This is a genomic window from Streptomyces sp. NPDC060000, from assembly GCF_042737375.1.
In the GTDB taxonomy this organism is placed as follows: domain Bacteria; phylum Actinomycetota; class Actinomycetes; order Streptomycetales; family Streptomycetaceae; genus Streptomyces.
Map to the genome: position 1 here is coordinate 49,510 of NZ_JBHWUU010000020.1, position 56,599 is coordinate 106,108.

Annotated in this window: 42 protein-coding genes and 6 pseudogenes; 21 read left to right on the plus strand and 27 right to left on the minus strand. The window is 73.3% G+C overall.

Translation table 11 applies throughout. The annotated features are described in order from the left end of the window. Window positions 1-142: 142 nt before the first annotated feature. Window positions 143-715 (minus strand): hypothetical protein, encoded by a 573-nt coding sequence (locus tag ACFWBB_RS13315; protein WP_385270258.1) that lies wholly within the window; start codon window positions 713-715, stop codon window positions 143-145. 356 nt (window positions 716-1,071) lie between these two features. Here ACFWBB_RS13315 and ACFWBB_RS13320 point away from each other — a divergent pair. Beyond that, window positions 1,072-1,400 (plus strand): annotated as a pseudogene (locus tag ACFWBB_RS13320) (LLM class flavin-dependent oxidoreductase); the annotation flags it as partial. 9 nt (window positions 1,401-1,409) lie between these two features. Here the strand turns inward: ACFWBB_RS13320 and ACFWBB_RS13325 are convergent. Continuing rightward, window positions 1,410-2,900, minus strand: a complete 1,491-nt coding sequence (locus ACFWBB_RS13325) for a hypothetical protein (protein WP_385270260.1) — start codon at window positions 2,898-2,900, stop codon at window positions 1,410-1,412. Between the two features lie 65 nt (window positions 2,901-2,965). On the opposite strand from ACFWBB_RS13325, the gene ACFWBB_RS13330 reads away from it, so the two are divergent. Next, entirely contained in the window at window positions 2,966-4,279 is a 1,314-nt protein-coding gene (locus ACFWBB_RS13330) for a molybdopterin-dependent oxidoreductase (protein ID WP_385270262.1), read from the plus strand. A gap of 319 nt (window positions 4,280-4,598) precedes the next feature. On the opposite strand, the gene ACFWBB_RS13335 is transcribed toward ACFWBB_RS13330, so the two are convergent. Genes ACFWBB_RS13335 through ACFWBB_RS13345 form a run of 3 tightly spaced genes read right to left on the minus strand, consistent with a single transcriptional unit; the run spans window position 4,599 to window position 6,696 of the window. Continuing rightward, window positions 4,599-5,396, minus strand: a complete 798-nt coding sequence (locus ACFWBB_RS13335) for a class I SAM-dependent methyltransferase (protein ID WP_385270264.1) — start codon at window positions 5,394-5,396, stop codon at window positions 4,599-4,601. Then, window positions 5,393-6,010: a DUF2064 domain-containing protein gene (locus ACFWBB_RS13340; protein ID WP_385270266.1), complete on the minus strand. Its 618-nt coding sequence runs from the start codon at window positions 6,008-6,010 to the stop codon at window positions 5,393-5,395. The genes ACFWBB_RS13335 and ACFWBB_RS13340 overlap by 4 nt, the downstream gene beginning before the upstream one ends. Beyond that, window positions 6,007-6,696 (minus strand): glycosyltransferase family 2 protein, encoded by a 690-nt coding sequence (locus ACFWBB_RS13345; protein WP_385270268.1) that lies wholly within the window; start codon window positions 6,694-6,696, stop codon window positions 6,007-6,009. Before ACFWBB_RS13345 ends, ACFWBB_RS13340 begins: the two co-directional genes overlap by 4 nt. A gap of 123 nt (window positions 6,697-6,819) precedes the next feature. On the opposite strand from ACFWBB_RS13345, the gene ACFWBB_RS13350 reads away from it, so the two are divergent. Next, window positions 6,820-7,551 carry a response regulator transcription factor gene (locus ACFWBB_RS13350; protein WP_385270270.1) on the plus strand — a complete coding sequence of 244 codons (732 nt, stop codon included), beginning with the start codon at window positions 6,820-6,822 and terminating at the stop codon, window positions 7,549-7,551. Window positions 7,552-7,553: 2 nt separating this feature from the next. Beyond that, a complete protein-coding gene (locus tag ACFWBB_RS13355; RefSeq protein ID WP_385270272.1) occupies window positions 7,554-8,663 on the plus strand; it encodes a sensor histidine kinase in 1,110 nt (369 codons plus the stop codon). Window positions 8,664-8,711: 48 nt separating this feature from the next. Here ACFWBB_RS13355 and ACFWBB_RS13360 read toward each other — a convergent pair whose 3' ends face one another. The 4 genes and pseudogenes from ACFWBB_RS13360 to ACFWBB_RS13375 form a co-directional block, all read right to left on the minus strand. Then, window positions 8,712-9,713, minus strand: coding sequence for an NAD-dependent epimerase/dehydratase family protein (locus ACFWBB_RS13360; protein ID WP_385270274.1), 1,002 nt, complete (start codon window positions 9,711-9,713; stop codon window positions 8,712-8,714). A 259-nt stretch (window positions 9,714-9,972) separates the two neighbouring features. After that, a pseudogene (locus ACFWBB_RS13365) lies at window positions 9,973-10,225 on the minus strand (amino acid permease); the annotation flags it as partial. Window positions 10,226-10,565: 340 nt separating this feature from the next. Continuing rightward, a complete protein-coding gene (locus tag ACFWBB_RS13370; protein WP_385270276.1) occupies window positions 10,566-11,063 on the minus strand; it encodes a peptidylprolyl isomerase in 498 nt (165 codons plus the stop codon). Between the two features lie 173 nt (window positions 11,064-11,236). Beyond that, the gene (locus ACFWBB_RS13375; RefSeq protein ID WP_385270278.1) at window positions 11,237-12,715 is read right to left on the minus strand and encodes a glutamate-cysteine ligase family protein; all 1,479 of its coding nucleotides are present in this window, start codon (window positions 12,713-12,715) and stop codon (window positions 11,237-11,239) included. A 259-nt stretch (window positions 12,716-12,974) separates the two neighbouring features. Between ACFWBB_RS13375 and ACFWBB_RS13380 the strand changes: the two are divergent. After that, window positions 12,975-13,163: pseudogene (locus ACFWBB_RS13380) on the plus strand (MFS transporter); the annotation flags it as partial. Between the two features lie 425 nt (window positions 13,164-13,588). Here the strand turns inward: ACFWBB_RS13380 and ACFWBB_RS13385 are convergent. Then, window positions 13,589-14,788 carry an MFS transporter gene (locus ACFWBB_RS13385; protein WP_385270280.1) on the minus strand — a complete coding sequence of 400 codons (1,200 nt, stop codon included), beginning with the start codon at window positions 14,786-14,788 and terminating at the stop codon, window positions 13,589-13,591. Between ACFWBB_RS13385 and ACFWBB_RS13390 the strand changes: the two genes are divergently transcribed. Next, entirely contained in the window at window positions 14,787-15,032 is a 246-nt protein-coding gene (locus tag ACFWBB_RS13390; protein WP_385270282.1) for a hypothetical protein, read from the plus strand. The two genes, ACFWBB_RS13385 and ACFWBB_RS13390, sit on opposite strands and share 2 nt — an antisense overlap. Here the strand turns inward: ACFWBB_RS13390 and ACFWBB_RS13395 are convergent. Continuing rightward, on the minus strand, window positions 15,017-15,439 hold the full coding sequence (locus tag ACFWBB_RS13395; RefSeq protein WP_385270284.1) for a hypothetical protein: 423 nt from the start codon (window positions 15,437-15,439) through the stop codon (window positions 15,017-15,019). The two genes, ACFWBB_RS13390 and ACFWBB_RS13395, sit on opposite strands and share 16 nt — an antisense overlap. A 333-nt stretch (window positions 15,440-15,772) precedes the next feature. Between ACFWBB_RS13395 and ACFWBB_RS13400 the strand changes: the two genes are divergently transcribed. Continuing rightward, entirely contained in the window at window positions 15,773-17,419 is a 1,647-nt protein-coding gene (locus ACFWBB_RS13400; RefSeq protein WP_385270286.1) for a sigma-70 family RNA polymerase sigma factor, read from the plus strand. 33 nt (window positions 17,420-17,452) lie between these two features. Here ACFWBB_RS13400 and ACFWBB_RS13405 read toward each other — a convergent pair whose 3' ends face one another. Then, complete coding sequence (locus ACFWBB_RS13405) at window positions 17,453-22,534, minus strand: hypothetical protein (RefSeq protein ID WP_385270288.1); 5,082 nt, start codon at window positions 22,532-22,534, stop codon at window positions 17,453-17,455. Between the two features lie 595 nt (window positions 22,535-23,129). Here ACFWBB_RS13405 and ACFWBB_RS13410 point away from each other — a divergent pair. The 4 genes and pseudogenes from ACFWBB_RS13410 to ACFWBB_RS13425 all read left to right on the plus strand — a co-directional run bounded on the left by ACFWBB_RS13410 (window position 23,130) and on the right by ACFWBB_RS13425 (window position 27,217). Beyond that, on the plus strand, window positions 23,130-24,086 hold the full coding sequence (locus tag ACFWBB_RS13410; RefSeq protein ID WP_385270290.1) for a GlxA family transcriptional regulator: 957 nt from the start codon (window positions 23,130-23,132) through the stop codon (window positions 24,084-24,086). Window positions 24,087-24,344: 258 nt separating this feature from the next. Further along, a complete protein-coding gene (gap, locus tag ACFWBB_RS13415; protein ID WP_385270292.1) occupies window positions 24,345-25,343 on the plus strand; it encodes a type I glyceraldehyde-3-phosphate dehydrogenase in 999 nt (332 codons plus the stop codon). A 289-nt stretch (window positions 25,344-25,632) separates the two neighbouring features. Continuing rightward, a pseudogene (locus tag ACFWBB_RS13420) lies at window positions 25,633-25,752 on the plus strand (short-chain dehydrogenase); the annotation flags it as partial. Between the two features lie 112 nt (window positions 25,753-25,864). Next, window positions 25,865-27,217, plus strand: coding sequence for a cytochrome P450 (locus tag ACFWBB_RS13425; RefSeq protein ID WP_385270294.1), 1,353 nt, complete (start codon window positions 25,865-25,867; stop codon window positions 27,215-27,217). Here the strand turns inward: ACFWBB_RS13425 and ACFWBB_RS13430 are convergent. Beyond that, window positions 27,198-29,366 (minus strand): FUSC family protein, encoded by a 2,169-nt coding sequence (locus tag ACFWBB_RS13430; protein ID WP_385270296.1) that lies wholly within the window; start codon window positions 29,364-29,366, stop codon window positions 27,198-27,200. The two genes, ACFWBB_RS13425 and ACFWBB_RS13430, sit on opposite strands and share 20 nt — an antisense overlap. Before the next feature lie 168 nt (window positions 29,367-29,534). Between ACFWBB_RS13430 and ACFWBB_RS13435 the strand changes: the two genes are divergently transcribed. Further along, window positions 29,535-29,852 (plus strand): hypothetical protein, encoded by a 318-nt coding sequence (locus tag ACFWBB_RS13435; RefSeq protein ID WP_385270298.1) that lies wholly within the window; start codon window positions 29,535-29,537, stop codon window positions 29,850-29,852. 177 nt (window positions 29,853-30,029) lie between these two features. On the opposite strand, the gene ACFWBB_RS13440 is transcribed toward ACFWBB_RS13435, so the two are convergent. Beyond that, window positions 30,030-30,965, minus strand: a complete 936-nt coding sequence (locus tag ACFWBB_RS13440) for an SGNH/GDSL hydrolase family protein (protein WP_385270300.1) — start codon at window positions 30,963-30,965, stop codon at window positions 30,030-30,032. A 197-nt stretch (window positions 30,966-31,162) separates the two neighbouring features. Next, window positions 31,163-31,333, minus strand: a complete 171-nt coding sequence (locus tag ACFWBB_RS13445) for a TetR-like C-terminal domain-containing protein (RefSeq protein ID WP_385270302.1) — start codon at window positions 31,331-31,333, stop codon at window positions 31,163-31,165. 417 nt (window positions 31,334-31,750) lie between these two features. On the opposite strand from ACFWBB_RS13445, the gene ctaD reads away from it, so the two are divergent. Together ctaD and ACFWBB_RS13455 are read left to right on the plus strand one after the other, a co-directional pair. Further along, complete coding sequence (ctaD, locus tag ACFWBB_RS13450) at window positions 31,751-33,442, plus strand: cytochrome c oxidase subunit I (protein ID WP_385270304.1); 1,692 nt, start codon at window positions 31,751-31,753, stop codon at window positions 33,440-33,442. A 19-nt stretch (window positions 33,443-33,461) separates the two neighbouring features. Next, a complete protein-coding gene (locus tag ACFWBB_RS13455) occupies window positions 33,462-33,809 on the plus strand; it encodes a cytochrome C oxidase subunit I (RefSeq protein ID WP_385270306.1) in 348 nt (115 codons plus the stop codon). 155 nt (window positions 33,810-33,964) lie between these two features. On the opposite strand, the gene ACFWBB_RS13460 is transcribed toward ACFWBB_RS13455, so the two are convergent. From ACFWBB_RS13460 to ACFWBB_RS13485, 6 genes are all read right to left on the minus strand, one after another. Next, window positions 33,965-34,132, minus strand: a complete 168-nt coding sequence (locus ACFWBB_RS13460) for an SDR family NAD(P)-dependent oxidoreductase (protein ID WP_385270308.1) — start codon at window positions 34,130-34,132, stop codon at window positions 33,965-33,967. A gap of 42 nt (window positions 34,133-34,174) precedes the next feature. Then, window positions 34,175-34,645, minus strand: coding sequence for an STAS domain-containing protein (locus tag ACFWBB_RS13465; RefSeq protein ID WP_385270339.1), 471 nt, complete (start codon window positions 34,643-34,645; stop codon window positions 34,175-34,177). Between the two features lie 156 nt (window positions 34,646-34,801). Further along, window positions 34,802-35,908, minus strand: coding sequence for a DUF5914 domain-containing protein (locus ACFWBB_RS13470; protein WP_385270310.1), 1,107 nt, complete (start codon window positions 35,906-35,908; stop codon window positions 34,802-34,804). Next, window positions 35,905-36,933 carry a phytoene/squalene synthase family protein gene (locus tag ACFWBB_RS13475; RefSeq protein ID WP_385270312.1) on the minus strand — a complete coding sequence of 343 codons (1,029 nt, stop codon included), beginning with the start codon at window positions 36,931-36,933 and terminating at the stop codon, window positions 35,905-35,907. The genes ACFWBB_RS13470 and ACFWBB_RS13475 overlap by 4 nt, the downstream gene beginning before the upstream one ends. Next, window positions 36,930-38,480 (minus strand): phytoene desaturase, encoded by a 1,551-nt coding sequence (locus ACFWBB_RS13480; protein WP_385270314.1) that lies wholly within the window; start codon window positions 38,478-38,480, stop codon window positions 36,930-36,932. The genes ACFWBB_RS13475 and ACFWBB_RS13480 overlap by 4 nt, the downstream gene beginning before the upstream one ends. Beyond that, on the minus strand, window positions 38,477-39,850 hold the full coding sequence (locus ACFWBB_RS13485; protein WP_385270316.1) for a polyprenyl synthetase family protein: 1,374 nt from the start codon (window positions 39,848-39,850) through the stop codon (window positions 38,477-38,479). The genes ACFWBB_RS13480 and ACFWBB_RS13485 overlap by 4 nt, the downstream gene beginning before the upstream one ends. Window positions 39,851-40,543: 693 nt before the next feature. On the opposite strand from ACFWBB_RS13485, the gene ACFWBB_RS13490 reads away from it, so the two are divergent. The 4 genes and pseudogenes from ACFWBB_RS13490 to ACFWBB_RS13505 form a co-directional block, all read left to right on the plus strand. Beyond that, on the plus strand, window positions 40,544-41,737 hold the full coding sequence (locus ACFWBB_RS13490; protein ID WP_385270317.1) for a lycopene cyclase family protein: 1,194 nt from the start codon (window positions 40,544-40,546) through the stop codon (window positions 41,735-41,737). A gap of 43 nt (window positions 41,738-41,780) precedes the next feature. After that, entirely contained in the window at window positions 41,781-42,512 is a 732-nt protein-coding gene (locus ACFWBB_RS13495; protein ID WP_385270319.1) for a methyltransferase domain-containing protein, read from the plus strand. Continuing rightward, window positions 42,509-44,068: an FAD-dependent oxidoreductase gene (locus ACFWBB_RS13500; RefSeq protein ID WP_385270321.1), complete on the plus strand. Its 1,560-nt coding sequence runs from the start codon at window positions 42,509-42,511 to the stop codon at window positions 44,066-44,068. Before ACFWBB_RS13495 ends, ACFWBB_RS13500 begins: the two co-directional genes overlap by 4 nt. A 456-nt stretch (window positions 44,069-44,524) precedes the next feature. Beyond that, window positions 44,525-44,811: pseudogene (locus ACFWBB_RS13505) on the plus strand (flavin reductase family protein); the annotation flags it as partial. On the opposite strand, the gene mftG reads toward ACFWBB_RS13505, so the two are convergent. Beyond that, the gene (mftG, locus tag ACFWBB_RS13510; RefSeq protein ID WP_385270323.1) at window positions 44,780-46,378 is read right to left on the minus strand and encodes a mycofactocin system GMC family oxidoreductase MftG; all 1,599 of its coding nucleotides are present in this window, start codon (window positions 46,376-46,378) and stop codon (window positions 44,780-44,782) included. The pseudogene ACFWBB_RS13505 and the gene mftG overlap by 32 nt on opposite strands. 240 nt (window positions 46,379-46,618) lie before the next feature. Between mftG and mftF the strand changes: the two genes are divergently transcribed. After that, on the plus strand, window positions 46,619-48,067 hold the full coding sequence (gene mftF, locus ACFWBB_RS13515; protein ID WP_385270325.1) for a mycofactocin biosynthesis glycosyltransferase MftF: 1,449 nt from the start codon (window positions 46,619-46,621) through the stop codon (window positions 48,065-48,067). A 232-nt stretch (window positions 48,068-48,299) separates the two neighbouring features. Here the strand turns inward: mftF and ACFWBB_RS13520 are convergent, their stop codons facing one another. From ACFWBB_RS13520 to ACFWBB_RS13530, 3 genes are all read right to left on the minus strand, one after another. Next, complete coding sequence (locus ACFWBB_RS13520; protein WP_385270341.1) at window positions 48,300-48,794, minus strand: MarR family winged helix-turn-helix transcriptional regulator; 495 nt, start codon at window positions 48,792-48,794, stop codon at window positions 48,300-48,302. 169 nt (window positions 48,795-48,963) lie between these two features. After that, window positions 48,964-50,097 (minus strand): LacI family DNA-binding transcriptional regulator, encoded by a 1,134-nt coding sequence (locus ACFWBB_RS13525; protein WP_385270327.1) that lies wholly within the window; start codon window positions 50,095-50,097, stop codon window positions 48,964-48,966. A 133-nt stretch (window positions 50,098-50,230) separates the two neighbouring features. Then, window positions 50,231-51,244, minus strand: coding sequence for a hydroxyacid dehydrogenase (locus ACFWBB_RS13530; RefSeq protein WP_385270329.1), 1,014 nt, complete (start codon window positions 51,242-51,244; stop codon window positions 50,231-50,233). Between the two features lie 993 nt (window positions 51,245-52,237). Here ACFWBB_RS13530 and ACFWBB_RS13535 point away from each other — a divergent pair. Then, window positions 52,238-54,265: a SpoIIE family protein phosphatase gene (locus ACFWBB_RS13535; protein WP_385270331.1), complete on the plus strand. Its 2,028-nt coding sequence runs from the start codon at window positions 52,238-52,240 to the stop codon at window positions 54,263-54,265. A gap of 72 nt (window positions 54,266-54,337) precedes the next feature. On the opposite strand, the gene ACFWBB_RS13540 is transcribed toward ACFWBB_RS13535, so the two are convergent. Continuing rightward, entirely contained in the window at window positions 54,338-55,159 is an 822-nt protein-coding gene (locus tag ACFWBB_RS13540) for a class I SAM-dependent methyltransferase (protein ID WP_385270333.1), read from the minus strand. 465 nt (window positions 55,160-55,624) lie between these two features. Here ACFWBB_RS13540 and msrA point away from each other — a divergent pair, with 465 nt between their 5' ends. Continuing rightward, window positions 55,625-56,137, plus strand: coding sequence for a peptide-methionine (S)-S-oxide reductase MsrA (msrA, locus tag ACFWBB_RS13545; RefSeq protein WP_385270335.1), 513 nt, complete (start codon window positions 55,625-55,627; stop codon window positions 56,135-56,137). Between the two features lie 201 nt (window positions 56,138-56,338). Here the strand turns inward: msrA and ACFWBB_RS13550 are convergent. Then, a pseudogene (locus ACFWBB_RS13550) lies at window positions 56,339-56,599 on the minus strand (hypothetical protein); the annotation flags it as partial.

Consider the following 56,599-nt stretch of genomic DNA (forward strand, 5'->3'; position numbering starts at 1 on the left):
GGCCCCGTCGCGGGGGCGGCGGGGGGGGGGGGGGTCCCCCGCGGCCGTCCCCCCCCGGGGCCCCGGGGGCCCCCCCCCCCCCGGGCGCGGCGCCGGCCCCGGGGGGGGCGGGGGCCCCGAGGCTCGTCCGAGGCGGCGGGTGTCACCAGGTGTGCGCGACGTCCACCACGAGATGATCGGCCGTACGCTGCACCCGGAACGGCAGGTGTGCGCGCACGCCGAGACCGAACTGCGTCACCCCTTCGAAACTCCCGGCGTACCGGGTGTCCCGGAACGTGCGGTACCCGGTGAGGTTCACGCCCGGCAGTGGCTGCGCCACCCGGCCCGGATAGGTGGACGCGCCCGTCTCCGGGTTGTAGGCGGGCGCGTCGACCCGCACCTCCAGGATGGCGCCGCCGCCGACGGGGATGAGGCGGCCCGACGCGTCCTGGTAGAGGTGGTCGACGTACCCGACCGAGAAGCCGAGCTCGGCGCCGCTCGCGCCCGGCACGTCGACGACGAACCGGTCGTAACAGTCGTGGCGGCCGGTCCTGACGTTCGTCAGCGGCGTCGCCGTGCCGGCGGAGTACGTCTTGCCCAGGCTGCCCCAGCCGGTGGGGCAGGCGGCGGCGGCCCGTGCGGTCGTGGCCGGGACGGCGTTGGCCGGGACAGCGGCCATGCCCAGTGTGACGGTCAGCAGGGCGGCGGCGGCCCAGACGGTTCTGGTTCGCACCATGATCTCCCCCAGAGGTCGTGTGTGTCGGACATGAACTGAGACACCCTGATTGCCCCAAAGGTTGCACCGTTTTCCGGCTCGATGCGGCGCGGAGTGGGCCCGGCTGTCCCGTGCGGTGCGCACACGGGTGCGGTTTCCGGTCGGTCCCGTGCCGGACGCGCGGCACGGTCGCGTTCACACGACTGACGGAGAGCCCTCACACAGGAACCGGAACGCGCGGTCGGCGGCCGCTTGTCTGCGCTGACACGAACGCAGGAGCAGCGCTCCACGCGAGCGACGCCGACAACCCCAGATCGATACCACCGTGCGGCTCGCCCAGGAGGCCCGGGCCGCCGGACCGCGCCGACCGCCCTGCGGAGTTGACCGAGACCGGCACCGCCGACTTCCACGGCGAGCTGGTCACCGCGACCACTCCGCTGCCCGCGCGCGTGCCGGGCGCCGAGGCCGGCGTGCCGTTGTTCGTCGCCGCCATGGGGCCGCAGGCGCTCCGCGCCAGCGGATAGCCGGCGGACGGAATCCTGCCCGTGCGGTGATCGGCGACGAGCGGAAGGTCGCCGCCGAGGTACGCCGCTACCGGGACGCCGGGGCGACGGAGGTGGTGTTCGCGGGCACGGACATCGCCGGGAACGCCGACCGACGCCGAACCTGCGCGCTCCTTGGAGACCTCGCCGGACAGGCGCTGTAGTGCCCCGATTCACCAGCCGGTCAGCAACAGGTGGTTGAGCAGAAGGGCCAGGACCGCCTGGGCGGTGAGCCAGGCGCGCGGGCGGCTGAGGAACGCGCAGGACGGGAGGAGCCACACGGCGAAGGGGAGCCAGATGCGTTCCGTCTCGGCCTTGCTCATGCCGGACAGATCGGCGACGAGCAGGGCGAGCAGAGCGGCGGCCACGAGGAGGGCGAGGCGGGCGTCGGCACCGCGGCGGTGCGGGTCGTCCGGTCGCTCGGGGCTCCCGTCGAGGCGGTGGCGGAGCGTCACGCCGGTCCGCCGCAGGCCGGCCGCCGTCGCGAGGCCGGTGATGAGGACCGTACAGGCGAGGTTGGCCCACACCCAGTAGCCGTAGGGGCGGACGCCGCCCGCGCCCTGGTGGTAGCGCGTGACCAGCAGACGGTACGCCTCCCACCAGTCGAACCCGGTGAGGGTGAACGCCGTCGGCACGACAGCCGCTCCGGTGAGCAGAAGCACGAGCAGCCCAGGACGTTCCCGGACGCGGCCCCGGCCGAGCAGCAGCACCGTCGCGCCGAGGAGCGCGAAGAGAGTGAGACCGTAGGAGAGGTAGCAGGTCAGGCCGAAGAGGAGCCCCGAACCCACCGCCCCGCCCCACGCCCGGCCCCGCTGGGACGGGGAGACTCCGCCGGCCGGCCGCCCCGTGCCCGGCCCTGTCGTGACAGGCCGTGCTGTGACCGCCAGGGCCAGTAGCGCCACGGACCACGCGGCGACCGCCGTGAAGTACGCGTCGGCCGATGTCCCCATCCACACCGCCGCCGGGGCCAGTACCAGGAAGGGTGCCGCCCGTCGGGCGAGCCGCTCGTCGGTCAGTGCCCGCACCGCCACCAGCACGGCCACGCACGCCGTGGCGCCGACGGCGATGCACCAGGTTCCGGCCCAGCCCCCGCCCCGCAGCCCGATCCGGTCGAGCAGGACGAAGGTCAGCGTGGCCGCCGGGGGATGACCGGCGACGTGCGCGGGCCAGTTGTCGGGGGAGCCGAGAAGGATGTGGTGGGTGAAGTCGCGCAGTGCCGCCGGGATGTCGTGGAAGCGGTCGATGACCTGGAGGTACTCGTGGCGGGTGGTGAGCCGGGCGGCGATGCCCCGCTGCCGGCCGTCGATCAGGGCGAGGGAGAGGATCCAGGCCGTGGCCGTGCCCCAGGACGCCGCGAGCAGCGCCCGCCAGGAAAGCCGGGCGGCGAGGGTGGGGCCGTACACCACGGTCACGGTCGCCGCCACGACGGACGCCGGCGTGCCCGGTCCGACATGTGGGCTCCAACTGCCGAGCAGAGGAGGCCAGTCGACCCGCAGAGTGTGGTGCGTGTGCTGGATGTGGTGGCCGATCAGCACGGCCGCCGTGACGAGCAGGACGGCGGCCCCCGCCGCGTACAGGTCACGACGGACGTCACGGCGGAGGTCGCGGCCGGTGCCGCCGGAGTGCGGGGCGCGTGGCTCGGCGGAGCGCAGGGTGCGGTTCACATCGGCACGCTAGGCCGAGCGGCGGGGCGCGGGGCGTAGTCCGGGCCGGACGTCAGCGTTTCGTCATGGGTCGCGCGCCCTGTCCCGGGGGTGCCGCGGCCTACGGTCGGGGCATGCGAGACGACTCACGGCTCCCCACCTCTCCCGCCTTCTGGCGCAGTCCACTGCGCGGCCCCTGGTTCACCTCGGTGCTCGGCCTGGTGCTGCTCGTCGGCATCACCGTGCTGTTCGTGACGGGCCTGGTCTCGTACGCCGCCTACAACCCGGACCTCTCGCCGGTGAACGACAAGACCCCGGACAAGGGCATCCTGGGCTTCTACCTCTTCGCCTGGCCGACCGACCCGCACTGGCTGTACCGGCTCAACCAGGGCGTCCATGTCACCCTCGGCATCACCTTGATCCCCGTCCTGCTGGCCAAGCTGTGGTCGGTGGTGCCGAAGCTGTTCACGCTGCCGCCGGCCCGCTCGCTCGCCCACGCGCTCGAGCGGATCTCCCTGCTGTTGCTGGTCGGGGGCGGACTGTTCGAGTTCACGACCGGTGTCCTCAACGTCCAGCTCGACTACGTCTTCCCCGGCTCCTTCTACCCGCTGCACTTCTACGGGGCGTGGGTCTTCGTCGCCGCGTTCGTCGCCCACGCCGTCCTGAAGACCCCGGCGGCCGTCCGTAACCTGCGCCGGCTGCGGGCGGAGGGGGAGCCGGATGCGTCACGGGGACCCTCGGGCGGGCGGGAGCCGGTCTCCCCACGGCCGGATCCCCCGACCGTCTCCCGGCGCGGGGCGCTGGGCTTCGTCGGGGGCGGCTCGCTGCTGCTGTTCGCCACGACGGCCGGCCAGAGCTTCGACGGGCTGCGCCGCACCGCGCTGCTCGCTCCGCACGGCGGAGCCGACCCGGGCGCCGGCCCGAACGGTTTCCAGATCAACAAGACGGCCGCGTACGCCGGCATCGACGCGGCGGAGACGGAGGAGGACGCCTGGCGCCTCGTCGTCACGGGGCGGACCGGCACCCTCCGCCTCGGCCGCGCCCAGCTCCGCCGACTGCCCCTGCACGACTCGGCGTTGCCCATCGCATGCGTCGAGGGCTGGTCGACCTCGGACCAGGGGTGGCGGGGCGTACGGCTACGGGACCTGGCCGCCCTCGTCGGCTACGACGACGACCCACCGGACGTGTACGTCGAGTCCCTCCAGCGGCACGGCGCCTTCCGCCACGCCGCCCTGCGCGCCAACCAGGTCGCCGACCCGCGCTCGCTGCTCGCCCTGTACGTCAACGGCGAGTCACTGACCCCCGACCACGGCTACCCGGCGCGTGTCATCGTGCCCGCCGCGCCCGGCGTGCTCAACACCAAGTGGGTCGCCCGGATGACGTTCGGAGAGGTGCGATGACACCCGTGCGACGACGGCCGGTGATCGGCAGTCCCTTCCAACTCCTCGTGCTTGCCTGCTCGTTCGCGCTCGCCGCCTACGCGGGCGTACGTCTCCTCGCCGACGACTGGTTCGGCGTGGCGCTGTGGTGGGTGGGGGCGGCGCTGCTGCACGACCTGGTGCTGCTGCCCCTGTACGCCGCGGCCGACCGCGCGGTCGTACAGGGGCTCGGCGTGAGTGGCCGGCGGCGGTGGGCGATGTACGTCCGGGTACCGGCCGCTCTGTCCGGACTGCTGCTGCTCGTGTGGTTCCCGCTGATCGGCGGGATGGTGGACCTCCGTTACCGGTCGGCCACCGGCCGCTCGGCGGACGGGTTCCTCGCCCACTGGCTGCTGATCACGGCCGTGCTCTTCGGCGGATCGGCGCTGCTGCTCGCGCTGCGACTGCGCAGGGCCACGAAGCAGCGGCCGCCGGCCGTCCACTGACCGGCCGCCCGGCAGTCCGCAAGGGCCGCGTACCGCAGCAGGGCGGGTGCGCCGAGCCGCGCCCAGCGGAAGGTCCGGCCGGTGGCACGCGCCCCGGTCAGGCCGACGACCTCGACCTCGGCGCGCTCGTCCACGTCCACCGGCAGGGTCTCCGCGATCAGCAGGCCACCGGGGATCAGCAGGGTGACCACTCGGCGCAGGAGGGCGAGCGGATCGCCGCCGATGCCGACATTGCCGTCCATGAGCAGGACGGTTCCCCAACGCCCCTCGCCTGGCAGGAGGTCGAAGACCGACCGCCGCAGCGCCTGCCCGCCCAGCTCCAGCGTGTGGGCGACGGCGGCCGCGCTGACGTCGATGCCCAGCACGGTCCGTCCCCGGGCGGCGAGTTCGGCCACCAGCCGGCCGGGTCCGCAGCCCACGTCGAGCACGGCTCCCTCGCACCGGTCCAGGGCCGCCAGGTCCACCGGGTCGGCGCGGGTGCACCAGCGTTCCACCTCCAGGGGCAGGAGCCAGCCGTCGGCGCGGCGCAGGAACAGCGGACCCCGGCCGGTGCGCAGGGCGTCGCTGTACGGGTCGGCGGCGGCCCAGTCGCCGGTGACACCCGGGGCGTCGACGCCGGCGGCGGCCCCGGTGAGGTCGTACGCGGTGCTCATCGGCTCGCCGCCGCCGTGAACCCGGCCAGTCGCGCGGCGAACCGGCCGTGCGGGGCCAGCGCGGCGACGGCCGTGGCGTCCGGGGCGGTGTCCACGTCCCGCAGACACGGCAGGTCACGCACCCGCAGCCCCGCCCCGACGAGCCGGGCCCGCTGCACGGCTCCCGTCAGGGGCGTCGACATGGGCACGCCCCGCAGCAGACCGGGATCGGGCTCCGCGAGACCCAGGGCCCAGAAGCCGCCGTCCCGCGCCGGGCCGAAGTACGCGTCGCAGCCGTCGAAGTCGGCGGTCAGCAGGTCCGGCGTCACCTGCGGAGTGTCCATCCCGATGAGGAGGGCCGGGCCGTCGCACCGGGCGAACGCGTCCGCGAGCCGCTCGTCGAGCCCGCCCGCGCACTGCGGTACGACGTCGAAGCCGGACGGCAGCCAGGGGCCGGGCGCGCCGTCCAGTACCAGCACGCGGCGGACGGCGGGGGTGGCCGCCACGGCCCGCAGGGTGTCCGACAGCGCCGCCTCCGCGAGCGCCGCCGCCTCCCGCGGGCTGAACGGCGGGGTGAGCCGGGTCTTCACCCGCCCCGGCAGCGGCTCCTTGGCGATGACGAGCAGCGTGGTCACCGGGCGACCCCTTCGCGCGCCGGGACGTCGCCCAGGACGCGGCTCATGTCCCGCACCGCCTGCCAGGTGCCGCGCCAGGTGCCCGTCACCTTCGAGGCGCCGGTACGGGGAAGGTAGGGGACGTCGTGCTCGGCGATCCGCCAGCCCGCGTCGGCCGCCCGCACCACCATCTCCAGCGGGTATCCGCTGCGCCGGTCGGTGAGGCCGAGGTCGAGCAGCGGTGCACGGCGGGCGGCCCGCAGCGGGCCGAGGTCGTGCAGGCGCAGCCCGGTGCGGCGGCGCAGCAGCCGGGCGAGCGCGAGGTTGCCTGCCCGGGCGTGCGCGGGCCAAGCGCCCCTGCCCAGCGGCCGCCTGCGGCCCAGCACCAGGTCCGCCGCGCCGGCGTGGATCTCGTGCACGAACGGCACGAGCAGCGCCGGATCGAGGGAGGCGTCGCAGTCGCAGAAGCACACGACGTCGGCGGTGGCGGCGGTCAGCCCGGTGTGGCAGGCGGCGCCGAAGCCCCGGCGGGACTCGTGGACGACTCTCGCGCCGAGCGCGCGGGCGATCCCGGCCGAGCCGTCGGTGGATCCGTTGTCGACGACGAGGGCCCGCCAGCCGTCCGGAATGCGGGCGAGCACCCAGGGGAGGGCCTCGGCCTCGTTCAGACAGGGGAGCACGACATCTACTTCTACGTCCGTGGTCACGGTCTCACCCTACGAATGCGAATCGGGCAAACCGGGCTACGGCTCCTTACGAAACGCGGACGTCCGGACGCCGGGGCGCCCTCGGACGGGGCACCGGCCGGGGCGCGGTGCGAGGCTGGGCGCATGCAGCAGTCGTACGAGTCCCCGCCCCCTCCGCCGGGATCGGCCCGGGTCCTGGTCGTCGACGACGACCCCACGGTCTCGGAGGTCGTCGCCGGGTACCTGGACCGGGCCGGCTATGTCGTCGACCGGGCCGACGACGGCCCCACCGCCCTGACCCGGGCCGCCGCGCACTGGCCCGACCTGGTGGTGCTCGACCTGATGCTCCCCGGCATGGACGGTCTCGAGGTGTGCCGCCGGATGCGCGGGCACGGGCCCGTGCCGGTCATCATGCTGACCGCGCGCGGCGACGAGGACGACCGCATCCTCGGTCTGGAGGTCGGCGCCGACGACTATGTCACCAAGCCCTTCAGCCCCCGTGAACTCGTGCTGCGGGTGGAGTCGGTGCTGCGCCGCAGCCGGCCCGCCACGGGTGCGCGGGCGCTGAGCGCGGCGGGCCTGACGCTCGATCCCGGCGCCCGCCGCGCCACCAAGCACGGCGCCGAACTCGCCCTCACCCTGCGTGAGTTCGACCTTCTCGCGTTCTTCCTGCGGCACCCCGGGCGGGCGTTCGGCCGCGAGGACCTGATGCACGAGGTGTGGGGCTGGGAGTTCGGCGATCTGTCCACCGTGACCGTCCATGTGCGCCGGCTGCGCGGCAAGGTCGAGGACGACCCGGCCCGGCCGCGCCTGATCCAGACGGTGTGGGGCGTGGGCTACCGCTTCGAACCCGGCCCCGGCGAAGAGGGGGAGTGACCGTGCGCGACACCCTGCTCATCGCCCTGTTCGCCTTCCTCGGCGCCGCGTTCGCCGGGCTCCTCGGCGCGGGCGTGCTGTGGCTGCTGCGCCGCCGCTCGCTCACCGCGTCCCTCACCGTGGTGGCCGCCGTCGCCGTGACCGCGATGCTGGCGGGCACGCTGGCCGTCGCGCGGGCGATGTTCCTGTCGGGGCACGACCTGAGCGTCGTGACGACGGTCGTGGCGATGGCCGCCGTGGTCTCCCTGGTCACCGCGATTCTCCTCGGCCGCTGGGTGGTCGCCCGCAGCCGTGCACTGACCCGTGCCGCCCGCTCGTTCGGCGACGGCGGCGCCTTCACCGCCCCCGAAGGCCCGACGACCGCAGAACTGGACGCGATCAGCCGCGAGTTGGCCGCGACCAGCGTGAAGCTCGCCGAGTCCCGGGACCGTGAACGGGCGCTGGAGACGTCCCGGCGCGAACTCGTCGCCTGGATCTCGCACGATCTGCGCACGCCGCTGGCCGGACTGCGGGCGATGTCGGAGGCGCTCGAGGACGGTGTCGCGGCCGACCCCGACCGCTATCTGCGGCAGATCCGTACCGAGGTGGAGCGGCTCAACGACATGGTGGGCGACCTGTTCGAGCTCTCCCGGATACACGCCGGGGCGCTCGCCCTCTCCACCTCCCGCATGTCCGTGTACGACCTGGTCGGCGACGCCCTCGCCGGCGCCGACCCGCTCGCCCGCGAACACGGCGTACGGCTCGTCGGCGACCGTGTCGAGCCGCTCCCGGTCGAGGTGGACGGCAAGGAGATGAGCCGGGTCCTGGGCAATCTGCTCGTCAACGCCATCCGGCGCACCCCCGCCGACGGCACGGTCGCCGTCGCCGCGGAACGCTCGCCCGCGGGGGTCGTGGTCTCCGTGACCGACGGCTGCGGCGGCATCCCCGAGGAGGATCTGCATCGGGTCTTCGACACCGGCTGGCGCGGCACCCACGCCCGGACACCCCCGGCCGGCGCGGGGCTGGGCCTCGCCATCGTGCGCGGGATCGTGGAGGCCCACCAGGGGCGGGCCACCGTCCGCAACATCCCGGGCGGCTGCCGCTTCGAGGTGACCCTCCCGACGGCCCCCTGAGGCCGGTCGGCACCTGGCGGCCGTGCCGGCCGCCGCCGTCCTCGCCGTTCAGTCCCCGCGCAGTCCGGCGTGCGCGAACTCCCGCATGCCCTCCTCGAACCGGACCTCGGGCTTCCAGCCGAGGTCGGCGCGCAGCCGGGAGGAGTCCGCCGTGATGTGGCGGACGTCGCCCAGCCGGTACTGGCCGGTGACGACGGGTTCGGGTCCGCCGTACGCGGCGGCCAGGGACCGCGCCATCTCGCCCACCGTGTGCGGCTCACCGCTGCCGGTGTTGTACGCCGTCAGCGCGCCGCTGGGCGCGTCGGCCTCCAGCGCGGCCACGTTGGCGGCGGCCACGTCCCGTACGTGCACGAAGTCCCGCCGCTGCCGCCCGTCCTCGAAGACGCGGGGGGCCTCGCCCCGGGCCAGTGCGGAACGGAAGAAGGAGGCGACCCCGGCGTACGGGGTGTCGCGGGGCATCCGGGGCCCGTACACGTTGTGATAGCGCAGCGACAGCGCCGTCCCGCCCGTCGACCTGGCCCAGGCGGCGGCCAGGTGCTCCTGGGCGAGCTTGGTCGTGGCGTAGACGTTCCGCGGATCGGTGGGCGCGTCCTCGGCGACCAGCCCGGGGGAGAGGTCCAGCCCGCACGCCGGGCACGGCGGCTCGAACCGTCCCGCGTCCAGACCGGCGACGGCCCGCGGCGGCGGCCGCACCACCCCGTGCTCGCGGCACTCGTAGCGCCCCTCCCCGTACACGACCATCGACCCGGCCAGCACGAGCCGCCGCACGCCTGCCCCGGCCATGGCGGCCAGCAGGACGGCCGTTCCCAGGTCGTTGCGTGAGACGTACTCGGCCGCGTCCGCGACCCCGTCGCCGAGCCCGACCATCGCCGCCTGGTGACAGACGGCGCCGACGCCGGCGAGGGCGCGGCCGACGGCGACGGGATCGCGCACGTCGGCGGCCGGGTCCTGCCGTACGTCGAACACGAGCGCCTCGTGCCCGCGCGCACGCAGGGCGTCGACGACATGGGACCCGATGAACCCGGCACCGCCGGTGACCAGTACACGCATACGGCCACGCTAGGGCCGCGGCCGAGCCGGCCCCCGTGACCCGCCCGGCACGTCATCACTCCGTAAGACGTACATGGCGCGGCCCGGCATCAAGACCCGGCGCAACGCCGGAAGTCGGCGATGCGCCGGTCCGCGCCCGTGGCGCACCTCGACCGCGAGAGCACCACGGAGGGTTCCGGTGCGGCGCACAGTGGGTGCCCCGCACCGAAAAGCCCGAGATCAGGCCGCCCGTTGACGCCCGTGTCGTGGACGTCCGTGCCGGGCGGGTCAGCCTCGCCACGACGAGTCCCAGGGCCAGGACCGCCGGGACGGTCAGCCGGAGCCAGACGGACGTGGCTTCGTCGTCGCCGATGAGGGTGGTGAAGTTCTCGATGATCAGCCAGATCAGCACCGGCGATGCCGAGCGCGCCCAGCACGGGTGCGACCAGCGTGTTCCAGGGCCGGGTGTCGGCACGCGAGCGCCGGAAGAAGACGATCACCGAGACGGAGGTCAGGAAGTAGAGGAGCATGATCGGACCATCCGTTTGACAAGGGGGTGCGACGGGAATTTCCGCCAGGCCGTCCCTCTTTTACGCAGCCGTGACTGCGTCGCGGGACGCCCTGATCGAGGAGGCCCTCGCCCACACCATCCGCACCTCGCTGATGCGCGGCAACAGGGATGCGGAGGTCGCATCCTCCCCGCCACTCGCACGCCCAGGACAGCGCCACGCCGGCCCACTCCGCCGCCGCCCCTCCGGCCGGCTGAGCCCTCGCCCGGCGCCGCCGGGAACTCCCACGGGGCCAGAACTCTCCCGGGGCCGCTCGCCGTCGGCCGGGGGGCTGACCCCGGCCGACGGGCGGTAACGGGCCGGGTCAGAGCTGGCCGGACTCCGCGATGGTGATCTTCGCCGAGGTCGCGCCGTTGCGCGAACCGTAGGACTCGATCTTCTTGACGAGGGCCATGCTGGCCTCGTCGGCGACCTCGCCGAACACCACGTGCTTGCCGTCGAGCCAGTCGGTGACGATCGTGGTGACGAAGAACTGCGAGCCGTTGGTGTTGCGGCCGGCGTTGGCCATGGAGAGCAGGCCCGGACGGTCGTGCTTGAGGGTGAAGTTCTCGTCGGCGAACTTCTCGCCGTAGATGCTCTTGCCGCCCGTGCCGTCGCCGCGGGTGAAGTCGCCGCCCTGGAGCATGAACTGGGGGATGACGCGGTGGAAGGAGGAGCCGGCGAAGCCGAAGCCCTTCTCGCCGGTGGCCAGCGCGCGGAAGTTCTCGGCCGTCTTCGGGACGACGTCGTCGAACAGGTTGAAGTTGATCCGCCCGGCGGGCTCGTCGTTGATGGTGATGTCGAAGTAGATCTTGGTGGTCATGGTTCTATCCTGCACGCTCTCGGCGGCGCAGCCGAATCGAGGGGTCGTGTCGGCCCTCACAGCCTCCCGTCGCGGCTCCCGCCGACGGGGAAGGCGGTGGCCGGAAGCACCGGATCAGGCCTGGTCGCGGACCGGTGAACCGGTCCGGCGGCACGCCGTCACACGGCGGTCGGTCAGTCGACGGGCCAGGTGTGGGCGGGGGCGTTGAGATGCATGTAGTCGATGTAGAGCTGCGTCATCCGCCGCAGCGCCTCGTGGCGGCCCACGTGGGTCGAGGCGGTGATGCGGTGCAGGGCCTCCTTCTGCCAGACGGCTCCGTTGCGGCCGGTGACGCACCGCTGCTCGATGATGCCAAGCAAGGGCTCCCGCCAGGCGGCGTCCATCCCGGAGTGCTCAAGCCCCCGGTGGGCCAGCGGCAGCAGCCGCCGCAGAACGAGCTCGGGCACCGGCACCTCACCCATGCCGGGCCAGTACAGCCGGGCGTCGATACCGTGGCGCGCCGCCGCGTGCAGGTTGTCCTCGGCGGCCCGGAAGGACATCCGTGACCACACCGGTCGTTCGTCCTCCACCAGGGCCCGGGTGAGGCCGTAGTAGAAGGCGCCGTTGGCGAGGGTGTCGGCGACGGTCGGACCGGCCGGCAGACAGCGGTTCTCCACGCGCACGTGCGGCTGGTCGCCCGCGACGGCGTAGACCGGGCGGTTCCACCGGTAGATGGTGCCGTTGTGCAGGGTCAACTCGCCCAGTTCCGGGACGTCCCCGGCCGCCAGCGTCTCGCGCGGGTCCTGTTCGTCACACAGGGGCAGCAGCGCGGGGAAGTAGCGCAGGTTCTCCTCGAAGAGGTCGAAGACACTGGTGATCCACCGCTCCCCGAACCACACCCGGGGCCGCACTCCCTGCACCTTGATCTCCTGCGGACGGGTGTCGGTGGCCTGCTCGAACAGCGGGATACGGGTCTCGTGCCACAGCTCCTTCCCGAACAGGAACGGGGAGTTGGCCGCCAGCGCCACCTGGACGCCGGCGACGGCCTGCGCCGCGTTCCAGTAGGGGGCGAACTCCTCGGGGGAGACCTGGAGATGGAACTGCGTGCTGGTGCACGCGGCCTCCGGAGTGATCGTGTCCGCGTAGGTCCGCAGCCGGTCGACGCCGTCCATCTCGATGTGCAGGTCCTCGCCCCGGGCGGCGAACACCTGGTCGTTGAGCAGCCGGTAGCGGGCGTTCTCCGACAGCGCCGACTCGCCGACGTCCTCCTGCCGCAGCGTGGGGAGAATGCCGACCATGATCAGACGTGTGCCGACCGACCTGGCACGCTCCTCGGCGTGATTGAGCGCGGCCCGGATCTCCCCTTCCCAGGCGTCGGGGCCGCCCTGCGTCAGACGGCGCGGCGGCACGTTGATCTCGAGGTTGAAGCGGCCGAGCTCGGTGGCCCAGGCGGGGTCCGCGATCGCCTCGAGGACATCGCTGTTGCGCATCGTCGGCTCGGCCTCGTCGTCGACCAGGTTCAGCTCGATCTCGAGGCCCACCCGGGGCCGCTCGGACTCGAACCGTGACTCGCGCAGCATCTGCGCGAGCACGTCCAGGCACTCCTGCATCTTGATCCGGTACCGGCGGCGGTCCTCTCGGGTGAAGACCAGCGCCGGGACGTCACGTCCCATCGGCCCTCCCGGCTCGTCCCTTGTCGGACGCCCTGCCTCCAGCGTCGCACCACGGGGCGCCCCTCACCATGCGGAGACCTACCCGTCGGGACCGGCCGGACGGGCCGCCTCCCGCGCGGCCTCACGGGCTGCCCGCTCCGCCCCGGCCACCGCTTCGGCGGCCGTCCGCTGCCGTCCCTCGGCCTCGTTCTGCTCCCGTCCGGCCCGCCGGACCTCCTGGCGTGCCTGCCGCGACCGCCGCTCGGCTCCGGACTCGTCCTCGATGTCCGCGATCCGGATGGACTTCGCGGAGGCGAACCAGTGGGTGTTGTTCTACGGGATGGCGATCGCCCTGGGCCTCGGGTACCTGTGCGCACTGCGGCAGCCCTGCGGCACGAGCGGCACGGAAGGGGCCGGCCGGGCACCGGCACCGGGGGACCGCTCGCGCACCGCTGACCGTCCTTCTTGACTGGGCCGACGGCCGTCGGCCGGGGAAGCCGGGGCCGGGGAAGCGGAGGGCTCCCCCGGCGCGGATGGGTCAGCGGCTGCGAAAGGCGCTGGTGGTGAAGAAACCCGTGGCAGCGGCGCTGAGCAGGGCGCAGACGGCGAAGAGGGCGGTACGTCGCATCGATGGGCCTTTCCGGTGATGACGTGATGGCAGTGATGACGGGGATGGCGGATGGGTTCGGGCGATGGCGGATGGGTTTGCGCGACGGCGGATGGGTTTGACGGATGGGTTCTGCACAACGCCGGTCGGCCCCGTGTCGCTTCGCCGCGAGCCCGACCCCACCCGTACGGATGCGGCCAAGCGTGTCCACGCGCCGCCGCGCGCCACCCGGCCGGTCCCGTTCGACGCCGACGTGGCCCGGCCTTCGACGCGCGGCCCCGGCCGGTTCAGCTGTTCGCGTCCCCCACCCGCACCGGGCGCCGGAGCAGATAGGCAGCCGCGATCGAGACGAGGACGGCCATGCACGCGATGAACACCAGCCCGGCACCCTCGAGGCCGAGGGGGCCCACCAGCAGGCCGACACCGATCACCGGTACCGAGATGCCCGCGTAGGCCACCACGAACAGGGCCGAGATCACCGCCGCGCGCCGGTCGTCGGGAGACGCCCCGGCCACGGCGGACAGCGCCCCGCGGAACGCCAGCCCCTGTCCGGCCCCGCCGACGACCGCGCTCAACACCACCAGCGGCAGCGACTCCCACCGCAACGCGCCCGCGAGCAGCGCCAGCCCGGCCAGGAGCGCGGCGCAGCCCAGCGGCAGCGACCGGCCGACCCCGACCCGGCCGACGACCGACTGCCCGGCGGTCGAGGCGAAGAAGGCCAGCGCGACGACGAGTCCGCTCACGGCGTGGTTGTCCACGTCGAGCGAGTCGGCGAGAAAGGCGGGGCTGACCGAGGTGAACACGCCGAACAGCGCGAACCCCACGAACGAGGCGATCGCCGCCGGCCCGAACACCGACCGCACCTGGGGCGGCAGGCCGGGCCGTTGCGGCCGTACGGTGCTCAGCGACCTACGGTTGCGCACGGTCTCCGGGAGCCACGCCACGACCGCGACCGAACCGGCCACCAGGACGAGATGCACGGCGAACGGGAGGTACAGCGGCCAGGCGGCGTACTGCGCGAGCACCCCGGCGAGCAGCGGACCGCAGCCAAGCCCGCCCATGTTGGCGGCGGTCGCGACGAACGTGGCCCGGGATGAGCCGCCGGAGGGCGCCAGGTCCATCACGTACGCCGTGGCGGCCCCGGTGAACAGACCGGCGGACAGTCCCGACAACAGCCGTCCCGCGTACAGCCAGCCGAGCCCGGTGGCGCAGAGGAAGCAGACGGCGCTCGCAGCCGCGCAGCCCAGGCCCGCCAGCAGCACCGGTCGTCGGCCCACGGTGTCCGAGGCGTTGCCCGCCAGCAGCAGGACGCCGATGACACCGAAGGCGTACACCGCGTACACGACGGTGACCGTCAGCTCGGAGAAGCCGAACTTCTCCTGGTAGAGGCCGTAGAGGGGGGTCGGCAGCGTGGTGCCGGCCATGCACACGGCGAAGACGGCGCCGCCGAGCAGACAGGGAAGCCATCCTCGGTGTTCACGGTCCATGCGGGCGACAGTAACCCCGCACCCGGCCGCGCCGAGGCACGCCGTGCCCTCCAACTCCGGCGTCAACAACGTCGTCGTCGAGATGGCCCTGCACGCCGAGGAGTCGAGCCGGTCGGCAACGACAGCGGGTCGCGGCGGTGCCGGACGCAGTGCCGACCGGCGCCGGGCCGTCTCCGGGCCGTCTCCTTCGGCCGTGGTGAGGGACGCGGTGGAGGGTGACAGGTGCGGTCATGGCCGCACCTGATCAGACGGAGGACGGCGGGCATCGCGGGCGAACCACTCCTTGGCCGACTCCCCGCTGGAGAGGGCCACCAGCAGAACGCCCGGGGCGATACCGGTACTCCACGCGAAGTGGTGGGCCAGGCCGGCGCCCAGGCTGCCCAGAGCGATCACCCAGCCGACGACGACGGTGCCCCTGCGCACCGCGCCACCGCCCTCGGCGAACCGCGCCGAGACGACCAACGCCGCCACCGCCACCACCGCGCACCCGGCCGCCGCCGTCAGCAGCATGCCGAGGACCAGCCCGCCCAGGGCGCCGGACTCGAATGCGGCGGCCGCCGCGGTCAGTCGTAGCGCGCAGACGAGTCCCGACAGGCCCAGGGCGATGAGCAGAGCGCGGGCGTACCTGGCCGTGCCGGGCATTCGGGTCATACGGGATCCTCGGGCAGCCGTGCGGACGTCGGTCGCCGACGGCGTGCGACACGGCGGGCCGACCGGGGCCACCGTAGTCGCCACGGCCGTCGGGCCGACACCCCTTTGGCGAAGGCGAAGGCGAAGACGACGGCAACCCGCCGCGAACCGCCCGAAGCGCGACATCGCGGCCGACGCCCGCGGGCGGGATGTGACGTCTCCCATTGCACTCATGGCACCGCAGCGGTGAACCTCTCCTCGCACGGATTTCCGAGGAACTGTTATCCGGCGCACCCGCAGAGATCCCCCATGTGACGGACAACAGCGTTCGGCGTCGAGGACAGGGAAGTCGCAATGAGTACACGGCACACGGTGGAGGCGGTGGCGCTGGTCACCGCCGCCCGGTCGGGCGACCAGGCGGCCCAGGACGCGCTCGTCGGTGCGTACCTTCCGCTCGTCTACAACATCGTGGGCCGGGCGCTGAACGGCTCCGTGGACGTCGACGACGTCGTGCAGGACACCATGCTGCGCGTCCTCGACTCGCTGGACTCACTGCGGGACCCCGCGAGCTTCCGCTCCTGGCTGGTGGCGATCGCGATGAACCAGGTCCGTGCACACTGGCACCGGCAACAGCCCGCCCAGGGCGCCATGGAGGAGGCCGACGACGTCGCCGACCCGGGTGCCGACTTCGTCGACCTGACCATCGTGCAACTGCAGTTGTCCGGCCAGCGGCAGGAGACGGCCCGTGCGACGCGCTGGCTGGAGCCCGACGACCGGGGGCTGCTGTCCCTGTGGTGGCTGGAGTGCGCGGGCGAACTGACCCGGGCCGAGATCGCCGAGGCCCTGGCACTGTCGCCGCAGCACACAGCGGTCCGGGTACAGCGGATGAAGGCGCAACTGGAGGCGGCCCGCGTCGTGGTGCGGGCACTGGACGCGCGGCCGCAGTGCCAGGAACTGCGCGGTGAACTCGCGGGCTGGGACGGCCGGCCCTCGGCCCTGTGGCGCAAACGCACCGCCCGGCACGCACGCGGCTGTGTCCAGTGCTCGGGCCTGTGGAGCGGGCTGATGCCCGCGGAAGGGCTGCTGGCCGGCCTGGCGCTGGTCGGGGTGTCGTCCGCACTCCTGGCCAGGGCGAACTCCGCCGCCGGCACCGCCGTCGTGGCCGGCTCGGCGTCCCCGCTCGACGGGGCCGAGGACCTGGGCGGGCTCGTCCGTCCGGCGAACGGCGCCGCCACGAGGGAACGGACCACCTCCCGCGCCGGTGCCCGGCGCAGGCGGCGCACCCGCCGCAGAGCGGTCGGCGGTGCGGTCGTCGCCGCCTGCGTGGCCGGTGGCGGACTCTACTACTTCGGCACGCAGCCGGACGGCGGGACGGGGGAGAGCACCGCCGTGCAGCCCGCGAACGACGCGCTCGTCACGGACCACCCCTCACCGGACAGCGCCCGCAGCAACTCGCCGTCACCTTCCCCTTCTCCCACGGCGTCCGCGTCGAAGTCGCCGAGCGCGAGTCCTTCGCCGAGTCCGCGCGCGAGCCGGACCGTGTCCGCGGCGGCCCCGGCGAAGTCGCCCCAGCCCAAGCCGCCGGCCTCCACGACCCCGGCCGTCAAGGCGGGTGCGTCCGATCGCGCGAGCCAGGTGATCGCACTGGTCAACGAGGAGCGGGCGAAGGCGGGCTGCGGCCCGCTCACGGAAGATCCCCAACTGCGCGACTCCGCCCAGGGCCACTCCGACGACATGGCCGCCCGCGACTTCTTCGACCACGTCAACCCCGACGGCGCCGACCCCGGTCAGCGCATCACGGCCGCCGGGTACCGCTGGTCCACCTACGGCGAGAACATAGCCAAGGGGCAGCAGACGGCCTCGTCGGTGATGACGTCCTGGATGAACAGCGAGGGCCACCGGGCCAACATCCTCAACTGCTCGTTCAAGAACATCGGTGTGGGGATCCACGACGGGGCCGGCGGCCCGTGGTGGACACAGAACTTCGGCGCCAAGCTGTGACCCCGCGCGGGGCGGGCGGTTTCCCCGCGGCGGTCACCCCCCGTTCGGCGGGGCGGCCGGTGCCAGGTGGCCTCCCGGATCCCGCAGGAGCTCGGCGTTCGCCCCGTCGGCCAGCATGCGCCGCACCGCGGGCGCGGGCATCCGCACGACCACCGGCTCCGGCAGGGTGACCTCCTGCACGGCCGTCGAGCGGCGGCCCGAACGCACCCGGTCGCTCACCTCCGCCACCACCCGCACATCCAGCGTGAACTGCACCAGCACCGACTCGAACTTGGGCTTGTGCAGCGGAATCGACCCGCCCGCGTTGGCGGCGGTCGCGGTGGAGCCGCCGGAGCCGTCCACGGCGCCCAGGAACTGGTTCATCCGGAACTCGTCCGCGTTCAGCACCCCCGCGCCGAGCAGACCGCGCGCCGCCCGGCCGTGCTCGTTCGCCTGCTGGCCGTCCGTGCCCGCCGGGCGCGGCGCGTCCAGCCCGCTCTGCGCTACCGTCTCGAAGGTCATCTTGTCGCCCACGCCCAGCACCCGGCCGCCGCGCAGCCGGGCGTGCAGCGAGGCGCGCAGGTCCTGACCCGACACGCCGGTCGCGTGCAGCGGCGGCAGGTCCACTCCGGCGGCGGTCAGCAGCGGCAGCGCCGCGATCAGCCACTCCGTGGAGACGGCCTCGCGCAGCAGGTGGAAGGCCGCCTCGCCGCCGGTGCGGAACCGTGCGCCGCCGCCCGCCCGCTGGACCGCGTCGTCCACCGCCTGCTGCACCCTGGGCGTCCCCCGGAACCCGTTGACCTGGGCCTCCATCGGCAGCCGGACCCCGGAATCACGCCAGGGACCGAGCCGGTCGGCGCCCGCGTCCCCGGCGGCGACCGCGTGCACGCCGACCTGCTGGGGCGGCACCGGGGCGAGCCGCGACAGCGCACGCAGATCCGCGGCGAGCACCCGGTGCGTCAGGCTCAGCCCCTTGAGCGGCGCGAGGGCCACCCGGCGGTCGCCGGAGAAGATCTCCAGGGTCGCCTCGATCGGCACGTTCATCCGGGCCGACGGGGCGGAGGCCGCCTCGGCGACGGTCTTCACGCCCAGCTGGGCGCGCCCCACGCTCGCGGAACGGCGCGAGTCGCTCGCCGCGAGACCGAGGCCGGCCGCCGCGCCGAGGCTCTTCAACTGTCCCGCGCCGCCGTCGGGTTTCCCCGAACCGGCCACGACCGCCTCGACGCCCCGGGTGTCGCTCTCGTCGTGGGTGGTGGCCCGCTGGGCGGCGGCGGAGGTGATGTACTCCATGTCCCGGCCGTCGGACGCCGTCTCCACATAGCTGCCCCGCCCGGTCCTGCGGATACGGAACACCGCCCGGTAGGGCCGTCTGCGCCCGTCGAACAGCTCGACGCCCACCCCGCCGTCCATCGCGCTCGACAGCAGGCCCGCCGAGCCGTCCCGGTCGAGCACCCGCAGCAGCCGCTGCACATTGTCGTTGCGGTCCGTCAGACGGGTGCGCGGCAGCAGGTCGTCGGCGAGGGAGGCGCCGAGACGGCCACGGATCCCCTCCAGCAGCGGCACGAAGTCGGGCAGGTCCTCGATCATGCCGAAGCCGAGCGGCAGCGACTCGGCCAGGGCGGGAACCGGGGCCGGGGGCAGCAGGGGCGCGCTCCTGGGTGCGCCGCCGGCGTTCGTCGAGGCCGCCGCCGAGGTCTCCGCCCGCCCTTCGGCCCGCTTCTTCCCCGCAGGCCGCGAGGACTTCCCCGACGTGCCCGCCGACGTAGTGCCCGAGCCGGAGGCCGGGTCCTCGCGCCGTTCCTCACCCGGCAACCTCAGCCCCGCCGCCCGCAGTTGGCGCTCGGTGAGCCACACCGCGACGGCTCCCGGCACGGTACGGCCCCCGCGCGCCACGTACGGTCCGCCGCCCGTCACCGCGACCTCGGCGACCATGCGTACCACCAGATCGCACTGGACCAGGTACAGCGGGCTCTTGCGGGCGGTGTGCGCATTGCGTTCGACGGTACCGGCCAGGGTGGACGCCGTCGTGTCGCCGTGGCCCAGGGCGCGGCGCGCCCAGACGCCCACGGCGAGCCGCCCCACGGCGCCGTTCTCCGAGCCCGTCAGACCGCCCTGCACGGAGACGTTGTGACTCGTTCCCTCCTGCCCGGTCACCTGGTGCCCGCCCAGCACGAAGGTCTCGGTACCCGCGCCGATGCCCTGGTGCACGACCCGCGGACGGGTCAGCGCGAACCGGGTGCCGACCGCCCCGGTCAGCCCGGCCAGCCGCCGCGCGTGCCGCAGGTTCTGGACCACCCAGCCGGCCGACACGGCCTGCCGCAGCGCCGCGGTCACCGCCTGCGGGCTGAACCGGTCCTCGATCGCGAGCCGCGGCGCGAGACCCTCCGTCTCCAGCGCCCGGTCCTCCCGCGCCTCCCTGTTGCGGGCGGCGGCCCGCGCCAGCAGCTCGAAGGCCAGGTCCCGCACCGGCTGTCCGTCGCCCACGGTCTCCACGAGCGTCCAGTCCCGAACGCCGCGCCCGCCGCCCAGCTGCCGGGCCGTCAGTCCCGCCAGGTCGCCGATGCCCGCCGCGGCGAACTCCGTCCGCGCCTCGCGGTGGCCCGCCGTGCGGGCGGCGGTCACCTCGTCCAGGTGCCGCTTGGCGCCGCCGTCCAGGGTGAACGCGGTCGGGGTGAGCAGACGGACGTCCTGTGCGTCGAGGGGCAGGGTCCCCACGCGCTCGGCGGCGGGAGCGTCCCGCCCCGGTGTGCCGGGGGTGAGCGCACGGGCCGCCTTGCGCTGCCGGGACGTCATCGTCACGTCGACGTTCAGGCTCAACGCCCCGCCGAACACGCTCGCGTCCTCCGAACCGTTGGTGAGGACGTCGGTGCGCAGGGTCGGCCCGGCCTGGCCGCGCCGGGTCGTCGTACGGCCCTTCTCGGCACGCGCCGACATGGTCAGCGCACCGGGGATCAGCCGGAACTGGCCGAGAGCCATCCCGCCGACCGTGCGTGAACTCGCCCGTCCGCTCTGCAGGTTGCTCGCCACACCCGCGTGGCTGCGGACCAGCCAGTCCTTGGTCTCGCCGAGGTGACCGGTCTCCCGCAGCGCCCCGGTGACCTTCACCTGCACGTCGTGTGCGTGGAAGCGGGACTTGCGGCGCAGCCGCACCCGGATGCCGGTGGACAGCAACTGGTCCTTGTTGACCCGCAGGTTGGCCTCCGACAGTACGGTCACCAGCTCGCGGTAGTTGCGCCGCTGGACCTCGGCCTCCTCGGGGCTGAGATCGCGCGGCTGTTCCTCCTCGCCGAAGGCGGGAAGGTACCCGGCCAGCCGGGTGTCGGTGGCGAACAGCCGCGTCACGGCCCGCATCATCGGCGCCGTGTCCAGCCGGCTGATCGCCACGCTGGAGCCCATCGCGCCGAACGGCAGGTGCCGTACGTCCTCCTCGGGGGCCCGGCCCTCGGCCTCCGCCGCCCGCTCGCCGTTCTCCGCGGGGTCCTGTTCGGTCGCCGTTGCCTTTCCCTTGCCCTTGACGTCCGTCCCGGGGCGTTGCGGACGCCTGACGAACTCACCGGCCGTCACTCCCTCCGGCAGCGGCAGCCCCAGCTCCTGGGCCTCGTCGGCCCGCAGGGAGATCCAGACCCGCATCGTGTGGTGCGCGGTACGGCCACCGCCCCGCGCCCGGGTCAGGGGCGAGGTGGGACCGGTGCCCTCGACGGTGAACAGCACGGTGCCCAGATAGAGCACCTTCTCGCCACGCACCTCCGCGCCCTGCCGGCTGGACACGGTCTGTTCGGCCACGCTGAACCGCGCCTTGCGCGCCCCGGCGACGGGCATGACCGTGCCGCGCACGGCGGCCGCGCTGCCCAGGACACCGAACCCGGCCGCCGGACCGACGCCGAAGACACCGCCCCGGCCCTTGCCCGCGGTGTCCGTCACCGCGTGCTGGGCCTGCTGATGGGTGCGCAACTGTGTCTTGCCGGTACTCCAGCCGGGGGCCAGCCCGGTGATCGCGGCCCGCATCCGGTAGGTACCGGTGGTGCTGCCGTCCCTGCTGGTCAGGTCCTCGCCGACCACACCGTCGCGCAGCAGCCGGGGCAGGTCCTCCAGCACGGTCGCGGTGGCGGTGGCCTCGTACAGCCGGGCCCGGCCGGGAGCGCCCGGCCAGGTCAGGGACGGGTGCAGGGCGGAGGCGACCGCGTCGAAGAGCCCGCCGCCGCCCTGGTGCGGGGCGGCCGGATCCGAGACGGCGAACGGCGCCATGGAGTCGGCCAGGGACACGGCCCGGGCGGTCCCGGGGGCCACCGGGCGCGGACGGGGCACAGGACCGGCGGTGGCCGGTACCAGATGCTCCACCGGCACCCGCATGGTGAGAGCGCCGGAACCGGCGGCGTTCCGGGCGGCGCGCTCCCCGTCCTTCATGATCCGCACGTTGTAGCGGACCCTGCGCGGCACCTCGACCGACCCCTTGTCGCTGCGCAGTACGCGCGGCTCCGCCATGTTCCGCTGGGTGCGGGAGTCCCGGGACGACTGGAAGGGCTGGGCGTTGACGGTGGCCGCCCCGCCGAGCCAGACGCCGGGTACGACCGGGGCCAGCCCGAACGCGGTGAACGCCAGGCCCTTCGACGCGGACCCACCCGTGCTCTGCGCGACGGTGGCGGCCGTGTTGTGCTGCACATCGACCTTGGTGGCCGCGCCCTCGCTGTCGGCACCGGCGGGCGAGAAGACGCCGGGACGGTCGTCGTCGGCGGGGGAGAGACTGACCGTGACGTCGTAACGGTCCGTACCCCGCACCCCGGTGACGGCGAACGCCCGGCCGCGCCCGTAGAAGGACTCGGGCCGCCCGGCGAGCTCCGCGGCGATCTCGGCGACCACGCCGTCACGGCGCCCGACGGCGTCGGCCAGGGTGGTGGTGACGAACTCGTGCCCGGTGAGGCCGTACGCCGTGGACAGCCCCGCCGCCTCCATGTCCCGCAGATACGGCGGGAGTTCGAGGGCGTCGTCACCGACCTCCGCGATGGCGGGCGGTACCTGCGGCGGCCTGCGGCGGACGGCGGACGGACCGGCCGCGTTCAGGGCGGCGACGGTCGCCGCGTTGCCCGCGGTCTGCTGAAGGCCCAGCAGGGGGTTGTGGGCACCGCTCCGACCTGCCACACGGGGCACGGTGGCCGCCCGGGGGGACCGCTCGCGGGCACTGCCGTGACGGTCGTCGCCCGCCTGTCGCTGTTCTCGCACGCGCGTCAGCGTAAGGACGCCCCGGCGTCCGGACAGGCAGCGCGCGAAGTGTTCAACTGCCGTACGCCTGGCGGTCGTCGGCCTCACCACGACGGCGGGTCCCACGGAGCCCCGGCCGAGCGGCGCACCAACTGGCGGGACTCGCGAAAGAGATGGGCCCCAGGGGTTACGAGACAGATGCGCCCTGCGCCATCTGGGGGAGACTCCCGAGCGCGAGCCGGCCGGCACCTGATCGCACACGATCCGTCGGAGCCCGTCAGCAGGCAGCAGGCAGCAGGCAGCAGGCAGGAGGCAGGAGAGCAACTCGCCGTGCCGTCCCCGACGGCATGGCCGACGCACGCGTCCAGGCGCATGCGTCGGCCGGCCGGGCATGCGGTCGGCCTGGGCATGCGGTCGGGCTGGGCGGGTGGTCGGGCTGGGCGGGCGGTCCGGCTGGGCGGGCGGTCCGGCCGGGTGTCGGCCGCTGAGTGTCGGGTCGGCGAAGGCGCGCTCCGCGCCACGTACCCTGTTCCGGGTGTCGTCCTCCCGCCTGCAACGTGTCGCCGTCCTAGTGCTCGAGGGGGCCAAACCGCTCGATGTCGGCATCCCGGCGCAGGTGTTCGCGACCCGCGCGAGCATGCCGTACGAGGTGCGGGTGTGCGGCGCGGCCCCCGGTCTGGTGACCGGCGGCGACGGTCTGTCGTATCACGTGGCCCACGGCCTGGACGCGCTGGAGTGGGCCGACGTCGTCTTCCTTCCCGGCTACCGCTTCCCGGACCGCGACGACCCGCCGCAGACGGTCCTGCACGCGCTGCTGGCCGCCCACGCCCGGGGCGCCCGGCTGGCCGCCATCTCGACGGGAGCCTTCGCGCTCGCCGCCACGGGCCTGCTCGACGGCAGACGCGCCACCACCCACTGGCACTACACCCGGGCACTGGCGGCGAAGCACCCGCTCGTCCAGGTCGACGAGAACGTCCTGTTCGTGGACGAGGGCAGCGTGCTGACGTCGGCCGGCGCCGCCTCCGGCATCGACCTGTGTCTGCACGTCCTGCGCCGCGACCTCGGCGTGGCCGCCTCGAACCACGCGGCCCGACGCCTGGTCGCCGCGCCCTACCGCAGCGGCGGCCAGGCGCAGTACGTGCCGCGCAGCGTGCCCGAGCCGCTGGGTGAGCGGTTCGCCGCCACCCGGGAGTGGGCGCTGCACCGGCTCGACGAACCCCTCACCCTCGAGACGCTGGCCCGGCACGCCGCTGTCTCGGAGCGCACCTTCTCGCGGCGCTTCGTCGAGGACACGGGATACACACCCATGCAGTGGGTCATGCGCGCCCGTATCGACATGGCCCGTGAGCTGCTCGAACGCTCCGAGCGCAGCGTCGAGCAGATCGCGGGCGACGTCGGACTCGGTACGGGGGCGAATCTGCGGACGCACTTCCAGCAGATCCTCGGCACCACACCGAGCGAATACCGGCGCACCTTCGCGAAGGGCGAGTAGGCGAGCAGGCGAGCACGCGGATAGGGGGAGCCAGGGCACGCAGGGAACCGGGAGAAGCGGAAGAGAAGCGGGAGAAGCGAAGGCGCCGGGGGCGTCGGCAGCGCCGGGTGGGTGTGCCCGGGTGGGCCCGGGTGTGCCCGGGTGGGCCCGGGTACGGCTGCGTGGCGAGATCCTTTCGAACCATGGCGCTCACGCCCTGGTCATGAGCGGACGCCGCACGCGAGGCTGGTGGCGAACCACAGGGAAGGGACCCCACTCATGACTCGCATCGCCGTCAACGGATTCGGCCGCATCGGACGAAACGTGCTGCGCGCGCTCCTCCAGCGCGACAGCGACCTCGAGATCGTCGCCGTCAACGACCTCACGGAGCCCGCCGCCCTCGCCCAACTGCTCGCCTTCGACTCGACGGCCGGCCGGCTGGGCCGCCCGGTCAGCGTCGACGGCGATGTCCTCGTGGTCGACGGCCGGCGCATCAAGGTGCTCGCCGAGCGCGAACCGGCGCGACTGCCCTGGGCCGAGCTCGAGGTCGACCTCGTGCTGGAGGCGACCGGCCGCTTCACCTCGGCCAAGGCCGCCCGCGCCCACCTCGACGCGGGCGCCAGGAAGGTCCTGGTCAGCGCGCCTTCCGACGGTGCCGACGTCACGCTCGCGTACGGCGTCAACACCGACGCCTACGACCCGGAGCTGCACACGATCGTCTCGAACGCGTCGTGCACGACCAACGCGCTCGCCCCGCTGGCCGCCGTGCTCGACGAGCTCGCCGGCATCGAGCACGGCTTCATGACGACGGTGCACGCCTACACGCAGGAGCAGAACCTCCAGGACGGCCCGCACCGCGACCCGCGCCGCGCCCGTGCCGCCGGCGTCAACATCGTGCCGACCACGACGGGCGCCGCCAAGGCGATCGGCCACGTGCTGCCGAACCTGGACGGCAAGCTGTCGGGCGACTCGATCCGGGTGCCGGTTCCGGTGGGCTCGATCGTCGAGCTCAACACGACCGTCGCCCGCGACGTGACGCGCGAGGACGTGCTGGCGGCGTACCGCACCGCCGCCGAGGGCCCGCTCGCCGGCATCCTCGAGTACTCGGAGGACCCGCTGGTCTCGTCCGACATCACGGGCAATCCGGCCTCCTCGATCTTCGACTCGGCTCTCACCCGCGTCGACGGCCGCCACGTCAAGGTGGTCGCCTGGTACGACAACGAGTGGGGCTTCTCCCACCGTGTGATCGACACCCTCGAACTCCTCGCCGCGCGCTGACCGCAGGCGGGACCGACCCCGCCGCCCGTTCGCGGACCGATCAGCGAACGTCCGGCGGGAACGCCGCCTACCGCACCGCCGCCTACCGCACGCCCCGCCTCGGCCGTGCTCCGGCTCGCGGTGGACGCGGGCAGGGGTGTGGGCGCGGGTGTGGGCCGTGCGGTCAGCGGGTGTGGGCCGCGTGCGGTCAGAACGACGGCGCGGGCGTACCACCGATTCCGGCGGCCGTGGCGAGCCGCAGCCCGGCCTCGTGCGCACTGCCCGGCAATGCGCTCAAGATCACGATCTCAAGGGATTGCCGGACATCCGCGTCAACGCCGTCGATCCCGGCTGCACGGCCACCGATCTCAACGGTCACAGCGGCCCCCAGTCCGTCACCGAAGGCACCGACGCGATCGTCCGTCTCGCCGGTGTCACGGGCAGTGTCACGGGGAGTGTCACGGGGAGTGTGCGATCCCGTACAGTCCGCAGTGTCAGTGCTCCGGCACAGCCAAGTGCAGCGGTCGACCAGGAGAAGAATCATGGGCCCCGAAGCCGGCCTCGGCTCCCTTTCGCACAGTCCCGGAGAGGCACGGCAGCTCCCCGAAGCCGGGCCTGAACTCGTGCAGCGGTGGCGTTCGCAGGGAGGCGAGCTGGTCGAGCTGCTGACCCAGGTGCGCGAACGGGTCGGGGGCGTCGCCGCGTTCCGCCTCGGGCCGTCCCCGACCGTCCTCGTCACCGACCCGCAGGCGGTCCAGCACGTACTCGCCCGGAACCCGGAGCGGTACGTCAAGCGCTCCCACCGCGCCCGTCTGCTGATCGGCGACGGGGTCCTCGCCGCCGACGGCGCGGCGTGGAAGCGCCAACGCCGCCTGCTGCAGTCCCAGTTCACCGGTACCGGGATGCGCCGCTACGAACACCGGATCACCGAGGCCGCCCGGACCACCGTCGAGCGCTGGGCCGGGTACGCCCGGACCGGGCGGAGCCTGGACGTCGGACAGGAGATGCGCCGCTTCGCCCTGGACGCCATCTGGCGCTCCCTCACCGGGCACCCCCTCGACGACGGCACCGAGCGCGAACTGGACGCCGTGGCCACCGTGGCGACCGCCCTTCCCACGCTGCCCGCCGACACCACCGAGGCCCGGGACGCCGTGGCCGCCGATCTCGCCCGCATCGACGCGGTCGCCGAGCACGCCGTCGAGGCCGCCCGCGAAGGGACGGCCGGCCCAGACGGCCCGGGTCTGCTGCACGTCCTGACCGACGCCGCCTCCGAGCACCCGGAGTACACCGGCCAGCTGATCCGTGACGAACTCGTCACGCTGCTCGCGGCCGGCCACGAAACCACCGCAACCACCCTGACCTGGCTCTATCTCCTCCTCGACCGGTACCCAGCGGCCCGCGAGGAGGCTCTCGCCGCCGGCGGCGAAGGCTCACCGCAACGCCGCCAGGCCATCCAGGCGCTGATCCACGAGACACTCCGGCTCTATCCGTCCGCCTGGATCCTGCCCCGCCGTGCCATCGAGGACGACACCCTCGCCGGCTACACCGTCGAGGCGGGCACCGACATCCTGGTCTGCCCGTACCTCACGCACCGGGATCCCGAACTGTGGCCGGACCCGCAGCAGTTCGATCCCCGGCGTTTCCGCACCCCGGACCGCCGGCCGGCCCACCCGGGTGCCTACTTCCCCTTCGGCATCGGTCCCCGCGCCTGCCTCGGTCTGCAATTCGCGCTCCGCGAATCGACCGTCCTGCTCGAACACCTGTTGCCGCTCCACACCCCGGCCTTCTCCTCCACGCCCACGAAGGCGGCGTACGGCATCACCGTCCGCCCCGACGGCCCCACCACCGCAACCCTGGCGGCCCAGGGGCCGCCGGTCAGGACGCGGTCGTCCTGACCGTCCGCACCGTCCGCACCGTCCGGGTCGTCCGGGTCGTCCGTCGGCCGGTGCTGGTGCGGAGGTCCGTCGCGAGCGCGTCGAGCCACACCTCGATGTCGGTCAGGAGTGACAGGACCCGGGGCGGGACCTCGGACGGCAGAGCGGGCGGCGGGGTCAGCGGGACCGGGACACCGCCCGGGGGCAGGTCCGCCGCTCGGACGATGGCCGCTTCCGCTTCTTCGGTGACGTTCCTGGCCCAGCGCAGGGCGGCGGGCGGCAGATCGGGTGGCCGGTCCGTCCGGGGCAGCCAGTAGGCGCCTACGAGGACGCGGGAGCCGAAGTTCAGGGCGGCGAGGTAGTCGGGCTCGGTTTCCTCGTGGGTGTGAGCGCGACGGTGGGCGTGGCCGGAGGGCTCTGTGCGGTACTGCGCGTACGAGCCTTCCGCCATACGAAGCCGGTGCCGGGTCAGCCGGAGGGCCTCATCGGCGGCGTCGCCGTGTCCCGCCGGGCCGTCACCGGTCGCGGCGGCGGTCGTGGCCCGTACCACTGGCGCGGCGGCCCGGAGCAGAGCCGTGATACTGCGCCGCGTCTCGGCGCGGGCACCGAAAGGCCAGGCGAGCACACCGCACAGCAGCCCGACGGCGCTCCCGGTCAGCACGTCCACGACACGCATCTCCGCGAGCCGCCAGGTCACGGGCGCGATCTGGGCGAACGCCGTGGAGACGACCAGGGTGAACAGCCCCTGCGCCCAGGCCGGCCCTTCCAGGGGGCCGACCGCGAAGGCGATCAGCATCATCGGGACGAGCAGGTACGCGTACACCTCGGTGGCCTGCCCCGCCCCGATGAGGAGCAGGCCGGCGGCGACCGCGCCGGCCAGTGTGCCCACGACGGCCGCGCGGACGGCGGACCAGGTGGCGACCGCAGTGGTCCGCCCCAGGGTCAGCACGGTCAACAGCACCCAGAAACCGTGCGACAGGTCGAGCGAACCCGCCACCAGGCGGGCGAGTGCGAGACCGCACGCGCTGCGCAGCGCGTTCTGGAACACCACGGAGCGCCGCGTCAGGTTGCCGGTGAGCCGGATGACGAAGAGGTGGACCACCGACGTCCGCGCGTACCAGAACTGCTCCCGGGGCAGGCCGTACACCGGCCGGCGACCGCCGTACGCCAAGGCGACGGCCGTGTGGACGGTCACGGCCGAGACCGTGATCGCCAGCACCGTCGACTGCCCCAGCAGTACCTGGTGTGAGCGAGCGGGGCGTCCGCCGGTGGCGCCGTCGCGTGCGGCCCGGAACTGGGCGATCATCTCCTCGATCCGCTCGGGGCCGGCCCCGGGGCGCGCCCGGCGCAGCGCGTCGGCCGTTTCGGAGCACGCGGCCGCGGTGCCGCGCAGGAGGTTCTGGGAGGCCATGTCCGCGGGCGCGGGTCGCATCTCGGTGAGGGCGGCCAGTTGGTCCACGAGCCGCCGGGTCGCGGAGCCCGCCTGGGCCAGCGCCCGGTCCGTCAGTCCCGCCCCGGTCGGACGGGAACCGGCCGGCTGCCGCGAGAAACGCAGGCCCCGGCCGGCCGCCCTCAGCCGTCCGGCCAGGCCCGGTTCCGGGTCCCCGGCGCGAATCAGGGAGCGGGCGGCCCGGGCCGCGAGGTCCAGGGTGTCGGCGATCCGGTCCCGGTACGACGGATCCGGCGGATCCGGGAACACCGCCACCTCGCACAGGATGAGCGACGCCCCGCCCACGGCGACCCCGGTCAACCGCTGAGGCAGCGTTTCCGGTGCGAAGGGCGGGAAGCAGGCGAGGATGTAGAACAGCTGAAGTCCGGGGACGGTGCCGGCCAGACGAGGTCCGCACATCGCACCGAACGTCAGCACGAATCCGACGAGCAGCATGCCCACCACGGCCGACCAGGTGTCCACGGCGAGGGCCGTGCCGGCGGTGGTGAGGACAGCGGCGGCCGGCCAGGCGCGCAGCACGGTCCCGGCGCGCCGACGTCCCGAACCCGGCACCGGTGAGAGGACGCCGAACGCGATGGGCGTGAACAGGGCGTAGACGGCCATCACGGGCTGATCGAGGAGGTAGGTCGCCGGATAGAACCCGGCCGCCGCGGCGATCGTGACTCGCGCCGCACGCCGGCCGGCCCCGACGGATTCGGCGAGCGACGGCCGTCTGGGCATCAGCGCTCCTCTCCGCGCGCCACCCGAGGATCATCCGCGGCTTTCAGTGTCGCGCGGCTCGGGTGATCACGCAGGCGGGCACCGGCGCTTTCGGGCCTGCGCGGAGAGAGTGGAGATCGACCGCCCGCTCCGGGGTAGGGGAGAAGGGAGTCCGAGGAAAGGAAGACCATGACGACGTATGTGATCACCGTGCCCGGCACCTTCACGGCCGAGGTCGAGGAAGCGACGCGAGCGCGGCTGAGTCAGGCCCTGCGCCCCGTTGATCCGCACCGCACGCGGATGGGCAGCGAGCAGGACCTCGACCCCCTGACCGTGAACGAGGACGACACGTTCACCATCCGGCTCGCCGTCGAAGCGGACACCGTTCCGCACGCGGAGGCGGATGCCCGCAGGCTCGCGGACTCGGCCCTGCTCGCCGCCGGACTCGACGACACGAGCGCGCCGCTGGGACCGGCGGTGATCACCGGCATCGACTCCGACATGTGAGTCGGTGACACGGGCAGGCTGCGGGGCAGGGCTGCCGGGATCGGCACGGGTTCCAGGGAACCGGCGCGGCGGCAGACGGCGTCGAGCGCCTGCCGCCTGCCGCCTGCCGCCTGCCGCCTGCCGCCTGCCGCCTGCCGCCTGCCGCCTGCCGCCTGCCGCCCGGTGGTTGCGCGCCGGTCAGTGGCCGCCCCGCCCGTGTGTCAGGCGCTGCCACAGCGCTCCCGCCATGGCTGCCTCACCCTTGGCGTTGGGGTGCGCGGGAGCCGCCGGAGACGTGGGCTGCAACGGCTCGATCCACCGGTCCGCCGGGGACTTGCACATGTCGTGGCCGATGGTCGGACCGTAGGTGTCGACGTACTCCGCGTGGTTCCAGCGCGCCACCAGACGGAGCATCAGGTTGAGGTGCTTGCCCGTGTCCCGGAGATAGGGGAAGTCCCGGGTCGCGAACGGCACCGCGGGCGCGCAGCCGCTGCCGTCGTCGGGCAGCAGGTCCGGGTAGCCGACGACGAGGATCCGGGCGTGCGGGGCCCGGTCGTGCACGGCCTGGAGCACCTGGGCGACCTTGGGCGCCGTTTTGGCGATGGCGACGGTGAGTTGGTCGACGCCCGAGACGCCGTAGTGGCGCTGGCACGGGTTGCCGGTCGGGTCCTGCGGGGCGAGCCGGGCACAGGTGCCGATGATGGAACCGAAGCCGATGTCGTTGCCGCCGATCTGGACGGTCACGATGTCGCTGTTGCGGCCCACCGCGTCGAGTTGGGGGCCGTTGGTTCCCTGTGGCTTCCACATCTGCTCGGTCGTCGCCCCGCCGCAGCTGACGTCCTTGAACGTGGTCGCCCGCAGCCGTCCGGCCACGATCGACGGGTAGTTGTGGTCGGAACGCGCGCAGTTGGCGTCCACCTGCCGGGGAATGAGAGGACCGGAGGTGTAGGAGTCGCCGAGCGCCACATACCGATTCCCGCCGCCGCCGCCGCCGCCACCACCGCTGCCCCCACCGTGCGCCGCCGCGGGCACCGCGGAAGCCGCGACCAGGGCGCAACTGCCCACCGCCGCAAGCAAAGCGACGCTCTTCCGGCCCCGACCGACCGGTACGCCCGTGCGTATGTCCCGCTGCATCGAGTTCCTCCCCCTTGAAGCCCCTGGAAGCCCACGCTCCACCGGTGACGCCGCCCGTACGGTCGGCATACCGTTCGACTGGGCTTGTATACCGCCCGGTAGGTCACCGGGGCCAGAGTCGGGAGCGAACGGGTTGCCGAGGCGGTGCCGCGCCCGCACCCGCCCCCGGTGGTCACCCGCCACCGCCTGACCTTTCGTCAGAAGCAATTCTCCCGGAGCAGGTTGGCGACCAGGCTGTCCGCGAACTCCTCGTTGACGGGGCGGCTGGGCGTCACCAGGCGGTGGTGGCAGGCGCCCCGCAACTGGTCCACCAGAACCTCGGGGTCGACGTCGGGGCGCAACCGGCCGTCGGTCTGCGCCCGTCGCATCCACCGGACCGCCAGTTCCCGCCGCGTCTCGTCACACCGCGGGACATCGCCGAGACCGTGGCCTTCCCGGCCGGCCCGGGACCCTGGGTCGACGGACAGGTTCTCCACGTGAACGGCGGCATCGCCTGAGCGCGTCGTCGGCTTCCGGGGGTGGTGCGACCGGAGGGCGTGCGATGCGGGAGCGGGCCGAGGGGCGGCGTCCGCCGGGGAACCGGAACGCGTGGCCGCGTCGGCCGGTCCGGGATACGGCCACATGCCCCGCCTGGCCGGGGGATTACTCCACTCGTGGGCGGGAATCACCCGATCAGCCGTATGCCGACCGCTGTGGGGCATCCCTCCCGATATCGAGCCGCGAGGATGACCGGTGACTCACGTCATGGCGCGAGCGAACCGCGAGCATCAGGGAGAAACACACCTGTGACCATCCTCAACGGCCCGGAGCAGTCGGCCGCCGCCCCCTACGACAGCGAATTGCCGGTACGAGGCAGGCAACCCGGCAATGTCGTGGTGAAGTGGCTGACGACCACCGACCACAAAACGATCGGCACCCTCTACCTGAGCACGTCCTTCGTGTTCTTCCTCATCGGTGGCGTCATGGCGCTGCTCATGCGCGCCGAACTCGCCCGCCCGGGATTGCAGATCATCTCGCCCGAGCAGTACAACCAGGCGTTCACGATGCACGGCACCGTGATGCTCCTGATGTTCGCCACCCCGCTGTTCGCCGGCTTCACGAACTGGATCATGCCGCTCCAGATCGGCGCGCCGGACGTCGCGTTCCCGCGCCTGAACATGTTCGCCTACTGGCTCTATCTCTTCGGCTCGTCGATCGCCGTCGGTGGCTTCCTCACCCCGCAGGGCGCCGCCGACTTCGGCTGGTTCGCCTATACCCCGCTCTCGGACGCGATCCGGACGCCGGGCCTCGGCGCCGACCTGTGGATCATGGGTCTGGCGTTCTCCGGCTTCGGCACCATCCTCGGCGCGGTCAACTTCATCACCACGATCATCTGCCTGCGCGCGCCCGGTATGACGATGTTCCGCATGCCGATCTTCACCTGGAACGTCCTGCTGACCGGTGTTCTCGTCCTGTTCGCCTTCCCCGTCCTGGCGGCCGCGCTGTTCGCCCTGGAGGCGGATCGCAAGTTCGGCGCCCACATCTACGACCCGGCCAACGGCGGTCCACTCCTGTGGCAACACCTCTTCTGGTTCTTCGGCCACCCGGAGGTGTACATCATCGCCCTGCCGTTCTTCGGCATCATCACCGAGATCATCCCGGTCTTCTCCCGCAAGCCGATCTTCGGGTACATGGGTCTGGTCGCCGCGACCATCTCGATCGCGGGTCTCTCCGTGACCGTGTGGGCGCACCACATGTATGTCACGGGTAACGTGTTGCTGCCGTTCTTCTCCTTCATGACCTTCCTCATCGCCGTCCCGACCGGTGTGAAGTTCTTCAACTGGATCGGCACGATGTGGAAGGGCTCCATCTCCTTCGAGACACCCATGCTCTGGGCGGCGGGCTTCCTCGTCACGTTTCTCTTCGGCGGTCTGACCGGCGTCATCCTGGCCTCGCCGCCGATGGACTTCCATGTCTCCGACTCGTACTTCGTGGTGGCGCACTTCCACTACGTCGTCTTCGGCACCGTCGTCTTCGCGATGTTCGCCGGCTTCCACTTCTGGTGGCCGAAGTTCACCGGCAAGATGCTCGACGAACGACTCGGCAAGATCACCTTCTGGACCCTGTTCGTCGGCTTCCACGGCACCTTCCTGATCCAGCACTGGCTGGGCGCCGAGGGCATGCCGCGCCGGTACGCCGACTACCTCGCGGCCGACGGCTTCACCGCCCTGAACACGATCTCGACGATCAGCTCGTTCGTCCTCGGTCTGTCGATGCTGCCCTTCCTCTACAACGTCTGGAGGACCGCCAGGTACGGCAAGCCGGTCGGCGTCGACGACCCCTGGGGCTACGGCCGCTCCCTGGAGTGGGCGACCACCTGCCCGCCGCCGCGCCACAACTTCCTGACCCTGCCGCGGATCCGCAGCGAATCCCCGGCGTTCGACCTGCACCACCCCGACATCGCGATGGCCGAGGCCGAGGCCCATGGGGTCCGCTGACGACCAGCGGGGGACACCCATGAGTGAGATGCCGTGGCAGGGAGCCGTAGGGGCCCGGCTCGGGAACGAGGCGGAGGGGTATCTCCTGTGGCAGGCCACGATCGCGGTGGCGGAGGAGCGCGCGCGTGAGTTCGTCCGGCCCATGGACTGGCTGACCGCGTCCCAACGCGTGGAGATCGAAGGCCACTACGTCACCGACAGCCTCAACCGTGCCCGCCAGGACCTCGAACGCATCGCCGCTCGCTGTGTGTCCCTGCGGGGGGAGTACGAACTGCGCTACCGAAAGCTGCGTCTGCGCTGTGTGGCGTGGGCGCTGGCCGTCTGCGCGGGCCTCGCCCTCGCGGCGGCCGTCGCACTGACCCGCTAGCGCGGCAGCCCGACCCGCGCCCCACCCCGTGGGCCCCGCCGCGCCCCCACCCCGGCAGGCCCCGCCGTGACCGGTCGCCCTGTGGGCCCCCGCCGTGAACCAGCCGCCGGGCGGGGGCCTTCGGCGCGAGTTCGGTCCGCCGGCCCTTCCCGTGGTTACCTCGCCGTCAGCGGTGTGAGCCGGTCCGCGAGGTCCTCGAGCCGCTGCGCCCGCCGGGCCACACGGAAGGTGTTCCAGCCCTCGGCGGCCAGCCGCCCGGCGTAGGCCGCGCCGATCCCGGAGGAGGCTCCCGTCACCAGCGCCGTGCCGCTTTCCGTGCTCATTCCGTGCTCACTCGTCCCTCGCCTTCTCGCCGCGTCCGGGCCTCAGCGCACGTCGTACGTGACTGACGGCTGCGCTGCCGCCCGCCCCTTGGTGTCCGGGCAGACGAAGCGGTAGAGCTGCACCTTGAGGCGCGTTCCCACCGTGGAGGCCGGGGGCCGGGGCGATGCCGCCGCGCAGCACACGCTCGTCCTCGCCCGGGCCTGGGACAGCGTGCGCGTGACGCGCAGGATGCGTTCCAGACCGGCTTCACGCAGTGCCTCGGCGACCTGCTGGTGCCGAGCGGTGACACACAGGAAGACGCCGTACCGCTCGGCGAACGGGCGCAGACGTACCAGCAGGTTCATGAGCGAGGCCCACAGTTCCGCGGAGTCCAGGTCGACTATGACGGCCGGTGTGTCGCAACGCCGCAGCTGGGTGCGCACGTGTCGCTCGGCGGCCGAAGCGTCCTCGGATTCGACGACCCCGTGGAGTTCGACGACCCGGTGGGTGCGGTCGAGGCGGTAGCTCTTCACATGCAAGGCTCACTCCCGAGCAGTAACAGAAGGTCCGGTGCGGCCGCGTCCTGACCAGCCTTCCGCGTGCCCCCTTCGGCAGCCGTCACACGCGCCGGATCACCACGATCCGATGGCCGGCGGTGCGGCCGGCGAGCCGGGGGAGCGGTGGTGGAGTCAGCCGGGGAAGCGGCCCGTGGAGCGCAACTGCCAGCGCCGCTCGGCGTAGGCCAGGTCGTCGCGCCACAGCCGTCCGGCGGCGGCCCGCACGAGCGGCCGCACCACCGGGGCCATCGTGCGCGCCGCTGCGAACCCGCGCCGGTCGGAGGCTGCCACGATCGCCTCGACGACCGCCGTCCGCGGCCTGCCCCGGTCGTCGGGACCGAGCGGGGTGGCATGCGTCTCGACCACGGAGCCCCGCCCCTCACCCTCCGTGATGCGCATGACGACCGTACGCGGCTCGGGAGCGGTGAACACGGCCCGTACCGGCACGACGAGCCGCCCGGCCAGTTTGAAGGAGACGTCGACGGCGAAACCGTCCTCCGGCTCCGTGTCCTCCGGCTCCGTGTCCTCCGGCTCCGTGTCCTCCGACTCCGCGTCCGCCGCAGCGTCGACGCCCGCGGTCCCGGGCGTGTCGACGACGGTGAGATCGACGAACGAGTACGGGTGGAACCAGGCGCCGTGCCACGGATCGAGCCGGTTGGCGACGACGTCCTCCGGCTCGCAGGACCCGACGCCCACGTAGACGGCCGACAGCGCGTTCGGCAGCGCGGGCCGGACCGGCACGACCGGCGCGTCGAGCGGAGCCTCGCCGCCCACGTCGTCCAGCCGTACCCACACCAGCACACCGTCGTCGTGCACGGGCATCGGTTCCCAGCCCGCGAACGGCGTGCCCTTCAGGGCGAGTCCGTGCCAGTGGCAGACAAGCGTGCCGCAGTGCACGGGGCTGTCCCGCAGCGGCGCGCCCAGGTGCGGGCAGACACCGGGCCCGGCGACGAGCCGGCCCCCGGCGTCGCGCCAGACGACCACCTCGTGTCCGGCGACGGTCCGTGCGAGTGGCCGATCGGCACGGACGTCACGGGTGGCGCCCACGACGTACCAGTTGCCGGAAGGACGTGCCTGCGCCCGCTTCAGCGCCTGGGCGATCACGGCGGGCCTGGCCTCCCGCCAGGTCGGACGCTGGTGCTCCCAGGGCACCGCACGCCTGCGCAGCGACAACGGAAAACGTCCGCGCGGGGCGGAACGGCCGGAACGCCCGGAACGGCTGGACTGCTCGGAACTCACGCGACCTCCTCGTGCAGCTGCTCGGGCGACGAGTCCGACCTCCGGGTCGGCAGCCGACCCGGGCCCCGGAGCGCCGCCTGCCGGGTGCCGGCCCGCGATCCCGCCCGGGCCGCCGCCACCCGCACCAGACCGTCCACTGCCACCGCGGCGCGTCGCCGACGGGGTACCACGGCGCGCCGGTGCACCACCGCGTACCCGTCGTCGGCGACGGCCTTCAGGATTCCCCCGTACAGGACGAAGGCCGTCCGGATGGCCGGGCGGGACACCGGATCGAGCATCCGCAGGCCCGGCGCCGCTTCCCCGTAGACCCCGCGGGTGAGGGCTTCGACGGCCCTCAGCGCCTCGGTGATACGCCGGTCGCGGCGGCCGGTGCTCCTGCTCCAGTACAGCAGCTCCCGGTCGACGCCGTGCGCCCCCAGCAGGTCGGCGGGCAGGTAGACGCGGCCGCGGTCGAGGTCCTCGCCCACGTCCCGCAGGAAGTTGGTCAGCTGGAAGGCGATGCCGAGGGCGGCCGCGTGCGGCGCGGCCTCCTCGCGCGGGACCACCGTGCCGAGGACCGGCAGCATCTGCAGACCGATGACCGCGGCCGAGCCGTGCATGTACTCCCGCAGGTCGGCGTAGGTCGGGTAGTCGGTGACGTCGAGATCGCTGCGCATGGAGGCCATGAAGTCGCTGAAGTGACGGTGGTCGATGCCGTACCGCCTGGCCGTGTCGGCGACCGCGAGAACCACCGGGTCGGAGCTGTCCGCGCCCCGCAGCCCGCGTTCCAGTCCCGTCCGGAGGCGGGCGAGGTCCGCCGAGCGTCCGCCCGCCGTGACCGTGGCGTCCAGGGAGTCGACGATGTCGTCCGCCCAGCGGGCGAAGCCGTACAGGGCGTGCACGGCCGGCCGGCGTTCGACCGGCAGCAGCCGGGTGGCGAGGAAGTACGTCTTGCCGTGCCGGGCGTTGAGCCGCCGGCAGCGTGTGTAGGCGTCGCGCAGCGCCGGCTCAGTGATGCCCGCCGCGTCGAGCTCGCGGTCCGTCATGAGGGTGTTCCTTCCGGGGTGGCCCGCGCCCTGGGCGTCGGACGGGGCGGGCGGGGCGTACGGGTCGTGCGTCCGGTGACACGGGCCGCGGCGAGCTTGCCGGACAGCAGCACGGTCGGCACGCCCACGCCCGGCGTGGTGCCACAGCCGGCGAGTACGGCGTTCTCGGTGCCCCGGACCAGGTTGCGAGGGCGGAACGGGCCGGTCTGGGCGAAGGTGTGGGACGCCGAGAAGGGCGTCCCCGCCGCGTGGCCCTGGGCCTGCCAGTCGGCCGGTGTGACCAGGCACTGCTCGTCGATCGCCGAGCCGAGGCCGTCCAGACCGCGCTGTTCCAGCTCCTTCAGGACGCTGTCGCGGTAGCGCGGCGCGAGGTCGCCCCACTCGGCGGCGTCCGGCCCGATGTCGGTGTTGGGGCAGGGGGCGAGGATGTAGTGCAGGTGGTGACCGGGCGGGGCCAGGCCGGGGTCCGTGGCCGTCGGGCGGGTGATGAGCAGGGACGGATCGCTCATCAGCTCGCCGGTGCGGGTCAGTTCGTCGAAGGTGCGCCGCCACGCCGAGCCGAACGACAGCGTGTGGTGGGCGAGTTCGGGCCACGTCCGGTCGGTTCCGGCGTGCAGGACGACGGCTGACGGCGAGTGCCTGATCCGTAGCGGCCGACGCGGGACACGCCCGAGGAGGCGGTAGGCGACGGGGAGGTCCGGGGTGAGGACGACCGCGTCGCACGGGATGCGGTCCTCGGTGGTCACGACGGCGGTGACGCGGTCGCCGGAGCGCTCCAGCCGGGTGACGTCCTGTCCGAAGCGCAGGTCGGCGCCCGCCTCGGCGGCGGCGTCCGCCATGGCCTGCGGCACGGCGTGCATGCCGCCGCGGGGGAAGTACACGCCGGCGACCGTGTCCATGTAGGCGATGACGGCGTAGGCGGCCATGGCCCGGGCCGGCGGCACGCCCGCGTACAGGGCCTGGAAGGAGAAGACGCGGCGCAGTCGCTCGTCCCTGAGGTGACGGCCGATGCCCGCGTCCAGGCGGCCGAAGCCGCCGAGTGCCGCCAGCCGGGCCAGGTCGGGGGTCAGCAGCTGCCAGGGCGAGTCGAAGTTGGCGTCGATGAAGTGGCTCATCTGGGCCCGGTACAGCCGCTCGAGCCAGCCGCGCAGCCGTCGGTAGCCAGCGGCCTCCTCGGCGCCGGCGAACCGCCGGACCTCCGCCTCCATCGCCTCGGCGCCGGTGTGCACGTCGATGCTGCTGCCGTCGGCGAAGCGGGCCCGGTAGGCGGGGTGGAGCGGAATGAGGTCGACGCGGTCGTACAGGCTGTCGCCGACCGCGGCGAACGCCTCGTCGGCGAGGTGCGGCATGGTCAGCACGGTGGGGCCGGTGTCGATGCGGTAGCCGCCGCGCACCAGGCGTCCGGCCCGGCCGCCGGGCAGCGGATCGCGCTCGAGCACGGTGACCCGGCGCCCGGCCCCGAGCAGGTGCAGCGCGGCGGACAGCCCGGAGAGACCGGCGCCGACGACCACGACGTGGTCCGTGCGCCCGGGGATCGTCCTGGTCATCGGGTGGCCCCCTCGGCGCCGGCGGTGAGCAGCAGCGACCCGGGCGGGCCGTCCTCGGCGCGGGGCAGGCCGTCCGCGGTGCCGGGTGAGCCGCACGACGGCCGCCCGTCCGGTGGGGCCCCGGCGGCCGAGTGCAGCAGCTCCCGCAGGCGCCGACGGCCGTCCGTCTCGAGCTCCGCGGTGTCCAGATGGCGCAGTCCCTGGCCGACCAGCCGGTCGATCCTGGCCTCCACCGTCTCCCGCGCGCCGGTGGCGACGAGAACGCCCCGCACGCCGGCCAGACCGGCCTCGGACAGGTCGGCGCGGCCGAGCGAACGCCGCAGTACCGCGAGGGCGCGGTGGTCGCCGGCCGCCTCGGCCCGGGCCTGCGCCACGGCGACGAGGTAGGTGGGCTTGCCCGAGCGGATGTCGCAGCCCGAGGGCTTGCCGGTCCGGCCCGGGCTGCCGAAGACGTCATGAAGATCGTCGCGGAGCTGGAACGCGATGCCGACGCACCGCCCCGCCGAGCACAGCGCCGTGGTCGTGGCGGCGTCCGCGCCCGCCAGGGCGGCACCGAGGGCCAGCGGCCGTTCCACCGAGTACAGGGCGCTCTTGAGACAGGCGGCGCGGATCGCGCGGGCCGACGAGCGCGACGACGTGATCTGGCCCTGGACGTCCAGATACTGCCCGGCCACCATCTCCATGCGCATGGCGCTCCACAGGCCGCGCACCCGGCGCGCGGTGTCCGGCGCCAACTCGGTGTCGGCGAGCACGTCGTCCGCCCACGCCAGCGCCAGGTCCCCGGCGAGGATCGCCGCCGCCTCGCCGAAACGCGCGCCCTGCGGGGAGGGGGCGGTGCCCGCGTACTGGACCTCGACGTCCGCGTGCAGGGCGGGTCGGCCGCGGCGCAGCCGTGAGCCGTCCATCACGTCGTCGTGGACCAGCGCGCAGGTCTGGATGAGTTCGAGGGCCGCGCCCACCCGCAGGGCGGCTGCCGCGGCACGGCCCTTCCCGCCGCAGGCGCGCAGCGCCCACCACACGAACTGCGACCGGGTGCGCTTGCCGCCGTCCAGGGTGAACCGGGCGACGCGCTCGGCCAGGTCGTGGGCGAACACCGGATCGAGGGTGGCGGCCTGTGCGGTGCGCGCGGCCAGGAGCTCGTCGAGCAGGCGACCGACGGCCGCGGGTGCGTCGTCGTCGAGCGCCCGGAGATCGCTCACGTCCGGCAGGAACGGGACGGGCGGGTCATCCTCCGGCCCGCTGCCGGGACACGCGGCGGGCCCCGTGAGGTGCGGGTCCGCCCCAGGGGTGGAGGTCTGCCTGGACGCGTGGGGCCGGCCGGGCGGCGGCGGTAGGGCCGCATGGTGGTCCTTCGCCTTGCTGGGGCGCATCCCGGTTCCTCTCGTGTGCTCGAAAGCTCGCCTTGTGTAAACGCATTCCGCGTCGACGGCGGACTCGGATGCGCCATGCGGTGGAAAGTGCGGCGGCCCGTCCGCGGGCGGGAGCCGTCGCACGGCGCGCGGTACGGGTGCCGGACAACCGACTCGCTCACCTGCCGAGTCGCGCTCACCCCCGTGACGCTGGCTTTCGCACCCGGCGCGGAGCGCTTCCGCGGAGGCGATGCGGCCGCCTCGGTCCGGTGTTTCGCGTGGTGAGGGCGCCGCACGTCCTCCGACCGACCGGCATCCCGGCATCCGCGGAGGCACGGCGGCCGTACGTCCGGCCGAGCGCCCCGGAGCCCGCGTCGGCAGGCGGTCGCCGCAGGGAGCCAGAGGACCGCACCGTGGCCCGGTGAGGCCGAAGCCAGGCCGAAGCCAGGCCGAAGTCCACCGCATGGCCCACTGCTCAGCCGGGCCGCCGGTTTTCGTGCGTGGCGCATTGCTCAGCCGGGCCGCCGGTTTTCGTGCGTGGCGCATTGCTCAGCCGGGCCGCCGGTTTTCGTGCGTGGCGCATTGCTCAGCCCGGCCGCCCGCTTCCACGCGCGGCGCACTGCCCAGCGTGGCCTCCATCCGCCAGGGCACCCGAGCGGGAATGCTTCCGACAGCGCGCACGCCGACGCGCGGAAGGAAGGGAGAGGAACGCTCATGCTCGACGCGGACGTCGCCATCGTCGGCGCGGGAGCCGCGGGGCTGTCCCTGGCCCACCGGCTGTCGCACCGCGCGCCCGGCACCCGACGGCTGTCGGTGCTCCTGGTCGAGGCCCCGCCGGGCCCCCTGCGGCCGCCCAGGCGTACCTGGTGCTTCTGGGAGCGCGGCCGCGGACGCTACGACGCGGCCGTGACCGCGACCTGGCAGCACCTGCGGGTGCACACCCCGGGCGGCCGGGCCATCGAGGACGACATCGCGCCGCTGCGCTACAAGATGATCCGCTCGGACGACTTCGAGGGCCTGATCGCGCACGACCTCGCGCAGAGCGACCAGGTCCGGCGCGTCGAGGCGACCGCCGAGACGGTGGAGGGCGTCCATGGCGGCGCCCAGGTCCTCGCCCGCACCACCGACGGACGTCCGCTGACGGTCCGCGCCCGCTGGGTCTTCGACTCGCGCCCGCTCGGCAGCCTTCCCGCGGCGCGCACCACGCTGCTGCAACACTTCCACGGCTGGTTCGTCCGCTCCGACCGGCCGCTCTTCGACCCCGGCACGGTCGAACTCATGGACTTCCGCACGCCACAGCCGGTGCGGGGCCTGTCGTTCGGCTACGTCCTGCCCACCGGCGACCGGCAGGCGCTCGTGGAGTACACCGAGTTCTCCCCTCAGGTTTTGTCCCGGCAGGCCTACGACACCGCGCTGCGCCACTACACCGAGGACATCCTCGGCCTCACCGGGCTCGAGGTCGTCTCGACCGAGACGGGCGTGATCCCGATGACCGACGCGCCGTTCGCCCGGCAGAGCGCCCCGTCGGTCTTCCGGATCGGCGCGGCGGGAGGCGCGACCCGCCCGGCGACGGGCTACACCTTCGCCGCCGTACAGCGCCAGACGCGGGCCGTCGCGAGTGCCCTGGCGGCAGGGCGCCGTCCGCTGCCGCCGCCCGCCCATTCGGCGCGCTCCCGCGCCATGGACGCCGTGCTGCTGCGCGCCCTGGACAGCGGCCGGGTGGACGGCGCCGACTTCTTCGCGCACCTCTTCAGCCGGGTGCCGATGGAGCGGCTGCTGCGCTTCCTCGACGGCCGCACCCGTCTCCACGAGGACCTCTCCGTGGGGATCCGCACCCCCGTGCTGCCCATGCTCCGCTCCGCCGCGGAGCTCCCGTACCTGCCCCGCCGCCCCTTTCCCGGACCGTGACCGTCCCGCGGACACGGTCCGCCCCCTCCTGCGAGGAGACCGCATGACCCTGCTGCGCGACGCGGACCTGGCCGCCGCGTTCGACCACGCCGCCCGCAGCTACGACACGCTGGTGGCCGCGAACCCGGGCTATCACGCCCATCTCCGCCGCTCGGCGCGCCGCCTCGGCCTGCCGGACGGCGGGCGCGGAACGCGCGTGCTGGATCTCGGCTGCGGCACCGGCGCCTCGACCGCCGCTCTCGCCGCCGTGCTCCCCGGCGCCGAGATCACGGCGGTGGACGCCTCCGCCGGCATGCTGGAGCGGGCCGCCGCGAAGCCCTGGCCGGACAACGTGACCTTCGTGCACGCCCCGGCGGAAGCCCTGGCGCGGGCGGGCGTCGAGGGCCCGTTCGACGCGGTGTTCGCCGCCTACCTCTTCCGTAACGCGGCCGACCCCGACGCCGTGCTCGCGACCGTCCGCGACCTCCTGGGCCCGCACGGGCGGGTGGCGGTGCACGAGTACACCCTCAGCGGCCGGCCCGCCCACCGCGCGGTGTGGACGGCGGTGTGCGGCGGCATCGTCCTGCCCGTGGCCACCGCGCTCGGGGACGGAAGGCTGTACCGCCATCTGTGGCGCAGCGTCGTCGACTTCGACACCGTCGACGAGTTCGCCGCCCGTGTCCGCGCGACCGGGTTCGACCGGGTGCGGGTGCTGCCCCTGCCGGGTTGGCAGACCGGCATCACCCATACCGTCGTCGCCAGGCGCGCGGTCCTCGACGCGGCCGGCGACCGATGAGGGCCACCGAGCGCCCCGTCCCGGCCCGCCGCGGCAGGGACCGGCGCGCCCGGATGCTGACGCCCCGGCCCGGGGCGCCGCGGGTCGGCGGTGACCGGCCGCCGACGACCGCCGTCGTGGGCGGCGGCATCGCCGGACTGGCGGCCGCGACCGCCCTGGCGGAACGGGGGGTGCGCGTCACACTCCACGAGCGCGAACCGGCCCTCGGCGGGCGCCTCGCCGGCTGGCCGGTGGACCTGCGCGACGGCAGCACGGTGACGATGAGCCGTGGCTTCCACGCCTTCTTCCGCCAGTACTACAACCTGCGCGGCCTGCTGCGGCGGACCGACCCGGGGCTCGAGCGCCTGACGGGCCTCGCCGACTATCCGCTGCGCCACAGTTCGGGACTGCACGACAGCTTCCGCAGGGTCCCGCGCACCCCGCCCTGGAGCGCATTCGGATTCGTCGCCCTGAGCCCGACCTTCGGCCTGCGGGACCTGGTCCGTATGAACCCGGTGGCGGCCCTGCCCCTGCTCGACGTCCGCGTGCCCGATGTCTACGAGCGCCTCGACGGGGTCAGCGCCCACGACTTCCTGGAATCGGTCCGCTTCCCGCAGGCCGCGCACCATCTCGCCTTCGAGGTGTTCTCCCGGAGCTTCTTCGCGGACCCCCGGGAGCTGTCGGCGGCCGAGATGGTGCTCATGTTCCACATCTACTTCCTCGGTTCCGCCGAGGGACTGCTCTTCGATGTGCCCGACGAGCCCTTCCCCGACGCGCTCTGGGAACCCCTGGCCGACTACCTGCGGGGACACGGCGTCGACGTGCGCACCTCCACGGCCGTCGAGAACATCGTGCCCACCGCGGACGGTGGCCACGTCGTCGCCACCCAGGACGGGGAGCGGCGGTACGACACGGTCGTGCTGGCCCTGGACACGGCGGGCCTGCGGTCCGTGGTCGGCCGCTCCCCGCGGCTGGGTGACGCCGCGTGGCGCGAGGGGGTGGCCCGGCTGCGCAACGCGCCGCCGTTCCTCGTCTCGCGCCTCTGGCTGGACCGGCCCGTCGCCCGCGACCGCCCGGGCTTCCTGGGCACCAGCGGCTACGGGACTCTCGACAACGTCAGTGTGCTCGAGCGCTGGGAGGGCCAGGCGGCCCGCTGGTCGGCCCGCACGGGCGGCTCCGTGGTCGAACTGCACGCCTACGCCCTGCCCGAGGGTGCGGCCCGTGACGTGGAGGAGAAGCGCCTGGTCGAGCGGTTGCACGCCGTGTATCCGGAGACGCGTGCGGCGAGGGTCGTCGACGAGCGCCACGAGTGGCGGGCCGACTGCCCCCTGTTCCCGGTGGGCGGCTACGCCGACCGTCCGACCGTCCGCACCGCCGACCCGGGTCTGGTGGTCGCGGGGGACCTGGTCCGTACGGAGCTGCCGGTCGCGCTGATGGAGCGCGCGGCGACGAGCGGGTTCATGGCTGCCAACGCCCTGCTGGAACGCTGGGGGGTCCGGGGCCAGACCCTGTGGACCGTGCCCGACCGGGGCTACAGCGCCGCCCTGCGCGCACTGGCGCGATGGGGGAGGACCTGACCGGAACGGTCCCGGTTGCCGGGGCCGGGGCCGGGGGCTGGGCGTGCAAGTGACCTCCGGGCAGGCACTCGCAGGACCACGACGAGCCTTGACCTCAACCAAGCTTGAGCTTCTAGGTTCCTTGCAGAGCCGCAGGAACCGACCGGCGGCGCCAGTTGTCCGAGAGGTTCGCCGTGACCGAGAGCGCAGCGCACGCCGAGATCCCCGACCGTTACCGCTATGCCGTGATCCCGCACATCATGGTCGACGACGCCGGTTGGGTCATCTGTGGGTCTTCCTCACCCATGTCGAAGACGTCTCGCAGGAGGAGCTCCGGCGCCGCCTGGCCATCGCCGGATGACCGGACCGCGCGCAACTCGCGACGGAGCATCACTTCGCACGGTCGCGGGGCCACTTCCTCAGTGTTCCGCTACGTGATTCCCCTGCTCGGGGCTTCGACGGGCGTCCTACGATCTGCAGTACGAGCCGGCCGCCCTGTTCGGCGGTGAGACCGGCGACCGGGTGGACAAGCGGGTGGACAAGTTCGCGCGCACGCCCTGGACGGAGGAACTCGGCGGGGCCGTCGTCCTCCGGGACGCGTGCGCGTGGTTCGTCGGCAGGATCGAGCGGCGGACCGAGGGGGGCGATCACGTCGGCTTCGTCCTGACCCGAAACGTGCCGGCGGACAGGACAGTCCCGAAGGCCGTTCGCTGCTGCGACTCACGGACGCCCTCACGATCGAACCGGGGCACCCGGTGGACTGACCCGGGCGTCCTGGCCCGACGAGTGGGGCGGGCTGTGTCGCATGGCGTGTGCCACGAACTCACCGACGAGTACGGCGGTCGCGGCCGGCCCACGCAGGGGCGTCGTCGGCAGGACGGAGGTGTCCGCGACCCGCAGTCCGACCAGCCCGTGCACTGTGCCGTACGCGTCGACGGCGGCCGAGGGATCGCCCAGCGCCCCCATGGGGACTGTGCCGCAGGTGTGCTGAGCGGTGCCGAGACGGCTCCGAATCCACCCGTCGAGGAGCCGGTCGTCCTCCAGCGTCCTGCGGTCCGGCCCCAGCAACCCCGCGGACACCTCCTGGAAGGCGGCGGTGGAGGCCAGTGCCGCGGTCGCTCGCACGGCCTCGCGCATACGACGCCGGTCGTCATCCGTGCGCAGATAGCCGTAGTCGGTGTGCCAGACCGGTCCGTCCCCCGAAGGACCGACGGAGAGACGGCCGCCGGACACCGGAGTCTGCACGGAGACGAAGAACGCGAGCGGTTCACCGGGCACGACGAGGCGTCCCGTCACAAGTCCGGCCGGCGGTACCAGTGACTGCAGAATCTCGAGATCGCCCTGGTGCGCGCCGTCCGACGAGGAGATGTGCAGGACACCACCGAGCCACGAGTCGCAGGGTTCGGGCATGGTCCGGCGAGGCGTCCACTCCAGCACCGTCTGGGGGTGATCACCGAACCGGGAGCCGACAGCGGCGTTGTCGAGGACGACGGGAACACCGAGGCGGGTCAGGTCGGCGGCGGGGCCGATTCCGGAGCGGTGCAGAATGCGGGGCGTGGCGAAGGCTCCGGCGCACAGCACGACCTCGTCCGCTTCGATCACGGTGGTACGTCCGGCGAGCGCGACGGTCACCCCCGTCGCGCGGCCGCGGCTGACGATGACCGTGCGCACCGGAGAATCCCCCTCGACGCGAAGGTTCGCCCGTCCGGGAGCGGCCATGAGGTAGGCGATCCCCGTGTTGAGCCGCCGTCCTTCCACGCAGTTCACCGGCACCGCGCCGAATCCGGGCGCGTCCTGGGCGTTCTTGTCGCGTTCCTCGGCGTATCCGAGCTCCCGTGCCGCCACGCGGAACGCGGCAGCGGCCGGATGGTCCAGGTCGGTACGGCGCACGCCCATCGGCCCGTGGCCGCCGTGCAGGGCGCTGTCCCCATGGTCGTGATCGTTCTCCAGATAACGGAGCAGGGGCAACATCCGCTCGTACGACCAGGCGTCGCCGCCCGCCGCCGCCCAGCGGTCGAAGTCGCCGCGTCTCGCCCGGATGAAGTAGCCGCCGTTGATCGTGGTGGATCCGCCGAGGATTCTCCCCCGGGGGACGGTGTGAGGTGTGTCGGGCGTCAGACGGACCTGGTACGGCTGAGTCCAGGCCCCCTCGGGACGCGCACCGGGAACGAGCCGGGCGTCCAGCAGTTCCGGAGGAAACTCCGGGAGGCGGCGCGGAACAGGTCCGGCCTCCAACAACAGCACGGACCGCTCGGGATCCTCGCTGAGCCGCGAGGCCAGCGCCGCTCCGCCGGCTCCCGCGCCGACCACGATGACATCAGGGCGCTTCACGGAAACGGACCTCGTTCCCTTCACGTACGCGCGACGAGCAGAGGCGTGGCTGTGAGCCCCTTCTCTTCGGTGCCGACTGCTATTAAGGTCACTTTATAGATCCGGTGAGGCCTGACCGCAAACCACTCGCCGGCAATTTCGCGCAATTTCGGACACTGTTCCTGGCTATTGGCCAACCGTCAACCGCCAACGTCAACCGGTACGACGAGGGAGGAGGCGGAGGGATGATGAGGAGGAGGGATGATGCTTCCTGAGGGATTCGTGGTCGTGCTCGACCGTGACACGCGAGTCCTGGACGGCGGACGAACCCTGCTCGGCGGTGCCCCGGTCCGGCTCATGCGCCTGACCGAGCGGGCCGCCGCGCTGCTGGCCGGGCGTACCGTCAGGGTGCGGGACCGCGCCGGTGCCCTGTTCGCCGACCGCCTCCTGGAAGCCGGCATGGCCCATCCGGACGTAGGCGAGCTGCCGTCGTCCGACGACGCCCGGTACACCTTCGTCGTCCCGGTGCGTGACCGGCCGCACGCCCTCGATCGGCTGCTCTCCAGCCTCGGCCGGAACCATCCGGTGATCGTCGTCGACGACGCGTCCCGGCAGCGGCAAGTGGTCGAGGCCGTGGCTGTCCGGCACAGGGCGCGGTTCGTCGCCCTGGACGTCAACGTCGGTCCGGCGGGGGCGCGTAATGCGGGGCTCCGGCTCGTCACGACTCCGTATGTGGTCTTCGTGGACTCCGACGTCGTCCTGCCCCCCGAGACCGTCCCGACGCTGCTCGGACACTTCGCCGACCCCAGGGTCGCCATGGTCGTCCCCCGCATCACGGGGCTTGCCGGGCCCACCTCCGGAGGCTGGATCTCGCGGTACGAGGCGGCCCGGTCGTCTCTCGACCTGGGACCCCACCCGGCCCAGGTGCGCCCCGGCACGTCGGTCGCCTGGGCCTCCACCGCCTGCACCGTGGCCCGCACCGACGCACTGCCCGGCGGCTTCGACGAACGGATGAGAGTGGGGGAGGACGTCGATCTCGGCTGGCGGATCGTCAAGGACGGCCGACGGATCCGCTACGAGCCCTCGGTGCACGCCGCGCACGAGCATCGCGTCCGCTTCGACGACTGGTTCGTACGCAAAGCGGTCTACGGGACCGGGGCTCACCCGCTCGCCGAGAGGCATCCCGAGTTCATCGCTCCCGCGGTGCTGGCTCCGTGGAGCGCCGCCTTCGTCCTCGCCCTCCTGGCCCAGCGCGGGTGGTCGGTTCCCGTGGCGGGCGCCGTCGGTCTGGTGACCGCAGGACGGATCGCGCGAAGGCTCCGGGGGACGGAACACCCCGTGCGACTGGCCACGTCCCTGACGGCCATGGGCGCGGCCGACGCCGTGAGTCAGACGTCGGCGCTGCTCACCAGGCACTGGTGGCCCCTGACGGTGCTGGGCTGCGTACTGTCCCGGCGGGTACGCCGGGCCACGGCACTGGCGGCTGTCGCCGACATCGCGTTGGAGTACGGGGAGGGCACCCCGGACATCGATCCGGTCCGCTACGGCGTCGCCCGCAGACTGGACGACATCGCCTACGGCGCCGGGGTGTGGTGGTCCGCCGTCAAGGGACGTTCCAGCAAGGCACTTCGGCCCCGGGTCCGGTGGAGATCGGGACCGGCATCGGGAAGCGGACTCACTCCGTCTGTCCCCAGGGGCACAGCGGGCTGAGAGCGGACCGGAGGCGGAGCCCTGTGGCCGATGACAGGGCTCCGCCCGCGAAAGTGCGGGTCACTCACGGACGTGCCGAGTCAGCCGGTCATCGCGTCGCGGACGAGTGAGGTGTCGACGAACGCGTGGCGGTGCCCTGGCCGCAGACGCTGCCCCGGTCCTGGGCGAGCCCCTGGCGCAGGGCGGACGACCAGCCGCACGTCAGGGCTGGTCAGGTCAGGTGCGGCGCAGGTCAGGGCAGGCGCGGCAGCGTGTCCCGGGCCGAGTGGCTGAGAATGCGGAGGTCTTCGGCGAACCGCCCACGATCCTCGGCGGGCAGCGGCTCCACGAAGTAGCGCTGGATGTTCTCGACGTGCACCCGGGAGGCCCGTACGGTCGTCTCCTCGCCCAGCGCGGTGAGCGTCACGAGCTTTCCGCGCCGGTCGTCCGGAGACTCGGCCCGCGCCACCAGCCCGGCGGCCTCCATGCGGTCCACCAGCCGGGTGGCGCCCCCCGTGGTCAGCACCTGCTCCTGGGCGACGGCCCGCATCGACAGGCCCGGCCTGCCCGCGCGCCCCAGGATCAGCAGCACCTCGAACATCAGGTGGCTGATCCCGCACTCCACCTCCAGTGCCCGGCCGAGTATGTACTCCAGCCGGTTGGCCGCTCCCTGCAAACGCCCGAAGGCCAGGATCAACTCGTGGTCCGCGGCTTCCTTCGCCGTCGTGATCCCCGCTCGCTCGTGCACAGCCGTGCAACCCCTCTCGTAGTCCAGCCCCACCACCGTACTGATCATGCCGCGTGCCGACGGTCCGGTGACCGGTTGCGTGGAGTCGCCCTGCGGACGGGGCCGCCGCCCGGCCGGGACGCCGGGACGCACCCGCGCGTTCCCCGAAGGCCGGTGGCCGCGCAGGGGGTCATCGCGGTTCGCGTACGGACCGGCGGATCACGAGGTGGGTGCTCAGCACCACGTGGGCGTCGCCGGTGACGCGCTCGGTGCGTTCCATCGCCATCCGCACGGCCGTGCGGCCCAGATCCTCGTACGGGACCCGGACGGTGGTGAGTGACGGGCTGAGGTCCGGGGCGAAGGGGACGTCGTCGTAGCCCACCACGGAGACGTCCCCGGGAATGTCGAGTCCCGCCTCGCGGAGCGCGGCCAGCACACCGAGCGCCACCATGTCCGTGCCCGCGACGACGCCTGTGAAGTCCAGTCCGGCCGTCAGCGCGTCGTGCGTGCGCCGGTAGCCCGAGACGCGGGTGTAGAGACCGGGGATGTCGAACTCCTCCGCATACGGCACGTCGTGTGCGCGCAGGGCGTGCAGGTAGCCCTCCCGCCGTTGTACCGCGGTGCTCAGCCGGGGATCGCCGCCGAGGAACAGGACCCGTCGGTGGCCCTGTGCGAACAGGTGGTCGGCGGCCTGGAAGGCGCCCCCGCGGTTGTCGTAGTCCACGACCGTGACCGGAAGGTCCCCGGGCAGCGGCGGACGACCCACCAGCACGAGACGGGACCCGGCGGCGTCCAGGGCCTCGGCGTACTCGGCCATGCGCCGGAAGTAGGCCTCGTCCTGCACGGCCCCGCCGACGAGCACGACGGCGGCGGCGTGCTGCTCGCGCATCAGCCGCACCAGTTCGTTCTCCCGGTCAGGGTTCCCGTGAGTGGCGCAGACGAGGCTAAGCCGGCCCCGTACGGCCGCCTCTTGTTCTACACCGGCGGCGACATGAGCCAGTGACGGCCCGGTGATGTCACTGAGGACCAGGGCGACGGGGCCCGCGACCCGCCCGGAGAGAGCCTTGGCGTGCACGTTCACCACGTAGTGCAGCGACTTCACCGCGTCCATGACGCGGCTCCGGGTGACGGTGGAGACCGGATAGTTGCCGGCCAGCGTCCGGGAAACGGTTGCTACCGACACGCCCGCTCGCTCAGCGACATCGCGGATCGTGCTCGGGCGGTCCCCGCTCGCGGAATCACCTCGCCGACGCCTGCCGCCCCTGGGGTTGGGGCTCACGGCGGAGGCGTTTTCGCTCGGCGTCACATCATGACGATATTGCATCCGCGGCCGCGCGCGGAGACATCGCGGCCATGAATCGCGCCCGCCCGGGGTAACCGTTTACTGTCGCCGCAGCAGCGGACTGACGTACAGCTCGGCGTACAACTTGATGTCCGGCCGGGGACATGACAGCGGGTCAGGCGCTGGTCGCCAGCCCTGCCCGATGGACCGGGTACGCCAGTGGCCGGCCCGTGGTGAGGCGTTCGAGTTCCTCCACGACCGTGCCGCCCAGACGGGCCAGTTCGTTGCCGAGGGACCCCGCGATGTGCGGGGTGAGGAACACGTTCGGGAGGCTGAACAGCGGGGAGTCCGCCGGCAGCGGCTCCGGTTCCGTGACGTCCAGCACCGCGCTGAGCCGGCCACGGGTCAGTTCCTCGACGAGCGCGGCCTGGTCGACAAGGGCACCGCGCGAGGTGTTGATCAGCACGCCACCGTCGGGGATGAGGGCCAGTCGCTCGCGGTCGAGCATGCGACGGGTCTGTGGGATGTCGGGGGCGTGCACGCTGACGATGTCGCTGGTGCGCAACAACTCGTCCAGCGGCAGCGGGACGGCACCGAGCTCCGCTGCCTCGGCGGCGTCGACATAGGGGTCGTACAGGCTCACCGAGAGGTCGAGGGGGCGCAGGAGTTCCAGCAGTCGGCGGCCCACGCGAGAGGCGCCGATCAGGCCGACCCGGCGGCCGAGGTTGCCCACCGCCGCGTACTCCGTCGGGCCGGGATGCGCACGCTCGGCGCGGAAGCGCTCCCGCAGCCCGAAGGCGTCCTTCCCGGCCAACAGGATCGCGGCGAGCGTGTACTCCGCGACGGGGAGCGCGTTGGCCTGCGCAGCGCTGGAAAGGGCGAGGCCCCGCTCCCAGAACGGCGTCCCCACCAGGTGCCGGACGCTGCCGGCCGCGTGCAGCACGGTCCGCAGCCGCGGTGCCGCCTCCAGCACCTGCGCGCCGATGTGGGGGCAGCCCCAGCCCGTGATGAGCACCTCGGCCCGGCCCAGCGCCGCGGTCGCGGCGGGATCGGAGAAGTCCTGGACGACGAGTCCGGGGTCGACGTCCACCAGTTGACGGAGCCGTGCCATCACCGGAGGCGGGAAGAGCCCCCGCAGATGCACCGGGTTCATGGCGATGAGGGCAGCGGGCGGCGGGGACTGGGACATGAGGCTCCTACCGGGACGCGTACAGGGTGGCGAAGACGCAGAGGGACGTCGGTAAACGTATTCCACGCCACGCTAGGAGTCGCGTCGGTGTCGGTCAATGGCGCGCCCGGGCAGCGGACCGCGGTGGCTTCTGCTGCTCGATCGGGCCGACGCCGGCATGTCCACCAGCCCCGGCACGGCCATTGCGGTGTGCGTCCCCTCACCCGCACCATGCGCGGATAAGGAGAGTGGGCGGCGCTGCCTGGTGGGCGTATCGTCCGTATATGGGTAGCGGTCCGTACTGTCGGAGCGGAGCCCCGTCGCCACGGTGGTCCAGCTGTGGACGCCGGTGGTGCCGCCCGGCGCACCGGCAGGCGGTTTGGCGCGCCCGGCGACGAAGGCCGACGGAGGCAGGGAATCGGCGCGTGACGGTGCTTGCCACGGCGGAGCTGCCCGGCCGTGCGCAGGCCCCGGCACGGCAACAGAACGGCACTCTGCCCGCGGGGCGGAGCGACGATGCGCCAGGGGCACGGAGTCCCGGAGGCTGCCATCGCGCCGCACTCGCGCAGCCGCCCGAACTGGGCGGCCGGATCATTCGTACGACGGCGCCGACCGGCCATCGGACCAGGTCAGGGTCGGTCGGCCACCGGGCCCGGCCGGGGCCGACGAGTCGGCGGTCCGAGTGCGGCTGGGCGCGGATCGCCGTCGGCCCCACCAGGTGCGGCGCGGGCACCGGCCCCTCGTCGGCCACGGCCGCCGGTGTCAGCGGCGAGGCCGTTCGACGTCGGTCCGGGCCTCGGGGCTCACCGGCCGGCGCTCGCAGAGGACGGTGAGCGCGTGTCCGACGCCGCGTCCACCGATGACCCTGCGGGCTCCGGCCCGTCGCCACCGGAGTCACTGCAGTCACCGGACTCACCGGATTCACCGGACTCACCGGATTCACTGCCCTCACCGGAATCGCTGGATTCGCTGGAATCGGTTCTGCTTCGGTTCGCGCAGGAGAGCGGCACCAGCGTGAGTGCGCTCTATCTGCTGCCGCCGGACGAGTCCGCCCTGCACATGGCGCTGCTGAGCGGGGTCTCGTGGCGGATCGCCGTTCCGTGGGCGCGGGTGACGCTGGAGGCCGCGACCCCGGTGGCCGACGCCGTACGGGAGCGTCAACTGGTGTGGGTCGGGAACGAAGAGGAGCGGGCACGCCGGTACCCGAAAATGGCGCTCGTCCTGCCTCACCCCTTCGCCCTCGCCGCCGCCCCGATCACGACCGGCCCGAGTGTATGGGGAGGCCTGGTGGTGCACTGGCCCGCCTCGCACCCCCCGACGTTGAGCGCGCATGAGCGTGACGCTATCCGCGGCGTCTGCGACCGTCTGGGCGTGATCCTGCGGCGGGCCGCCGACAGCGGCCGGCCCGTGCTGCCCGGGACCGAGCCACGGATACTGCCTCCGCCGCGGACCCGTACCGCCGGGCGCCACGAGGCACAGGCCGCGGTCGACTTCGCCGAGCGCCTGCCCGACGGCTGCTGCTCGCTGGACGTGGACGGCCGCATCACCTTCATCACCACCGCGGCGGCGGAGCTCCTCGGCGTCGGTGTTGACGACCTGCTGGGAGCACGCCCCTGGGAGGCGCTGCCCTGGCTGGACACCCCCGTCGCCGAGGACCGCTACCGGTCAGCGGCGCTCAGCCGCCGGCCGACGTCCTTCAGCACGCTGCGCCCGCCGGATCACTGGTTGTCCTTCCACCTCTACCCGGACGCCATCGGCATCAGTGTGCGCATCGTCCGCACCCCGCCGGCCCATACCCCGGACCCGCCGCTCCTGGTCCATCCCGCGCCGCCCGCCGAACCGGGCCGGGCCACCGCCCTCTACGCCCTGACGCATCTCGCTGTCGCCCTCACCGAGGCCGTCGGCGTGAGCGACGTGGTGGAGAGGGTCGCCGACGAGGTCCAGGCAGCCTTCGGGGCCCGGGCCCTGGCCCTGATGGCCGAGGAGGAGGGGAGACTGCGGATCATCGGCTACCGCAACTACTCCGCCGACCTCATGGACCGGTTCGACGCCATCCCGCTGACCGCCGACACCCCAGCCGTGCGCGTCCTCACCAGCGGCAACCCGTGCTTCTTCACCAGCTTCGCGGAGCTGAAACGGGAATATCCCGCCGCGGTACTCCAGGACGGCATGGCCTCGTGGGCGTTCCTTCCCCTGATCACCACCGGCCGCTCCGTCGGCTCCATGGTTCTCGCCTACGACCAGCCCCGTCCCTTCGCCCCGCAGGAACGCGCCGTCCTCACCGCCCTCGCCGGACTGATCGCACAGGCCCTGGACCGCGCCCACCTCTACGACGCCGAGCACCAGCTCGCCCGCAATCTCCAGGCCGGCCTGCTGCCTCGCACCCTGCCCAGCGTCCCCGGGCTCGAAGTGGCCGCCCGCTACCTCCCCGCCGGCCGCGGGATGGGCATCGGCGGCGACTTCTACGACTTCATCCGCCTCGACGAGACGACCGCCGCCGCTGCCATCGGCGATGTCCAGGGCCACAACGTGCAGGCCGCCACCCTCATGGGACAGGTCCGCACCGCCGTCCACGCCACCGCGGGCGCACCCCCCGGCGAAGTCCTCGCCCGCACCAACCGCCTGCTCACCGACCTCGACCCCGGCCTGTTCACCAGTTGCACCTACATCGCCCTCGACATGGCCCGCCACCACGCCTGTCTGGCCACCGCCGGCCACCCACCCCCGATCCTGCGCCATCCGGACGGCCACACCGAAGTCGTCCCCCTCCAGCCCGGTCTGCTGCTCGGCATCGACCCCGCGGCCGACTACCCCACCACCGAGATCTCCCTGTCACCCGGCACGGTGCTCGCGCTCTACACCGACGGACTCGTCGAAGCACCCGGCGTCGACATCGAGGACGCGATCCACAGCCTCGCCGACCGACTGGCGCAGGCCTCCACCCAGAACATGCAGGCCCTCGCCGACACCCTGGTCGGCCACGCCCCGCGATCCGCGCCCCGCAGCGACGACATCGCGCTGCTGCTCATCCACGCACGCTGAACGCGCGGCGCCCCTGGGGGTTGCACGGTGGCCGGTCTCGACATCGGGCGCGGGGCCGCCCTTCGCGGATGGTCAGGTCCCGTCGGGTTTCCATCCCCAGACGGTGAGCATGCCTGCCGACAGCGCGGCGCACTCGTCGGAGCCCAGGGAGCGGACCGCCGCGTCGACGGCCGTGTCGTCGACCAGACCGGTGGCGAGCATCGCCGCTCGGCTCCGCTCCCAGGTGTCCGCCCAGAAGCGGCTGATGGGACTGCCCGGGAGCAGCGGCGGCACATGGACCTCGGCGGCGACGGACACGAGCCCGGCCCCGCGCAGCAGGTGGGGATACGACGGCACCCAGGAGACATCGGTGCCGATGCCGGCCCGCAACCCCTGCCACATCGCCCGCATGACCTCGCTGTACGGCGTGTCGGGCGTCCGGTCGCTCGTCAGGTCCACCGCGTCACTGAGCACCAGCACACCGCCGGGCGCGACGAGTTCGGCCAGCGCCGTGACCAGGCGCTCACGCTCGGCCAGGTGCATCAGCACGAAACGAGCGTGGACGAGCGAGAACCGGCCGGGGACGGAGTCCGGGGCAGTGATGTCGGCTTCCAGCACCTCGAGCCCGGACACGGGCCGCGCCCTGAGGAAACGCACGTCGCGGTCCACGGCGAGCACGCTCGCCACCCCGGCCTCGTCCAGCAGCCGACGCGAGACCGTCCCCGTGCCGGCCCCCAGGTCGAGGCAGCGCCACCCCGGGCCCACCCCGAGTGCCCGCAGCCGCGCCATGGTGACGTCGTCGTAGGCGAGGGCGCCGAAGTCGATGCGCTCGCCCTCTCCCGCCTGTTCGGGACGGAACACGGCCTCGCCGTAGCGGCCGCCGCCGGGCGCGTCCCCGCGCGCGGCGGCGCTCACGTCGCGGTCGGCGTGACGCCGAGGCCGTCGTCCCCGACGAGTTCCGGGGCGCGGTCGGTGGCGCAGTGGAACAGGAGGTGGTCGAACAGTTGCATGGCCGGGACCTCTTCACGCGGTGGGGCGGTGCCGGGCGACCCTCCCGAGGCCGCCACCCCACCGATCCTCCACCGGCGACCGCCCGCCCGCACGGGCGAGGCGTGCCGTGCCTGAGCCGTTCGGCCCAGGGGCGATGGATCTGGGCAGGGCACCGGGCTCCCTCGGCAGGCCGTCCGCGCGCGCCGTCCGCGCCGTCCGCGCACCGTCCGGCGACCTCGGAACCGACCGCGGGGGCCGACCGCGGGGATGACTTTTAGGGCACGGAATTGTTCGGGCCTCTCACGCGCTGTTGTAGCCACGAAGGCTGGAACGCCGACGGTGTGCGAGTGGGCAGCGCATGGCCGAGGCGACAGATTGAAAGGTGCCGACATGGCAGCGCAGACGCAGAGGGCCGTGCTCGCGGGCGGATGCTTCTGGGGAATGCAGGACCTGATCCGCCGGCTCCCGGGCGTGACGGCGACCCGGGTCGGGTACACCGGCGGCGACGTACCGAACGCCACGTACCGTAACCACGGCACCCATGCGGAGGCCATCGAGATTCTCTTCGACCCGGAGAAGACCGACTTCCGGGCGATCCTGGAGCTGTTCTTCCAGATCCACGACCCGAGCACCAAGAACCGCCAGGGCAACGACATCGGCCTCAGCTACCGCTCGGCGATCTACTACGTGGACGACGAGCAGAAGCGGATCGCCGAGGACACGATCGCGGATGTGGACGCCTCCGGACTGTGGCCGGGCAAGGTCGTCACCGAGGTCGAGCCGATCGGCCCCTTCTGGGAGGCCGAGCCCGAGCACCAGGACTACCTGGAGCGCTATCCCGAGGGCTACACCTGCCACTTCCCGCGCCCGGGATGGCGGCTTCCCGCCCGCACGGAGAACTGAACCACCCCGCCGCCGACGCGGAACGGCGTCCGAGCGTGACCGCCGTCGGCACCCTCACGACACAGTCCGACAACCTTGAGAACCCGGCTCGGTGTGCGCACCGACGACGCCCGCACACCGCTTCAACGCCGGGTGACTGAAGGCGGGTTCGGGGCCTGTCCGGCGGATCCTGCCGGACAGGCCCCTGTTGGCGAGTAGGGCTCAGCGCTTGAGCGTGAAGGTGAAGTCGCCGGAGAGCCTGCCGCTCAGCCGGACGGCCGAGACAAGCTTCCCCTCCGTGATCAGCCTCTCGGCCTCGGCCCGCGAAGGAGCGCAACCTTCAGCGATCAGTCGCACCGGCCGGACAGGCACTGGAACGTTCCGCTGAGCGGACGGGTGAGCATGTGACGGATCAACTGCCCTCCACAAGCGCCGGGACCGCGGAACCCGCGGTCCCGGCGCAGGCGTGTGGGGCCGCTGTGT

What these genes read in the sequence shown, in the direction of transcription:
- msrA (WP_385270335.1), top strand. Translation starts at nt 55,625, where the DNA reads ATGGCAGCGCAGACGCAGAGGGCCGTGCTCGCGGGCGGATGCTTCTGG.
- ACFWBB_RS13370 (WP_385270276.1), bottom strand. Translation starts at nt 11,063, where the DNA reads ATGACCACCAAGATCTACTTCGACATCACCATCAACGACGAGCCCGCC.
- ACFWBB_RS13445 (WP_385270302.1), bottom strand. Translation starts at nt 31,333, where the DNA reads ATGCGACGGGCGCAGACCGACGGCCGGTTGCGCCCCGACGTCGACCCC.
- ACFWBB_RS13395 (WP_385270284.1), bottom strand. Translation starts at nt 15,439, where the DNA reads ATGACCCGAATGCCCGGCACGGCCAGGTACGCCCGCGCTCTGCTCATC.
- ACFWBB_RS13375 (WP_385270278.1), bottom strand. Translation starts at nt 12,715, where the DNA reads ATGGGACGTGACGTCCCGGCGCTGGTCTTCACCCGAGAGGACCGCCGC.
- ACFWBB_RS13475 (WP_385270312.1), bottom strand. Translation starts at nt 36,933, where the DNA reads ATGACGGACCGCGAGCTCGACGCGGCGGGCATCACTGAGCCGGCGCTG.
- ACFWBB_RS13490 (WP_385270317.1), top strand. Translation starts at nt 40,544, where the DNA reads ATGCTCGACGCGGACGTCGCCATCGTCGGCGCGGGAGCCGCGGGGCTG.
- ACFWBB_RS13430 (WP_385270296.1), bottom strand. Translation starts at nt 29,366, where the DNA reads ATGCCCAGACGGCCGTCGCTCGCCGAATCCGTCGGGGCCGGCCGGCGT.
- ACFWBB_RS13485 (WP_385270316.1), bottom strand. Translation starts at nt 39,850, where the DNA reads ATGCGCCCCAGCAAGGCGAAGGACCACCATGCGGCCCTACCGCCGCCG.
- ACFWBB_RS13495 (WP_385270319.1), top strand. Translation starts at nt 41,781, where the DNA reads ATGACCCTGCTGCGCGACGCGGACCTGGCCGCCGCGTTCGACCACGCC.
- ACFWBB_RS13435 (WP_385270298.1), top strand. Translation starts at nt 29,535, where the DNA reads ATGACGACGTATGTGATCACCGTGCCCGGCACCTTCACGGCCGAGGTC.
- ACFWBB_RS13500 (WP_385270321.1), top strand. Translation starts at nt 42,509, where the DNA reads ATGAGGGCCACCGAGCGCCCCGTCCCGGCCCGCCGCGGCAGGGACCGG.
- ACFWBB_RS13525 (WP_385270327.1), bottom strand. Translation starts at nt 50,097, where the DNA reads ATGCAATATCGTCATGATGTGACGCCGAGCGAAAACGCCTCCGCCGTG.
- ACFWBB_RS13335 (WP_385270264.1), bottom strand. Translation starts at nt 5,396, where the DNA reads ATGAGCACCGCGTACGACCTCACCGGGGCCGCCGCCGGCGTCGACGCC.
- ACFWBB_RS13360 (WP_385270274.1), bottom strand. Translation starts at nt 9,713, where the DNA reads ATGCGTGTACTGGTCACCGGCGGTGCCGGGTTCATCGGGTCCCATGTC.
- ACFWBB_RS13350 (WP_385270270.1), top strand. Translation starts at nt 6,820, where the DNA reads ATGCAGCAGTCGTACGAGTCCCCGCCCCCTCCGCCGGGATCGGCCCGG.
- ACFWBB_RS13455 (WP_385270306.1), top strand. Translation starts at nt 33,462, where the DNA reads ATGAGTGAGATGCCGTGGCAGGGAGCCGTAGGGGCCCGGCTCGGGAAC.
- ACFWBB_RS13440 (WP_385270300.1), bottom strand. Translation starts at nt 30,965, where the DNA reads ATGCAGCGGGACATACGCACGGGCGTACCGGTCGGTCGGGGCCGGAAG.
- ACFWBB_RS13530 (WP_385270329.1), bottom strand. Translation starts at nt 51,244, where the DNA reads ATGTCCCAGTCCCCGCCGCCCGCTGCCCTCATCGCCATGAACCCGGTG.
- ACFWBB_RS13400 (WP_385270286.1), top strand. Translation starts at nt 15,773, where the DNA reads ATGAGTACACGGCACACGGTGGAGGCGGTGGCGCTGGTCACCGCCGCC.
- gap (WP_385270292.1), top strand. Translation starts at nt 24,345, where the DNA reads ATGACTCGCATCGCCGTCAACGGATTCGGCCGCATCGGACGAAACGTG.
- ACFWBB_RS13480 (WP_385270314.1), bottom strand. Translation starts at nt 38,480, where the DNA reads ATGACCAGGACGATCCCCGGGCGCACGGACCACGTCGTGGTCGTCGGC.
- ACFWBB_RS13315 (WP_385270258.1), bottom strand. Translation starts at nt 715, where the DNA reads ATGGTGCGAACCAGAACCGTCTGGGCCGCCGCCGCCCTGCTGACCGTC.
- ACFWBB_RS13425 (WP_385270294.1), top strand. Translation starts at nt 25,865, where the DNA reads ATGGGCCCCGAAGCCGGCCTCGGCTCCCTTTCGCACAGTCCCGGAGAG.
- mftF (WP_385270325.1), top strand. Translation starts at nt 46,619, where the DNA reads ATGATGCTTCCTGAGGGATTCGTGGTCGTGCTCGACCGTGACACGCGA.
- ACFWBB_RS13460 (WP_385270308.1), bottom strand. Translation starts at nt 34,132, where the DNA reads ATGAGCACGGAAAGCGGCACGGCGCTGGTGACGGGAGCCTCCTCCGGG.
- ACFWBB_RS13390 (WP_385270282.1), top strand. Translation starts at nt 14,787, where the DNA reads ATGCGGGCGACAGTAACCCCGCACCCGGCCGCGCCGAGGCACGCCGTG.
- ACFWBB_RS13385 (WP_385270280.1), bottom strand. Translation starts at nt 14,788, where the DNA reads ATGGACCGTGAACACCGAGGATGGCTTCCCTGTCTGCTCGGCGGCGCC.
- ACFWBB_RS13330 (WP_385270262.1), top strand. Translation starts at nt 2,966, where the DNA reads ATGGGTCGCGCGCCCTGTCCCGGGGGTGCCGCGGCCTACGGTCGGGGC.